General features: G+C 64.4%; 54 protein-coding genes (2 of these 54 running past the window's edge). 20 read left to right on the top strand and 34 right to left on the bottom strand.

Annotated features, from left to right (window positions below; all coding sequences use genetic code 11):
* The 4 genes from I6F36_RS13465 to I6F36_RS13480 form a co-directional block, all read left to right on the top strand.
* Positions 1 to 694, top strand: the 3' portion of a protein-coding gene (locus I6F36_RS13465; protein WP_225171576.1) for a type III PLP-dependent enzyme. It extends 449 nt beyond the left edge of the window; 694 of the gene's 1,143 nt are visible here — the last part of the coding sequence; its start codon lies off the left edge, out of view; it ends in the stop codon at positions 692 to 694.
* Between the two features lie 134 nt (positions 695 to 828).
* On the top strand, positions 829 to 1,416 hold the full coding sequence (locus I6F36_RS13470; RefSeq protein WP_035997718.1) for a GNAT family N-acetyltransferase: 588 nt from the start codon (positions 829 to 831) through the stop codon (positions 1,414 to 1,416).
* A 147-nt stretch (positions 1,417 to 1,563) separates the two neighbouring features.
* Complete coding sequence (locus I6F36_RS13475; RefSeq protein WP_225171635.1) at positions 1,564 to 1,953, top strand: RidA family protein; 390 nt, start codon at positions 1,564 to 1,566, stop codon at positions 1,951 to 1,953.
* 59 nt (positions 1,954 to 2,012) lie between these two features.
* The gene (locus I6F36_RS13480) at positions 2,013 to 3,455 is read left to right on the top strand and encodes a homospermidine synthase (protein ID WP_225171577.1); all 1,443 of its coding nucleotides are present in this window, start codon (positions 2,013 to 2,015) and stop codon (positions 3,453 to 3,455) included.
* 151 nt (positions 3,456 to 3,606) lie between these two features.
* On the opposite strand, the gene I6F36_RS13485 is transcribed toward I6F36_RS13480, so the two are convergent.
* The 11 genes from I6F36_RS13485 to I6F36_RS13535 form a co-directional block, all read right to left on the bottom strand.
* Positions 3,607 to 3,945 (bottom strand): hypothetical protein, encoded by a 339-nt coding sequence (locus I6F36_RS13485; protein WP_225171578.1) that lies wholly within the window; start codon positions 3,943 to 3,945, stop codon positions 3,607 to 3,609.
* Positions 3,946 to 4,046: 101 nt separating this feature from the next.
* Positions 4,047 to 4,763, bottom strand: a complete 717-nt coding sequence (locus tag I6F36_RS13490; protein WP_225171579.1) for an MgtC/SapB family protein — start codon at positions 4,761 to 4,763, stop codon at positions 4,047 to 4,049.
* Positions 4,764 to 4,793: 30 nt separating this feature from the next.
* Positions 4,794 to 5,813, bottom strand: coding sequence for a WD40 repeat domain-containing protein (locus I6F36_RS13495; protein ID WP_225171580.1), 1,020 nt, complete (start codon positions 5,811 to 5,813; stop codon positions 4,794 to 4,796).
* Positions 5,813 to 6,862: a GTP-binding protein gene (locus tag I6F36_RS13500; protein WP_036021358.1), complete on the bottom strand. Its 1,050-nt coding sequence runs from the start codon at positions 6,860 to 6,862 to the stop codon at positions 5,813 to 5,815. Before I6F36_RS13500 ends, I6F36_RS13495 begins: the two co-directional genes overlap by 1 nt.
* Before the next feature lie 56 nt (positions 6,863 to 6,918).
* Complete coding sequence (locus tag I6F36_RS13505; RefSeq protein ID WP_225171636.1) at positions 6,919 to 7,782, bottom strand: metal ABC transporter substrate-binding protein; 864 nt, start codon at positions 7,780 to 7,782, stop codon at positions 6,919 to 6,921.
* Positions 7,783 to 7,784: 2 nt separating this feature from the next.
* Entirely contained in the window at positions 7,785 to 8,654 is an 870-nt protein-coding gene (locus tag I6F36_RS13510) for a metal ABC transporter permease (RefSeq protein WP_036021355.1), read from the bottom strand.
* Between the two features lie 6 nt (positions 8,655 to 8,660).
* A complete protein-coding gene (locus I6F36_RS13515; protein WP_225171581.1) occupies positions 8,661 to 9,416 on the bottom strand; it encodes a metal ABC transporter ATP-binding protein in 756 nt (251 codons plus the stop codon).
* Between the two features lie 2 nt (positions 9,417 to 9,418).
* The gene (locus I6F36_RS13520) at positions 9,419 to 9,661 is read right to left on the bottom strand and encodes a hypothetical protein (protein WP_035997699.1); all 243 of its coding nucleotides are present in this window, start codon (positions 9,659 to 9,661) and stop codon (positions 9,419 to 9,421) included.
* 55 nt (positions 9,662 to 9,716) lie between these two features.
* A complete protein-coding gene (locus I6F36_RS13525; RefSeq protein WP_036036588.1) occupies positions 9,717 to 10,217 on the bottom strand; it encodes a hypothetical protein in 501 nt (166 codons plus the stop codon).
* Positions 10,214 to 10,825, bottom strand: a complete 612-nt coding sequence (locus I6F36_RS13530; RefSeq protein WP_225126497.1) for a permease — start codon at positions 10,823 to 10,825, stop codon at positions 10,214 to 10,216. The genes I6F36_RS13525 and I6F36_RS13530 overlap by 4 nt, the downstream gene beginning before the upstream one ends.
* Positions 10,826 to 11,082: 257 nt before the next feature.
* Complete coding sequence (locus I6F36_RS13535; RefSeq protein ID WP_027573470.1) at positions 11,083 to 11,679, bottom strand: superoxide dismutase; 597 nt, start codon at positions 11,677 to 11,679, stop codon at positions 11,083 to 11,085.
* A 245-nt stretch (positions 11,680 to 11,924) separates the two neighbouring features.
* Between I6F36_RS13535 and I6F36_RS13540 the strand changes: the two genes are divergently transcribed.
* The 3 genes from I6F36_RS13540 to I6F36_RS13550 all read left to right on the top strand — a co-directional run bounded on the left by I6F36_RS13540 (position 11,925) and on the right by I6F36_RS13550 (position 14,464).
* Complete coding sequence (locus tag I6F36_RS13540; RefSeq protein WP_225126500.1) at positions 11,925 to 12,452, top strand: GNAT family N-acetyltransferase; 528 nt, start codon at positions 11,925 to 11,927, stop codon at positions 12,450 to 12,452.
* 82 nt (positions 12,453 to 12,534) lie between these two features.
* Positions 12,535 to 13,920 carry an MATE family efflux transporter gene (locus I6F36_RS13545; protein ID WP_035997689.1) on the top strand — a complete coding sequence of 462 codons (1,386 nt, stop codon included), beginning with the start codon at positions 12,535 to 12,537 and terminating at the stop codon, positions 13,918 to 13,920.
* Between the two features lie 109 nt (positions 13,921 to 14,029).
* A complete protein-coding gene (locus I6F36_RS13550) occupies positions 14,030 to 14,464 on the top strand; it encodes a DUF2147 domain-containing protein (RefSeq protein WP_035997687.1) in 435 nt (144 codons plus the stop codon).
* Here I6F36_RS13550 and I6F36_RS13555 read toward each other — a convergent pair.
* Positions 14,461 to 15,612 carry a DUF3095 domain-containing protein gene (locus I6F36_RS13555; RefSeq protein ID WP_225126502.1) on the bottom strand — a complete coding sequence of 384 codons (1,152 nt, stop codon included), beginning with the start codon at positions 15,610 to 15,612 and terminating at the stop codon, positions 14,461 to 14,463. The genes I6F36_RS13550 and I6F36_RS13555 overlap by 4 nt on opposite strands.
* 221 nt (positions 15,613 to 15,833) lie before the next feature.
* Between I6F36_RS13555 and I6F36_RS13560 the strand changes: the two genes are divergently transcribed.
* A complete protein-coding gene (locus I6F36_RS13560) occupies positions 15,834 to 16,211 on the top strand; it encodes a hypothetical protein (protein WP_057028574.1) in 378 nt (125 codons plus the stop codon).
* A gap of 4 nt (positions 16,212 to 16,215) precedes the next feature.
* Here I6F36_RS13560 and I6F36_RS13565 read toward each other — a convergent pair whose 3' ends face one another.
* The 10 genes from I6F36_RS13565 to I6F36_RS13610 form a co-directional block, all read right to left on the bottom strand.
* Positions 16,216 to 16,425, bottom strand: a complete 210-nt coding sequence (locus I6F36_RS13565; RefSeq protein WP_035997682.1) for a hypothetical protein — start codon at positions 16,423 to 16,425, stop codon at positions 16,216 to 16,218.
* 126 nt (positions 16,426 to 16,551) lie between these two features.
* Positions 16,552 to 17,274: an SDR family NAD(P)-dependent oxidoreductase gene (locus I6F36_RS13570; protein ID WP_225171582.1), complete on the bottom strand. Its 723-nt coding sequence runs from the start codon at positions 17,272 to 17,274 to the stop codon at positions 16,552 to 16,554.
* On the bottom strand, positions 17,267 to 18,649 hold the full coding sequence (locus tag I6F36_RS13575) for a class I adenylate-forming enzyme family protein (protein ID WP_225126506.1): 1,383 nt from the start codon (positions 18,647 to 18,649) through the stop codon (positions 17,267 to 17,269). The genes I6F36_RS13570 and I6F36_RS13575 overlap by 8 nt, the downstream gene beginning before the upstream one ends.
* Positions 18,636 to 18,881 carry an acyl carrier protein gene (locus I6F36_RS13580; RefSeq protein WP_015688794.1) on the bottom strand — a complete coding sequence of 82 codons (246 nt, stop codon included), beginning with the start codon at positions 18,879 to 18,881 and terminating at the stop codon, positions 18,636 to 18,638. Before I6F36_RS13580 ends, I6F36_RS13575 begins: the two co-directional genes overlap by 14 nt.
* Positions 18,882 to 19,024: 143 nt before the next feature.
* Positions 19,025 to 20,830 (bottom strand): long-chain-acyl-CoA synthetase, encoded by a 1,806-nt coding sequence (locus tag I6F36_RS13585; RefSeq protein ID WP_036021317.1) that lies wholly within the window; start codon positions 20,828 to 20,830, stop codon positions 19,025 to 19,027.
* A 211-nt stretch (positions 20,831 to 21,041) separates the two neighbouring features.
* The gene (locus I6F36_RS13590; protein WP_035997672.1) at positions 21,042 to 21,320 is read right to left on the bottom strand and encodes a DUF3551 domain-containing protein; all 279 of its coding nucleotides are present in this window, start codon (positions 21,318 to 21,320) and stop codon (positions 21,042 to 21,044) included.
* 168 nt (positions 21,321 to 21,488) lie between these two features.
* Complete coding sequence (htpG, locus tag I6F36_RS13595; RefSeq protein ID WP_225126507.1) at positions 21,489 to 23,366, bottom strand: molecular chaperone HtpG; 1,878 nt, start codon at positions 23,364 to 23,366, stop codon at positions 21,489 to 21,491.
* Positions 23,367 to 23,477: 111 nt separating this feature from the next.
* A complete protein-coding gene (locus I6F36_RS13600; protein WP_036021311.1) occupies positions 23,478 to 23,900 on the bottom strand; it encodes a hypothetical protein in 423 nt (140 codons plus the stop codon).
* A gap of 248 nt (positions 23,901 to 24,148) precedes the next feature.
* Positions 24,149 to 24,763 carry a nuclear transport factor 2 family protein gene (locus I6F36_RS13605; RefSeq protein WP_057028231.1) on the bottom strand — a complete coding sequence of 205 codons (615 nt, stop codon included), beginning with the start codon at positions 24,761 to 24,763 and terminating at the stop codon, positions 24,149 to 24,151.
* A gap of 156 nt (positions 24,764 to 24,919) precedes the next feature.
* The gene (locus I6F36_RS13610; protein ID WP_035997648.1) at positions 24,920 to 25,726 is read right to left on the bottom strand and encodes a response regulator; all 807 of its coding nucleotides are present in this window, start codon (positions 25,724 to 25,726) and stop codon (positions 24,920 to 24,922) included.
* Positions 25,727 to 25,957: 231 nt separating this feature from the next.
* On the opposite strand from I6F36_RS13610, the gene I6F36_RS13615 reads away from it, so the two are divergent.
* Positions 25,958 to 26,191 carry a NepR family anti-sigma factor gene (locus tag I6F36_RS13615; RefSeq protein ID WP_025032292.1) on the top strand — a complete coding sequence of 78 codons (234 nt, stop codon included), beginning with the start codon at positions 25,958 to 25,960 and terminating at the stop codon, positions 26,189 to 26,191.
* Positions 26,191 to 26,739: a sigma-70 family RNA polymerase sigma factor gene (locus I6F36_RS13620; RefSeq protein WP_018316216.1), complete on the top strand. Its 549-nt coding sequence runs from the start codon at positions 26,191 to 26,193 to the stop codon at positions 26,737 to 26,739. The genes I6F36_RS13615 and I6F36_RS13620 overlap by 1 nt, the downstream gene beginning before the upstream one ends.
* A gap of 87 nt (positions 26,740 to 26,826) precedes the next feature.
* On the opposite strand, the gene I6F36_RS13625 is transcribed toward I6F36_RS13620, so the two are convergent.
* The 3 genes from I6F36_RS13625 to I6F36_RS13635 form a co-directional block, all read right to left on the bottom strand.
* Positions 26,827 to 27,525 (bottom strand): nitroreductase, encoded by a 699-nt coding sequence (locus I6F36_RS13625; RefSeq protein ID WP_035997645.1) that lies wholly within the window; start codon positions 27,523 to 27,525, stop codon positions 26,827 to 26,829.
* Positions 27,526 to 27,661: 136 nt separating this feature from the next.
* Entirely contained in the window at positions 27,662 to 29,893 is a 2,232-nt protein-coding gene (locus I6F36_RS13630; protein ID WP_225171583.1) for a CHASE2 domain-containing protein, read from the bottom strand.
* A 142-nt stretch (positions 29,894 to 30,035) separates the two neighbouring features.
* Positions 30,036 to 35,336, bottom strand: a complete 5,301-nt coding sequence (locus I6F36_RS13635) for a VCBS domain-containing protein (protein ID WP_225171584.1) — start codon at positions 35,334 to 35,336, stop codon at positions 30,036 to 30,038.
* A gap of 727 nt (positions 35,337 to 36,063) precedes the next feature.
* On the opposite strand from I6F36_RS13635, the gene I6F36_RS13640 reads away from it, so the two are divergent.
* A complete protein-coding gene (locus tag I6F36_RS13640; RefSeq protein ID WP_036021290.1) occupies positions 36,064 to 36,795 on the top strand; it encodes a transglutaminase-like cysteine peptidase in 732 nt (243 codons plus the stop codon).
* Between the two features lie 178 nt (positions 36,796 to 36,973).
* A complete protein-coding gene (locus tag I6F36_RS13645; RefSeq protein ID WP_225171585.1) occupies positions 36,974 to 38,089 on the top strand; it encodes a lysozyme inhibitor LprI family protein in 1,116 nt (371 codons plus the stop codon).
* A 160-nt stretch (positions 38,090 to 38,249) separates the two neighbouring features.
* Here the strand turns inward: I6F36_RS13645 and I6F36_RS13650 are convergent, their stop codons facing one another.
* The 6 genes from I6F36_RS13650 to I6F36_RS13675 all read right to left on the bottom strand — a co-directional run bounded on the left by I6F36_RS13650 (position 38,250) and on the right by I6F36_RS13675 (position 45,044).
* Entirely contained in the window at positions 38,250 to 39,449 is a 1,200-nt protein-coding gene (locus I6F36_RS13650) for an ABC transporter substrate-binding protein (RefSeq protein WP_035997612.1), read from the bottom strand.
* 81 nt (positions 39,450 to 39,530) lie between these two features.
* Positions 39,531 to 41,369 carry a long-chain fatty acid--CoA ligase gene (locus tag I6F36_RS13655; protein ID WP_225171586.1) on the bottom strand — a complete coding sequence of 613 codons (1,839 nt, stop codon included), beginning with the start codon at positions 41,367 to 41,369 and terminating at the stop codon, positions 39,531 to 39,533.
* Between the two features lie 95 nt (positions 41,370 to 41,464).
* The gene (locus tag I6F36_RS13660; RefSeq protein WP_035997607.1) at positions 41,465 to 42,253 is read right to left on the bottom strand and encodes an ABC transporter ATP-binding protein; all 789 of its coding nucleotides are present in this window, start codon (positions 42,251 to 42,253) and stop codon (positions 41,465 to 41,467) included.
* 3 nt (positions 42,254 to 42,256) lie between these two features.
* Positions 42,257 to 43,015, bottom strand: a complete 759-nt coding sequence (locus I6F36_RS13665; protein ID WP_035997604.1) for an ABC transporter ATP-binding protein — start codon at positions 43,013 to 43,015, stop codon at positions 42,257 to 42,259.
* A complete protein-coding gene (locus I6F36_RS13670) occupies positions 43,012 to 44,163 on the bottom strand; it encodes a branched-chain amino acid ABC transporter permease (RefSeq protein WP_036021279.1) in 1,152 nt (383 codons plus the stop codon). Before I6F36_RS13670 ends, I6F36_RS13665 begins: the two co-directional genes overlap by 4 nt.
* Before the next feature lie 5 nt (positions 44,164 to 44,168).
* Positions 44,169 to 45,044, bottom strand: coding sequence for a branched-chain amino acid ABC transporter permease (locus tag I6F36_RS13675; protein WP_036021277.1), 876 nt, complete (start codon positions 45,042 to 45,044; stop codon positions 44,169 to 44,171).
* 274 nt (positions 45,045 to 45,318) lie between these two features.
* On the opposite strand from I6F36_RS13675, the gene I6F36_RS13680 reads away from it, so the two are divergent.
* The 6 genes from I6F36_RS13680 (at position 45,319) to I6F36_RS13705 (ending at position 51,267) form a co-directional block, all read left to right on the top strand.
* Complete coding sequence (locus I6F36_RS13680) at positions 45,319 to 46,068, top strand: ABC transporter ATP-binding protein (RefSeq protein WP_057028575.1); 750 nt, start codon at positions 45,319 to 45,321, stop codon at positions 46,066 to 46,068.
* Complete coding sequence (locus I6F36_RS13685; RefSeq protein WP_036021273.1) at positions 46,065 to 47,594, top strand: hypothetical protein; 1,530 nt, start codon at positions 46,065 to 46,067, stop codon at positions 47,592 to 47,594. Before I6F36_RS13680 ends, I6F36_RS13685 begins: the two co-directional genes overlap by 4 nt.
* A 91-nt stretch (positions 47,595 to 47,685) precedes the next feature.
* Positions 47,686 to 48,498 (top strand): MBL fold metallo-hydrolase, encoded by an 813-nt coding sequence (locus I6F36_RS13690; RefSeq protein WP_035997591.1) that lies wholly within the window; start codon positions 47,686 to 47,688, stop codon positions 48,496 to 48,498.
* Between the two features lie 68 nt (positions 48,499 to 48,566).
* Positions 48,567 to 49,511 carry an EamA family transporter gene (locus I6F36_RS13695; RefSeq protein ID WP_050995832.1) on the top strand — a complete coding sequence of 315 codons (945 nt, stop codon included), beginning with the start codon at positions 48,567 to 48,569 and terminating at the stop codon, positions 49,509 to 49,511.
* Positions 49,512 to 49,582: 71 nt separating this feature from the next.
* Positions 49,583 to 50,104, top strand: coding sequence for a hypothetical protein (locus tag I6F36_RS13700; protein WP_036021294.1), 522 nt, complete (start codon positions 49,583 to 49,585; stop codon positions 50,102 to 50,104).
* Positions 50,105 to 50,214: 110 nt separating this feature from the next.
* Positions 50,215 to 51,267 (top strand): amidohydrolase, encoded by a 1,053-nt coding sequence (locus I6F36_RS13705; protein ID WP_225171587.1) that lies wholly within the window; start codon positions 50,215 to 50,217, stop codon positions 51,265 to 51,267.
* Positions 51,268 to 51,348: 81 nt separating this feature from the next.
* Here the strand turns inward: I6F36_RS13705 and I6F36_RS13710 are convergent, their stop codons facing one another.
* Complete coding sequence (locus I6F36_RS13710; protein WP_036036523.1) at positions 51,349 to 51,804, bottom strand: cupin domain-containing protein; 456 nt, start codon at positions 51,802 to 51,804, stop codon at positions 51,349 to 51,351.
* A 237-nt stretch (positions 51,805 to 52,041) separates the two neighbouring features.
* On the opposite strand from I6F36_RS13710, the gene I6F36_RS13715 reads away from it, so the two are divergent.
* Positions 52,042 to 52,596, top strand: coding sequence for a hypothetical protein (locus I6F36_RS13715; RefSeq protein ID WP_225171588.1), 555 nt, complete (start codon positions 52,042 to 52,044; stop codon positions 52,594 to 52,596).
* A gap of 89 nt (positions 52,597 to 52,685) precedes the next feature.
* On the opposite strand, the gene I6F36_RS13720 is transcribed toward I6F36_RS13715, so the two are convergent.
* A complete protein-coding gene (locus I6F36_RS13720; protein WP_225171589.1) occupies positions 52,686 to 53,945 on the bottom strand; it encodes an aminopeptidase in 1,260 nt (419 codons plus the stop codon).
* 113 nt (positions 53,946 to 54,058) lie between these two features.
* Entirely contained in the window at positions 54,059 to 55,420 is a 1,362-nt protein-coding gene (gene pcaB, locus I6F36_RS13725) for a 3-carboxy-cis,cis-muconate cycloisomerase (protein ID WP_074447728.1), read from the bottom strand.
* 396 nt (positions 55,421 to 55,816) lie between these two features.
* On the opposite strand from pcaB, the gene I6F36_RS13730 reads away from it, so the two are divergent.
* Positions 55,817 to 56,088 carry the start of a winged helix-turn-helix domain-containing protein gene (locus tag I6F36_RS13730; protein ID WP_225152893.1) on the top strand. 1,285 nt of this gene lie beyond the right edge of the window, so the window shows 272 of its 1,557 coding nt (coding positions 1–272); its start codon is at positions 55,817 to 55,819; its stop codon lies beyond the right edge, outside the window.

Raw genomic sequence — 56,088 nt, forward strand, 5'->3', positions numbered from 1 at the left:
CAAGTTCGGCTGCGACCCGGAGATGGCGGTCGAGGTGCTCGACCTTGCCAAGCGCCTGGGCCTGGAGCCGTGCGGCATCTCCTTCCATGTCGGCTCGCAGCAGCGCAAGGTGAAGGCGTGGGACCGTGCACTGGCGATGGCCTCGCAGGTGTTCCGCGACTGCGCCGAACGCGGCATCAACCTGTCCATGGTCAACATGGGCGGCGGCTTCCCGACCAAGTACCTGAAGGACGTGCCGCCGGTCGTCACCTACGGCCGCTCGATCTTCCGCGCGCTGCGCAAGCACTTCGGCAACCAGATCCCGGAGACCATCATCGAGCCGGGCCGCGGCATGGTGGGCAACGCCGGCATCATCGAATCCGAGGTCGTGCTCATCTCGAAGAAGAGCGATGAGGACGAGGTGCGCTGGGTGTACCTGGACATCGGCAAGTTCGGCGGTCTCGCCGAGACCATGGACGAGTCGATCCGCTACGCCGTCCGCACCCGTCACGACGGCGCGGACATGACCCCGTGCGTGCTCGCAGGTCCGACCTGCGACAGCGCCGATGTGCTGTACGAGAAGACCCCGTATCCGCTTCCGGTGACGCTCGAGATCGGCGACAAGGTGCTGATCGAAGGCACCGGGGCTTATACGTCGACCTACTCGTCGGTGGCGTTCAACGGCATTCCGCCGCTGCGGACGTACCACATCTGATCCGCCTCTCTTTTCTAGAGGCCTGACGAACCCGGGAGCCGGTCCGCCGGCTCCTCATCCAACATCTCGATTTCTGACGACGTCTTGGACAGGCGTGCTGTGCGCACGCCGGTTCAAGCGGGGACTGACGTGCCATGACTGCTCCTCGGAAGCCGCAAGTTGCCCTCACCTCGAAAGCCGCTCCGTTCGTGATCCGTGCGGAACGTGCTGGAGACGTCGCGACGCGTGAAGCGCTGCTCGATGCCTGCTTTGGCGAGAACCGCCATGGCCGCACCTGCCAGCGCCTGCGCGACGGACGCGCGCCCGCTGCAGGCCTTGCCCTGTCGGCGATGCGCGAGGGCAAGCTCGTGGGAACCGTGCGGCTGTGGCATGTCAGCGCCGGAGGCAGGCCCGCTCTGGTCCTCGGACCGCTGGCGGTCGACCCTGCCTGCCGCGAGCTCGGGATCGGCGCCGCGCTGATGCAACAAGCGCTGGCTGCCGCCCGGGCGCGCGGGCATGGCGCCGTGATCCTGCTCGGCGATGCCCCCTATTACGCCCGCTTCGGCTTCACAGCCGAGAAGACCGCCGAGCTGTCGCTGCCCGGCCCGTTCGAGCGCAACCGCCTGCTGGCGATCGAGTTCACTGATGGCGCGCTTGATGGCGCCGCCGGGATGATCGTCCCGACCGGCGCGGCCCTGCCCAAACGGAGGTCGGTTCGCGCGCCTGAGGCGCACGCGGCCTGAGGGATCGCTCGTGTAGCGACGACCGCAGCCGCATTGAGCGGCAACGCCCTGCCGCGCCTGCGCGAGGCCCGTTCCTATGGGGTTGCGCAGGCGCCGGAAACGCCCTTTAACCCCGCGAAACACCCCCTTCAGTCGAGGCCCATGACCATGCCCCGTCGCCTGATCTCCACCGGCTCCCCGCTCGAGAAGTCCGTCGGCTACAGCCGTGCCGTGATCGACGGCGAGTTCGCCTTCGTCGCGGGAACGACCGGCTATGACTACACCACGATGACGATGCCATCAGATGTCACGAGCCAGTCACGCAACTGCTTCAAGACCATCGCCGCCGCCCTGAAGGAGGGCGGATTCGAGATGGCCGATATCGTCCGTGCGACCTATTACGTGACCGACGCCAGCTATATCGATGCCCACTTCGCCGTCTGCGGCGAGGTCCTCGGCGACATCAGGCCGGCGGCGACCTTGCTGGTCGTCTCTGCCCTGGCGAGGCCCGAGATGAAGGTCGAGATTGAAGTCACCGCCAAGCGCCGCAGCATCTGACAAGCGCTGCAGCGCCTGATCCATCCCTCACTGCCAGCACGTTCCGGAGAATCCATCCCATGAGCCCTCCCTCGCAGATCTACGCGAAGATCACCGGCCCCATCGTCATGGTCGGCTTCGGCTCCATCGGCAAAGGCACGCTGCCCCTGATCGAGCGGCATTTGGACTACGACAAGTCGCGCATCACCGTGCTCGATCCCAAGGACGAGGGCCGCAAGGCGCTTTGCGAGAAGCACAATGTCCGCTTCATCCAGAAAGGGCTGACCAAGGACAATTACCGCGAGGTGCTGACCCCGCTGCTCACCGAGGGCGGCGGCCAGGGGTTCTGCGTCAATCTGTCGGTCGATACCGGCTCGACCGACATCATGGAGCTCTGCAACGAGCTCGGCGCGCTCTACATCGACACCGTCAACGAGCCCTGGCTTGGCTTCTATTTCGATTCCTCGAAGGGTCCGGAAGCGCGCTCCAATTACGCGCTACGCGAAACGACGCTGGCCGCCAAGAAGGCCCGTCCCGCCGGCTCGACCACGGCCGTGTCCTGCTGCGGCGCCAATCCCGGCATGGTCTCCTTCTTCGTCAAGCAGGCGCTGCTCAATGTCGCCGCCGATCTGAAGCTCAATGCACCCAGGCCGAAGACCAAGGGCGAATGGGCGGATTTGATGCGGCAGGCCGGCATCAAGGGCATCCACATCGCCGAGCGCGACACCCAGCGCTCGAAGAAGCCGAAGGAGCCGGACGTCTTCGTCAACACCTGGTCGGTGGAAGGCTTCCTGTCGGAAGGCATGCAGCCATCCGAGCTCGGCTGGGGCACCCACGAGAAATGGATGCCCGAGAATGCGCACACCCATGAAGCCGGCTGCGGCGCTGCCATCTATCTGATGCAGCCCGGCGCCAACACGCGCGTGCGCACCTGGTGCCCGACCCGCGGCGCCCAGTATGGCTTCCTCGTCACCCACAACGAGTCGATCTCGATCGCCGATTACTTCACCGTGCGCGATGCGTCGGGCAAGGCGATCTACCGGCCGACCTGCCACTATGCCTACCATCCGGCCGACGATGCCGTGCTGTCGCTGCATGAAATGTTCGGCCGCGCCGGGAAGATGCAGGAGAAGCACCACATCCTCGACGAGAACGAGATCGTCGACGGCATCGACGAGCTCGGCGTGCTGCTGTTCGGCCACGACAAGAACGCCTATTGGTTCGGCTCGCAGCTCTCCATCGAAGAGACCCGCGAGCTCGCGCCCTACCAGAACGCCACCGGCCTGCAGGTGACCTCCGCCGTGCTCGGCGGCATGGTCTGGGCGCTGGAGAACCCGAACGAAGGCATCGTCGAGGCCGACGAGATGGATTTCGAGCGCCTGCTCGAAATTCAGCTGCCCTATCTCGGCCCGGTGAAGGGCTTTTATACCGACTGGACGCCGCTGACGGATCGTCCGGGACTGTTCCCGGAGGATATTGACAGCAGCGATCCCTGGCAGTTCCGGAATATTCTGGTGCGGTGAGGCGGGCTCTCTCCGCCCGTCATTCCGGGGCGCGCCACTTGGCGCGAGCCCGGAATCCATCGGGCGGCAGACTCTGCAGGTAAATGGATCCTCCGGTGCGCAATTGCGCACCGTAGTTCGCGCTTCGCGCGCCCCGGAATGACCGGAAAAACTACTTCTTGTCCATCGGCGGCGCGATCTTCTCGGCCGGGGCCGGCGGCAGCGCCGGTTTGGCCGCACCAGCCGCGCCCTGAGTCTGCGGATCCGGCCGTGCCGGCTCGGGGGCCGGCGTGGTCGGGCGATCACCGCCGGGCTTCGCCTCCGCGGGCACCTTGCTCTGTTCGTCGGACGGGGTGCCCTGGAGCGGGGGCGTCGCCTGCGCCAGCTGCATGCGGCTTTCGGCGCGGATTTGCGCCAGGGACATCACCGACACCGCAACGCCCGCTGCGAACAGCGCACCGGCGATTGTCAGGTTGAGCTTCAGTCTACGTTTGTCATCTCGGCCGGGCATGTCGATCACCGCCTTTGTTCGCGGAATCAACGAAACTGGGGCGCGCCGGTTCCGGAACCTGAAAACGCGCGGAACCCACCCGCACGCGCCAAAACGCCGCGCTACTCCGTCGTGCTGACTTCCCAGGTTGCATGCCGCACTCCCGGCAGATGCTGCAGATCGGTCGCGACCGCGTTCAGCTCGTTCGGGTCGACCGCAGTCGCAACCAGCTTGGCGGCGATCTCCCGAATGCCCTCGCTGATCTCGGCGACTTCGATATCGGCCACGGCATATTTCGCCGCTTCGAGCTTGTCGACGAGGCGGTCACGCATGTCGGGCAAGGCGTCGGCCGCAACTGCGAGCTTGAAATAGTAGGTCGCCTCCAGCGCCTTCTCGTTCAGCGGGATGCGGTTGATGGCGTTGACCAGCGGGCGCAGCATGGTGTTGCCGGCGATGACGAACACGGTCAGCGCGGCCGCCTGTGCGATCATGTCGGCGCCGGCACAGGAGCCGACCGCGGCCGAGGCCCACAGCGTCGCCGCGGTGTTGAGCCCGCGCACATCCATGCCCTGCTTCATGATGACGCCGGCTCCCAGGAAGCCGATGCCGGAGACGACATAGGCGATCACCCGGACCGCGCCGTCGGCGCCATCCAGCTGCATGGCGAGATCGACGAAGGCGGCAGCGCCCACCGCGACCAGCACGTTGGTGCGCAGCCCCGCGGTACGCTGGCGGTATTGCCGTTCGGCGCCGATCAGTGTGCCCAGCACGAAAGCCGTGATCAGGCTGACCAGGGTGTCGCCAAAGTCGGCAAGCTGGAAGGTCGTCAGAAATCGCATGGTTCCCTATACGGCGGGAACCATGACAGATTAAAGCTTGAGCAGACCGCCGTCCCCATTTTCGTCGGCAAAGGCCAGCAGCGTGCCTTTGGCGTTCCAGGCGATCGCGGCCACCGGCGGCGTGCCATTGCGGCGGACCAGGATCTCCGCGCCATCCTCCAGACGGACCATCAGCACGGTGCCATCGCTGTAACCGGCGGCGAGGATGTCGTTCTTGGGATGACAGGCGACCGCGGAGACGCGCGCCTGCAGCGGCGCGAGCATCGCGGGCTCCTTGCCCATCGGACCGTCCTTGCTGCCGAACGGCCAGATGATCACCGTGTCGGCGCCCGACGTCGCCAGCCCCTTGCCGCCGGCGCTCCACGACATCGAGCGGACGCGGCCGGGATAGCCGGTCATGCGCATGTGCCTGTTGTCGGCGAGCCGCCAGCCGTGCAGCGCCGGCTCGTGCATGGCGGTGACCAGGAATTTGTTGTCGGGGCTGAAGGTGACCGCGTGATGCGAGCCGGCCCAAGGCAGGAATTCGGCCGATCCCGCCATGTTCGGAAACCACAGCGTCACGCCGTTGTAATGCGCGATTGCGAGCCGCAGGCCCTTCGGCGCGAAGGCAAGGCCGCCGACCGTCGAGGGCACGTCGATCGACTTCTCCTCAGCCTTGCCGCTCTTGACGGTCGCGGTCTTGCCGGCCGACCAGGCGAACGCGCCGTCGGCGTGCAGCGCCACCGCGTCGATCCAGCGCCGCTTGGGATCGGTGGCGAGCAGCGTCACCTCGCCCTTGGCATCGATCGAGACGACCTTGCCGTCGTCGCCGCCCATGACGAGGCGCTTGCCGTCGGAGGCGGTCGAGAGAATGCCGCCGCTATGCACGGCAACCGTGGTGATCTCGCAATTGGCATCGACGAATGCGACGTTCTCCTCGCCGCCGACGAAGGCGGCGCGATCCTTCAGGAAATGCACCGAGGTCACGGCCATGCCGAGCGCAATCGGCTGGACGCGGTCGGTGACGGAAACGATCGAAGCGGACTCGGGCGCTGGCGTAAACTCTTTCATCACGAGACGATGCAGCTCTCGAAACCCTTGCGGATCGCCTCTTCGGGCAATTCGCGGCCGATGAAGACGAGGCGGCTCTCGCGCGGCTCGCCCTCCTTCCACTTCCGCTGGTGGTTGCCCTCCAGCATCATGTGGACGCCCTGGAAGACGTAGCGATCGTCGTCGTCGAGGAAGGCGAGGATGCCCTTGGAGCGCAGGATCTTGCCGCCCTCGACCTGCACCAGGTTCTGCAGCCAGGGCATGAACACGTTGGGATCTAGCGGCTTGTCGGTCTTGAGCGAGAGCGATTGCATCTCCTCGTCGTGATAGTGCTTCAGGCCGTGGCCGTGATCATGGTGATGGTGATCGTGGCCGTGATGGTGGTGATGATCATGATCGTGGTCATGATCGTCGGCCTCCAGGAAGTCAGGCTCGATGTCGAGGATGCGGTCGAGGTCGAATGCGCCGCGGTCGAGCACGTCGGCCAGCGCCACCGCGCAGCGCTCGGTGCGATGCAGCTTCGCATAGGGATTGATGCCGCGGATGCGGGCCTCGACCTCGGCGAGCTCGCCCTTGTTGACGAGGTCGGTCTTGTTCAGAACGATGACGTCGGCAAAGGCGATCTGGTTCTTGGCCTCTGGTGCATCCTTCAAACGGTCGGACAGCCATTTGGCGTCGGCGACCGTCACGACCGCATCGAGCCGGGCGTTCTTCTGCACGTCCTCATCGACGAAGAAAGTCTGCGCGACGGGGGCGGGATCGGCAAGACCAGTGGTCTCGACGATGATGGCGTCGAACTTGCCCTTGCGCTTCATCAGGCCGTCCATGATGCGGACGAGGTCGCCTCGTACGGTGCAGCAGATGCAGCCGTTGTTCATCTCGAACACTTCCTCATCGGCGCCGATGATGAGGTCGTTGTCGATGCCGATCTCGCCGAATTCGTTGACGATGACGGCGTATTTCTTGCCGTGGTTCTCCGACAGGATGCGGTTGAGCAGCGTGGTCTTGCCGGCGCCGAGATAGCCGGTCAGCACGGTCACGGGAATCTTCTGGGAGGTCGCGTCAGACATAACAACTCCGGACTTCAAGGCTTTTTCGCGCGACGCGAGGCGGGGTGGCCCCTGCCCTAATGGTCAAGCGCGCTGGTCAGGGCCTTTATATTGTGCCTGACCATGTCAATGTAAGTGGGTGCAGGCCCCTTTTCGCCGGTCAAACCGTCCGAAACCAGGGTGCCACCGACCCTGGCACCGGTCTCGGCGGCGATCCGCCGGATCAGGCGATCGTCGCTGATATTTTCAAGGAACACGGCCGGGATTTTCTGGACCTTGATCTGGCCGATGATGGCGGCGATATCTCGCGCGCTCGGCTCGCTCTCCGTGGAGACGCCCCGGGGGGCGATGAACCGGATACCGTATTCGCTGGAGAAATAGCCGAAGGCGTCATGGGTGGAGATCACCTTGCGCCGCTCCGGCGGGATTTTTGCGACAGCGTCGCGGACCTCGCGGTCCAGTGTTTCGAGCTTTTCCAGATAGGCCTTGGCCTGGGCGCGGAAGAACTCTGCATCGTCAGGAGCGGCCGTGGCGAGCGCGCTCGCAATGTCGGTGACGTAGATCTTGGCGTTCGGGATGGATTGCCAAGCGTGGGGATCAGCGGCCGAACCCAATTTCAACGGCGCGATGCCGGCGCTTGCGGTGATCACCTTGGCCTTGCTGCCCGCGGATTGCACGAGGCGCGGCAGCCAGCCCTCCAGCCCGAGCCCGTTGACGATGACGAGCTTCGCCGCCGCGACCCGCTTGGCATCGGCAGGGGCCGGCGTATAGACGTGGACGTCGCCGTCGGGCCCGACCAGCGTCGTCAGGTTGATGCGGTCACCACCGACATTGCGGACGAAATCGCTGAGGATCGAGAAGCTCGCGACGACGTTGAGGCGCTCCGCGGCCCGCAGCGGCGAGGCGATCAGCAACAGTGCAAAGACCAGGATGAGCCGCATCGTCATGCTTCCAGATGCCGGCCGGGAAACAGCTGCCGGACGATGCCGCCGACACGGCCGAACAGGACGGAGACGATGTAGAGCACCGTCGCCACTAGGATGATCGCCGGGCCCGAGGGCACGCGGGTCTGAAATGAGAGCACGAGGCCGGCATAGCCGGACACCGCAGCAGCAGTGACGGCGATGCAGATCATCGCGGTGAGATCGCGCGACCAGAACCTTGCGATGCCCGCAGGCAGGATCATCAGCCCCACCGCCAGCAACGTGCCCAGCGCCTGAAAGCCGTTGACGAGGTTGATGACGACCAGCGCGAGGAAGGCGAGATGGGCGGGGCCACCGGCGCGGCTCACGGTGCGCAGGAACAGGGGATCGACGCTCTCGATCACCAGCGGGCGGTAGATCACCGCGAGCACCAGCAGCGTCACCGTGGCGTTGAAGGCGACCACCAGCAGGGTCTGATCGTCCATTGCGAGGATGTTGCCGAACAGCACGTGCAGGAGATCGATGTTGGTGCCCTTGATCGAGACGATGGTGACGCCGAGCGCAAGCGAAGCGAGATAGAAGGTGGCGAGCGAGGCATCTTCCTTCAGCCCGGTCGAGCGTGCGACCACGCCAGCGAGGATCGCGACGGCAAAGCCGGCGACCAGGCCACCGGCCGTCATCGCGAACAGATTGAGGCCGGAGAGCAGGAAACCGACCGCCGCGCCAGGCAGGATCGCGTGCGCCATGGCGTCGCCGACGAGGCTCATCCGGCGCAGCATCAGGAACACGCCGATCGGCGCCCCCGCCAGCGCCAACGCGATCACCGCGGCGAGCGCGCGCCGCATGAACTCGAATTCGGTGAACGGACCGATCAGCGCGTCATAGAGCATCGGATATCAGGCCGCCCGCGAGCTGATATCATCGGCCGCGCAGGCCGCGGCGCTGTCGTCGAAGGCCTCGCACATCCGCATCGCGACCAGCAGATTTTCCGGCGTCAGCACCTCCGCCGTCGGGCCCCACGCGACCGGGCCGCGCGCCAGCACCAGCGTTTCGGCGAAGTGGTTGCGCACCATCTCCATGTCGTGCAGCGCGGCGAGCACGGTACGGCCCTCGCCGTGCCAGCGCTTCACCAGCGCGAGCAGATCGGCGGTGGTCTTGCTGTCGATGGCGTTGAAGGGCTCGTCGAGCACGATCAGGCTGGCATCCTGGAGCAGCACACGGGCGAACAGCACGCGCTGCATCTGACCGCCGGAGAGCGTGCCGATCGCGCGGTTCTCAAAACCGCTGAGGCCAACTGCTCCGATTGCCCGGAGAATCTTGTCGCGCGCGGCCTTGCCGATGCCGCCGAACAGGCCTGTGCCACGCCACAGCCCGGTGCCGATGAAATCGAACACCGAGATCGGGAAGCTGCGGTCGATCTCCGCGCTCTGCGGCAGATAGGCGATGTCGCGGGCGTCGAGCCCGCCGAGATGGATCGTCCCGTCGAGCGGCTTGAGGATGCCGACGATGCCGCGCAACAGCGTCGATTTACCGGCGCCATTCGGGCCGATCACGGCGACCAGCGCGCCCGGCGCGACCTCGCCGCTGAGATGATGCACGGCGGGGTGCCGATCATAGCCGAGCGTGACGTTGTGAAAGTGCAACGCTGCCATCGTCACCTCATCGCCAGCAAGACGATACCCCACAGCACGGCACAGACCGCGAGCGCGGCCGCGAGACGGCCCGCCATGGTCATGCGCAGGATCGACCAAGGCGCGGTCTGGGCCGGATGCGGCGAGGTCGCATCGTGGACATGGGCGTGGGCGTGATCGTGCCCGTGCGAATGTCCATGGCCGTGACCATGGGAATGGCCATGAGCATGGTCGTGCTGGTGGGCGTGGGACGCGGCGGGAGCCATTTGCGGACGTTATATTATAACATTACGCCTGTCCACGGCGGGACTACATCGCGGCTCAGGGCTTGCCGATCACCATGGCGATGGCGGCTGCCACGAATGGGAACGGCACCGAGACGGCGCAGCGGAACCAGACGAAACGGGCGGGCATGAACGGGATCTCCCACAAGATCACCCGCTGGAAGGCGAACAGCGCCCAGGCGACGACATAGGCAACCACCTGCGGCACCCCGCCCCCCGACTTCAACGCCACGGTGCCGATGGAGAAGCCGACCACGGGACCTCCGGGCGTGGCGGCGCCGGCGACCACGGCGGTGGCAACCCCGAGCCAGCCGCTATCAGGGCCGAGCCAGCCGGTGATCACCTCTTGCGGGATGATGGCGGCGATGTAGCCGGAGCCGATCACGCCAAGCGCGATCCGCGGCACGATGTTGACGAAGTCCATCGTGCCTTCGCGCAGCGAGGCCACGAACACCGGGCGCCCACGACGAAAGGCGATCAGCCCGACGCCGAGCACCGAGCCCCACAGCAGGATGTCGATCAGAAGCGCTGCGCTCAACTCTCGTCGTCCTTCGCGAGCGGCTTCGGATAGAGCCTGACATAGACGAAGCGGCCGAGGGCGCCGGCGAGCACCGGCAGCGGCAGCGAGATCACGATCCGCCACAGCGTGAAATCGGTGCCCATGATCGGGATTTCCCAGGCGACCGCCCGGCCATAACCGATCAGCGTCCAGCTCACGACCATGGCGATGGTGGCGCCGAAATCGGCGCCGACCGCGAGCAGTGCGCTCGCGACCGGATAGGCGGTGAAGGGACCGCCGGGCAGAATCGCGCCGAAGGCGGTGCCGATCAGCAGGCCCATCAGGCCGGATTTCGGCCCGAGCGAGCGCGAGACCTTCTCGTGCGGCAAGATCTCCGAGATGAAGGCCCCGAGCAGGCAGCCGGCGAGCACGCGCGGCAGGATGCCCGAGAACAGCGAGAGATCGTGGGTGAGGATGTCCAGAACGCCGTCAGTGCCGTCCCGCCGCCAGACCAGTGCAGCACTCACCGCCACCAGAGCTGCGATGATGACGGTCGACCAGCCGATCGGCTTGCGGACCCGGCCCGGCCGCGGCTCGGATTCCGCGTCGCCGGAAGGCGCTGGATGGTTCGGGGAAGGTCCTGACAACGGGCTGGGTCGCTCGAGGGTGATGCCCGTCCTGATTAAGGGCGGTGTTCCCCCGATGCAAACGGTGTGACGACAGACCCATGCGCGCGCCACGCAGGGCAATTCCGCACAGCAAAAAGGCGGTCGCGCCTGCGACCGCCTTTGTTTCTGTCATTCCGGGGCGGCGCGTCAGCGCCGAACCCGGAATCCATCGGGCGCCACCCGAGCAGACAAATGGATTCCGGGCTTGCGCTTCGCGCGCCCCGGAATGACACCTGTCACGCCTTCTCGAACAGGGACTCCACGTATTCCCAGTTCACGAGGTTCTCGACGAACGCCTTGAGATAGTCGGGACGGCGATTGCGATAGTCGATGTAGTAAGAGTGCTCCCAGACGTCGCAGCCGAGGATCGGTGTGGCGCCGTGCACCAGCGGATTCTCGCCGTTCGGGGTCTTGGAGATCTCGAGCTTGCCGTTCTTGACCTGGAGCCAGCACCAGCCGGAGCCGAACTGGCCGACGCCGGCCGCCTGGAAGTCGGTCTTGAACTTCTCGAAGCCGCCGAGGTCCTCGTTGATCTTCTTCTCGAGCTTGCCCGGCAGCTTGGTGCCGCCGCCATTGGGCTTCATCCAGCTCCAGAAGTGGATGTGGTTGTAGTGCTGGCCGGCGTTGTTGAACACCGCGGGGTTCTTGCCGAACGAGCCCTTGACGATCTCTTCAAGGGACTTGCCTTCCCATTCGGTCCCCTTGAGCGCGTTGTTGCCGTTGGTGACGTAGGCCTGATGATGCTTGTCGTGGTGATATTCCAGCGTCTCCTTCGACATGTACTGGCCGAGGGCGTCATAGGCGTAAGGAAGTGGGGGCAGCGTAAAGGTCATGGCTTCTTGTCCGCAACTGGTGGGGAACGAGTTCTAACGGTCACCCCTTATAGAAGGTTCCGCGGCCATTAAATACCTCAGAATTTGCGAAAAGGCGTGACTTGGCGCGTCCTGCTTGAATGCACAAGTTCGCCGCAATCCGGCCGCCGTGATCAGACCTGCGGTTCGCTGTAAAATATCATTGCCTTTGAGGCGCTTAAGACAGAACAAACGCGCGAAGAAGCGGAGCTGTGGAGGACGAGGCCATGAGCATCGAGATCGACATATTGAACGGCGACGCCTCGTGGCCGAGGGCCGAGCCGCTATTTCAGGCGGTCTGGGCACCGCAGTTGGTCGCAGGCAAGCCCTGGGCTCATGTCAAATGGGCCAATGCCGATCTCCGCGTGCTGGTCGAGACGCCCGAGGATGGTCTCGTGTGCCATGTCGGCATCTACTTCCGCACCATCACCTGGAATGGACAGAAGGTTCATATCGGCGGCATCGGCGGCGTCTCGACGCGCGAGGACCAGCGCGGCCGTGGCTATGCGACCGTGGCGATCGACGCGGCGGTGCATACCATGCGCGCCAACGAGGCGGTTCGGTTCGCCCTACTGGTCTGCGAGCCGCACAATTTCGCGTTCTACGAGGCCCGGAGCTGGCTGCCGTTCAAAGGCGAGGTCTATTGCGAACAGCCGGAAGGGCGGATTCGGTTCACCTACATGGCGCCCTATGTCTTCCACATCGTGCGTGCGCCGACGCTGGGCACCATCGACCTATGCGGCCTGCCGTGGTGAGCCCTGCGTGAGCCAGGGCTGCGCCGGCCGGCTCATTCTCTTATAATATGTCGGTCATCATTTAATTTTCCGCCCGGTGAACATGACGATCGACGCCCCCGCAGATGCCGTCCCGCCGGTTGCGCCGGTCGCCTCCCCCATCGCGAGCCTCCTGACCGCGCCGATCCTGCCGACGCTGCTGCGGCTCGCGATCCCCAACATGATCGCGATGGTCGGCAGCACGCTCGTCGCAGTGGCTGAGACCTCCTATATCGGCCGGCTCGGCACCATCCCGCTCGCCGCGATCGCGCTGGTGTTTCCGTTCGCGATGCTGACGCAGATGATGAGCGCGGGCGCGATGGGCGGCGGCGTCTCGTCCGCAATCAGCCGCGCTCTCGGCGCAGGGGATCGCGACCGCGCCGCGACGCTGGCGCTGCATGCCGCCATCATCGGCCTTTGCGGCGGGCTGTTCTTCACGGTGATGATGCTCGCCTTCGGCCGCTCCTTCTTCGCGCTGCTCGGCGGACGCGAGCGCGTGCTCGAGGAGGCCAGCGGCTATTCGCAGGTGCTGTTCTCCGGCGCGGTCGCGATCTGGCTCGTCAACACGCTGGCCTCGGTGATCCGCGGTACCGGCGACATGCGCCTGCCTTCGATGATTCTGATCGGCGCGAGCGCGCTGCAGATCGTGCTCGGCGGCACGCTGGGGCTCGGCCTGTTCGGAGTGCCGCAATTCGGCATGCCGGGCGTGGCGAGCGGGCAGCTGATCGCGTTCAGCTGCGCGGCGATCTTCTTCATCTGGTATCTGTTGTCGGGGCGCAGCCGGCTGCCGCTGGATGTCCGCGCCTTTCATTTCGAGCGCGCGATGTTCCTGGACATTCTCAAAGTTGGCGCGGTGGCCTGCCTGTCGCCGCTGCAGACCGTGCTCACCATTCTGATCTTCACGAAGATCCTCGCGACCTTCGGCACCGAGATGCTGGCGGGCTACGGTATCGGCTCGCGGCTGGAATTTCTGCTGATCCCGATCACCTTCGCCTTCGGCATCGCCTCGGTGCCGATGGTCGGCATGGCGATCGGCGCCGGGCATGTGAAGCGCGCGCGGCGTGTCGCCTGGACCGCGGCTGCCGCCTCGGGACTCACGGTGGGGCTGATCGGTCTCGTCGTTGCGCTCGCGCCGTCACTGTGGGTCGGGCTCTTCACCCGCGATCCCGGCGTCACCGCCGCAGCGCACAGCTATTTCCACTGGGCCGGTCCGGCCTTCGTGTTCTTCGGCATGGGCGTGTCGCTTTACTTCTCCTCGCAAGGCGCCGCACGCGTCGGCGGGCCCGTGCTCGCCTCGACGGCACGGCTTCTGATCGTCGCGATCGGCGGCATCGGACTGATGACCGCGCAGGCTCCGGCCTGGACCCTGTTCGCGCTGGTCGGGGGCGCCATGGTCGTGTTCGGGCTTTCGACCGCCGCCTCGGTCGCATTCGCGCGCTGGGGCAAATGATCGCAGGCAAATAAGCGCCGGCAGATAAGCTCAGAGATGTGATTCCCTCGGGCGTTGCGCGCGCTCGATTTGCTGCTATGGAGTCGCCTCCATTCCAGGGCTCCTCTCCATGACATTCAGATTCGTCGCTCTCACCGTCATTCTGGCTGCGCTGATCGGTGCGCCTTCCGCCTATGCGCAGAGCGCCGACGGGACCTGGCTCACGCAGGCGGGCGATGCACGCGTCAAGATCAGCAAATGCGGCGGCGGCATCTGCGGCCACATCGTCTGGCTGCGCGAGCCCATGGACAGCGCGACCGGTCAGCCCGCCACCGACAGCAAAAATCCCAATCCCGCGCTCGCCAGGCGCCCGATGATCGGCCTGCCATTGTTCAGCGGCATGGAGCCGACGGGACCGAACAAATGGTCGGGCCAGATCTACAATGCGGACGACGGCAGCACCTATGCGAGCAACATCAGCCTGACTGGCGCGGACGCGCTGCGGGTCGAAGGCTGCGTCGGCGCGCTCTGCGGCGGTGAGACCTGGACGCGCGCGGGGCGCTAACCCGCTGCCATCATCGCCTTCAACGCCGTCGCCGCCGAGGCATAGCCGCCGCGCGCGCCGTCGATGAAATGGACGTGATCGCTGCGCAGCGCCGACGGCGCGAAGCAGGTCATCATCGCAGCGTCCTGCTGGTAGAGGCCGTAGCGCACGATGCCCTCGCGCGCAGCGGCTTTGAGACGATCGTTCAACGCGCGCTCGAGCTGCGGCGTGCAGTCCAGAATCATGCGCAGGCCGTCGTCGTATTTACGGAAGTCCGAGTTCTCGACCACCTGCCGCTTGTAGAGGCTGGGCACGAAACCGCCGATCTTGATGTCGAAGCGCATGATGAAATAGGCGAATAACGTATAGGCGAGTACGCTGGCTCTGCGCGCGAGCAGCGGACCCCCGCGCCTGGTTCGGGCCTCGAATTCCACGCCCTGCGGCGGCCATTTCAGCGGCGGCCCCTGCGGCGGCACCGGCCGGCCGCCCTCCGGGCTGCGCTCGACGAGATGAATGATGTCCTCGATCACCCTGCGGAAGGCCACCTGATCGACGCCGCGCGCCGGCATCACCAGCACCGACAGGATCAGGCCGCGCGCCGCCGGCATCACCTCGAAACGACACGACAGGCCCGAAAGGTCCGGCTGCGTGCCGGCGGGCGCCTCATCGACGGCAAACTCGCCGCGCTTCATCGCTGCGTCGGCCCACGCGAGCCCGCCGCCCGAAAACATCGCATAGGACAGGTTGGCCGACGGCCCGAACCGGGCGACGCGCACATCGAGGCCGTGTGTGCGAATGACGCTGACCGGCACCAAGGCGACGCGCAGGGTCAGATCGAGGTCTTCGCGCACCCAGGTCGCGGTCGCAGCCAGCGCCTGGCGGGCAAGCTCGACGTCGTCTGGCGCCACCGCGAAGCTGGCGCCGTCGCCGCCGAACACGAAGGGAAATTCCCGCCCCTGCAGCGCATTGGTCACCGCCGCGATCACGGCGGCACCGGCCATGTTCACGGCCTTGTAGCGCTGCGCCGCGATCGCCTTGGTCGAATCGACGATATCGGCAACACCGATGCTCCAGTCGTCCGGCAGCGGCGCATAAAGCGCAGGATCCATCAGGCTGGTGAAGCCTCGGAAGACGGGAATGCCGCCATAGAAGGACTCGCCTGAGCTCATCGGGATTGCCGGACTGTTGGAATGCGAAGCAAGATACGTGGCAGGATCGATCCGGGTTCGCTGGCTCGCGCCCCCTTTCGATCATTGGCCGAAAGTGGCCCGGACAACAAGATGCGGCCGCCTTGCAATGCCTCGGCGGGATCATTGATCGGCATCAAACGGCCATCCGGGGAGAGCGGCTATCGTCGGTCGGCTCCAAGGGGTTGCATGGGAAAATCGAGGTGTCCGACTTCAGCAGCAAGGACTCCACCTCTCCGGTCCGCCGGCGCACGGGTGTCGACCCGATCAGCGCGGTGAAGATGCCGGAAAGATTGACGGAGGCGGTCGATGCCTGGGCTGAAGCTCACCGCCTGACCCGCTCGGATGCGATCTGCAAGCTGATCGAGCTGGGGCTGAAGTTGGCACTCCCCGTCTCCGCGCCCGCGCACCCGGTCGTATCGGACGCGACCAAGATCGAAGAGATCGCAGTGCATGAGATCGAGTTACTGCTCGATCCGGCATTGCCGCCAGACGAGCGCGAGCGCCGCATTCGCCGCCTCACCGAAGGGCCGCCGGAATTTTCACACGAACGAATCGACCTGCCGAAGCAGCGGCCGTGAGCGGCTAGTGCAGCTTCTCGTCCTGACGCTTGCGCAGCTGGGATGCAGGGACGTCGTGGCAGCCGATCAGGCGCACGAATTGCTGCGGATACGCCTCGTGGCCGTGATCGCCGGAATTCTGATGCGACATCGGCGGGCAGCGGACCTCATCCGACTTCACACGCACCGGCTCTTTCAGGGCCCGGCTTGAAGCGGTCATGTCTGAAGTGGCCATCGACTGCTCCCCTTCGTTTAGGGCAGATCGATTGACGTAAACCAATCGATTGCGGGGCATCTTACGACCAAATCCGGCTGGCTGTCATTGCGCACGATCAACGCAATTGTGGCAGCCGGGTTCCGTCTACGCCGTGTTCCCGGCATCGATGGTGAACACGGTGCCGGTGACGTTGCGGCCGCCTTCGCCCAAAAGGTATTCCACCATGCGCGCGACGTCATCCGTCTCCGGCAGCCGGCGCAGCGCGCTGCGGCCCGCAATGCGCTTGCGGCCTTCCTCAGACAGATTGTGGGTGAGCTCGGTGTCGATGAAGCCCGGCGCGATCGCGTTCACGGTGATGCCGAGCTTGCCGACCTCACGGGCCAGCGAGCGGGTGAAGCCGGTCGCGGCGGCCTTGGTCGCGCCGTAGACGGAGAGGCCGTTATAGCCTGTCGTCGCGATGATCGAGGAGATGTTGATGATGCGCCCAGTGCCGTCGGCCATCATCTGGCGCGCCACATATTTGGTGAGGATGATCGGCGACAGCACGTTGAGCTGCACCAGCGCCTCGATCTCGGAATTGTGCATGGTGGCCAGCAGGCCTTCGGTGCCGAGACCGGCATTGTTGACGAGGCCGTAGATCGGGCCGAATTCGCCGCGCACGAGCTTTGCGAAGGCCGGGATTGCATCGATCACGGCAAGATCGCAGGCACGGAAATGCAGGCGCCCGTCGGCAGCTGCGATGGCCGCCTTGAGCTCTTCGCTTTCGCGCCGCGCCGCCGCGATGACGTTGAAGCCGGCCGCGACAAGGCGCTTGCCGATCGCAAGCCCGATGCCGCGGCTGCCGCCGGTGACGAGAACATTATGCATCGGTGCGCGCCAGTTTTCCGGCCGGGGTGACGTCGAGCGCCTCGACGAAGCGGAGGACCGCCGGCACCTTGTGGGATGCGAGCTGGGCGCGGCACAGATCCAGGATTTGGTCGCGGATCTCTTTAGCGCGCGCCGGATCGGTGCCCTCGGTGAGGATCACGTCCGCGACGACGATGCCGCCGGTGATCGGGCTCTTGCGCGACTTCGCGCGCGACATCCGCACATCCGGATGGCGGTTGATCACCGCCTCGATCTCCTCGGGGTGGACCTTCAGCCCGCCGATATTGATGATGCCGCCGCGCCGGCCGACGAAATAACAGCGGTTGCCGCGCAGCTCGACGATGTCGCCGCTGTCGACAAAGCCGTCGTCGTCGGTGAGCGCGGAGGCGTTGCGGCCGATATAGGCATGAGCCGTGCGCGTCGAGCGGATGCGCAGCGAGCCGTCGACGACTTTCATCTCGACGCCGTTGCGGTTGCCGAGATAGTCGGCCGGAAAGCCTTCCAGGCCGTCATTGACGGCGAACCCGACGCCGGCCTCGGTCGAGGCATAGGCATGGCCGACGGACGCATGGGGGAATGCCGCCTTCAGGCCGTCGAGCACGGCTTGGTCGGCGATCTCGCCGGAGAGACGGACGTAAGCCGGGGCGAACTGGGCGGCCGAGCCGCTCATCAGAAGCTTGCGCCAATGCGAAGGCGTGCCGGAGATATGCGAGACACCGCGCGCCTTCAGCCGCGCGACGTGATCGGCGAGCGCCTCACGGGGATCGGACAGCACCAACGAGCCGCCGGAGAGGATGGCACGGAGAAAGATTTGCAGGCCGCCATAGCGGCGGATGTCGTAGAACGTTGCCCAGACCGGTGCAGGTCGGCGCGATGGGCCTTCGGCGACGATCGCGCCGGTCAGCGCTTCCAGCGTATGGCCGGCGATCTTTGGCACCCCCGAGGTGCCCGAGGTGAGCATCAGCCATTCGGTGCCGCGCGCGGTCTTGGCCGGCGCGGCGGCTTGCGGGGGCAATTGCGCGGTGACGACCAGCGGCACGCCGGACGCCGCCCAGAGTTCGGGCTCGTCGGTGACGACGGCATCGATCCCGGCATCCGCGATCAAGGCGTCGAGATGCGCCGGGTTGAGGTCCGGCGGACACAACAGCATGCGGCGGGCGATGCCGTCGAGCTCGATCATGGCAAGGCCGGACCGGAGCTGGTCCGACAGCTTGAGCAGCACGGCACGGCCAGAGAGCTCGTGCAGCCGCCCGCCCAGAACAGTGTGCGACAGGATGCCCGTCAGCGATACGACATCATGCGCATCGGAGATGGTGCGGCCTTTCAGCTCCGCGCCAAGATGGTCGCGAAGTGCAAAGATCTCACGCGGGGACATTTTCGTAGGCCCGCACGAAATCGCCCACCGTGGCGGGGAACGCTGCGTCCTCGGAAATGGTGAAGGGATCGACGCCGGTCTCGTCCTCGAGGCGGGCGACCAGGATGGCGAAGGCGAGCGAGTCGAAGCCCGTCTCATGCAGGGACAGATCGTCCGAGAGGGCGGGAAGCGTGACGTGCTGCTCCTTGGCGATCTGCTGAATCGCTTCAATGACCTTTGACCTTACCGACATGGCTGGCTCGCTTTGTTATCGATCTCGTTGTTGCGGCGGCTCTTGCTGACCGCCTCCCCATCGCGGTCTGTTTACCCGACAGAAGTAAATGGCTTCTTGGACAATTCAGATAAAATTGGACCTATCTCTCGATTTTGGTTGCCCTACAGCCTGATCGTACCGCCCGAGATGGCCGCATATGTCTCCGCGTCCAGCGCGACGTAGACGCCGGATATCGGGTCGAGCATGAACAGCGGATCGGCGACCGCGGCCGGGTCAAATCCCTCGCGGGCGAGCTCGCCCTTCTTCTGCTTGAAGGTCTCGGTGGCGTCGAGCTCGCGCGAGATACGGATGAAGAGCGGGCGGGCGTAGACCGGCAGGCGTTGCGCGAGATGGGCGGGCAGCGCGCTGATGTCAAAGCCCTCGTTCACGACGATCGCGCTCATCCCGGCCCGGCCGTCGGCGCCGGGAATGCTGACGCCATAGGTGGCGGCATCGACGACGCCAATGAAATCGCGCACGGCATCGTTCACCTCGGAGGTCGCGACATTCTCGCCCTTCCAGCGGAACGTGTCGCCGATACGGTCGACGAAATGGAAAAATCCCTTGTCGTCCATCCGCATCAGATCGCCGGTGCGGAACCAGGCATCGCCCTTGACGAAGACGTCACGCAAGACTTTTTTCTCGGTCTCACCGGCATCGGTGTAGCCCTCGAAGCGCCCACCGCCCTCGTCCGCGGTGCCGATGCGGCCGATCGCTTCGCCGGCCTCGCCGCGGCTGCAGGCGATGCAGAAGCCCTCTTCATTGCGCAGCGGCGCGCCGCTATCGGGGTCAAGCTTGACGAGCCTGGCAGGAAAGCGGTGCGCGAGCAGCGCCGGGACGCGGCCGATCGCACCCGGCTGGCCCTCGACGTTGAACAGCGAGAAATTGCCTTCGGTCGCGGCGTAGAATTCGAGGATGCGCGGAATGGCGAAGCGCGCCTGGAAATCCTCCCAGATATCGCCGCGCAGCCCGTTGCCGCAGGCGAGCCGCAGGCGATGCCGATTCTCGTATTCCGAGGGCGCGGCCTTGAGCAGGTAACGGCAGAGCTCGCCGATATATTGAAACAGCGTGCAGTCGTGCCGGACGATGTCGGACCAGAAATGCGAGGCCGAGAATTTCTCGGCGATCACTACCGAACCGCCGGCGGCCAGAATGCTGCACGGCGCGACGATGCCGCCGACCGAATGGAACAGCGGCAGACAATCGTAGAGCCGATCCTGCGGCGTCGCGCCGGTGAGGCCAGCGAACCAAAACCCCCAATTCAGGATGCGGCGGTGGCTGATGCTGGCCGCTTTCGGCAGGCCGGTGGTGCCGGAGGTGTAGATCAGCAGCGCACGGTCGTCGATGGTGACCTCGCCATGCTCCTCCGGCGATAGCGGGCCGTCGTCGAGAACGGCAAGCGCGACGTCGATCGCACGTTCGCTGCGGCTATCGCCATGCGTCCAGACTTTTGCCGCCGTCTTCAGATGAGGTGCCGCGCTGTCCAGCATCCCCGCTAGCTCATGCGCAACGATGACATGCATCGGCTTCGCGACATCAAGGCAGTGCGCGAGCGATTGCCCGACGAGCTTGGTGTTGATCAGTGCGACCACGCCGCCGACGCGGCTGATGCCGAGCCAGGCCGCGATATAATCGATGCCGTTCGGCATGATCAGCGCAACGGTATCGCCCTTGGACAGGCCGAGCGAGCGCGCCCAGCGGGCGTAGCGATTGATCCTCTTCGAGAGGCCTTCGTAATCGAGGCTTGCCTCGTCCGCCACCAGAGCAACGCGGTTAGGCTGGCGCTGCGCCCAATCGTCGACGACGTCGGCGAACAGGCGGCCCGGCAGCGTTTCGATCCGCGCGGTGAGCTCGATCGCCCTCAACCAGATCTTGGAAGCCGACGGTGCGCGCGCGGCTTTCGGCTTCTCGATGACGCCGGTGGTCATATTGTTTACTCTTTCGGGCGGTCTGCGGTTTCCGGCAGTTTAGCCCGCGCGCCCTGACCCAGGCGTTAAGAGACAAGGTAAAACCCGGTTAGGGCGCGATTAACTGTCGGCAGCGCGCAGCCAAGGTCGCACCCGCCGGCAGCGCGCCGACGGGTGTGACCAGGTCGAAAGAGCGATGAATACAGAATTCCCGGCCTTGGTCCCGTTCGCCTCAGTGCACCTTCTTGGGACGCCGGCGCGGCGGCGGCGATTCGTTGAAGGCGTAATAGGGATTGAGGTCGCAGGTCGCGGCAAGGCCCGACGCCGTGGCGCGGCACTGCTCCAACGAGGTGAACGAGCAGTCGAAATAGTCACTGCCTCCGCCACCAGGGCCGCCACCGACGTAGCGGTGCATGCAGACGGGATAGGCCGGATCGTATCGCTGCGCGCTGGCATCCGCTGCGCCCAGCAGCGTGAAGACCGCGGTAAGAGTGAGGAATGACAAGCGCATGGGAAATCCTCGAACTGGTGACGTCGCTTCATATGACACAACATCTCGCCGTCCGCGACTGTTCCTGAGACCTGATGACGTCAAGGTGAGTGAGACGCGCAGCGCCAGAGGCGTTGCGCGATCAGCGATCTGACAACCTGGCGGTCCGAATGATGCTGCGAGGCAGCGCTAGCCGCCGAGCCCCTGCAACACCAGCCGGTTCAGCCGTGCCGCGAACGCCGCCGGGTCTTCCGGCAATTCGCCGTCCAGGATCTGCGCCTGCTCGAGCAGAAGCAGGCTGATATCGTCGACGACTGTCGAGCCAGCCTGCGCCTTGGTGACCGCGGTGACCAGCGGATGGCGCAAATTGATCTCGAGGATCGGCTTGGTCTTCATGCCGCGGTTCTGCTGCGACAAGATGCGCTCGAGCTCGCGGCTCGGACCCTGGCTGTCGGCGACGAGGCAGGAGGCCGAGCTGGTCAGGCGCGTCGAGACCTTGACGTCGCTGACGCGCTCGCCCAGCGCGGCCTTGATCACCGCGATGGTGGCTGCTTCGTCCGCAGCCGGCTCGTCCTTCTTCGCCTCGTCCTTATCGTCGATACGCGGAATCAAATCGAGATTGAGATCGCCCTGGCTCAGCGACTTCAGCGGCTTGCCTTCGAAATCCGAGGGCATCGAGGTCCAGAACGCGTCGACGGGATCCGACAGCAGCAGCACCTCGATGCCGCGCGCGGTCGCAGCTTCCAGCCGCGGATTGGACTTCAGCCGCTCAATGCTGTCGCCGACGAGATAATAGATCTCGGTCTGGTTCGGTTTGAAATCGGCGATGACCTGCTTCAGCGACCGCTTCTCGCCCGACGTGGTGGTGAAGCGCGACAGTGCGAGCAGCTTTTCGCGCCGCTCGAAATCCTCGTAGATGCCTTCCTTCAGCACCGGGCCGAAGGCGTCCCAGATCTTGGCAAAATTCTCGGGGTCCTTGTCGGCAAGGCTTTCGAGCTCGGACACCACACGCGTCGCCACCGCCTTGCGGATCTGCGCCAGCTGCGGATTGTTCTGGAGCATCTCGCGCGAAATGTTGAGCGGAAGATCCTCGCTGTCGACCACGCCGCGGATGAAGCGCAGGTACCCCGGCAAGAGGTCGGCATCGTCGGTGATGAAGACGCGCCGGACGTAGAGCTTCACGCGGCCCTTGCGGTTCGGCTCGAACAGGTCGAACGGCTTGGTCGAGGGCGCGAACAGCAGCACGGCGTAGGAGTAACGTCCTTCCGCGCGGTAGTGCAGCGTCATCGCGGGATCGTCGAAGGCAGAGGCGATCTGCTGATAGGCCTTCTTGTAATCGTCAGCCGTGAGCTCGGATTTGGAGCGCTGCCACAACGCGCTCGCCGAATTGATCTGTCGCGGCTCGCCGTCTTCGGGCACGAGCTCAATCGGAAACAGGATGTTGTCGGAATAGGCGGTGACGATACGCTCGATCTCGTAGGTCTCGAGATATTTCTTGGAATCGTCCTTCAGGTGCAGGACGATCTCGGTGCCGCGCGTCAGGCGCGCCGCTTCCTCGTCGCTGGCACGGGCGATCTCGAAGCCGGAGCCGCCGGAGGACGTCCAGGTCCACACATCGCTCTCGCCGGCGCGGCGGCTGATCACGACGATCTTCTCTGCGACCATGAAGGCGGAATAGAAACCGACGCCGAACTGGCCGATCAGGCCGAGCCCATCCTTGGCCTCTTTCAATTTGGATACGAACGCCTTGGTGCCGGAGCGGGCGATGGTGCCGAGATGGTCGATCAGCTCCTGCCGCTCCATGCCGATGCCGTTGTCGGCGATCGTGAGCGTCTTGGCCGTCTTGTTCGGGATGATGCGGATCTTGAGTGCGTCGCCTTCGCCCAGAAGGGCGGGACTGGCGATGGCCTCGTAGCGCAGCTTGTCGCAGGCATCGGAGGCGTTGGAAATGAGCTCGCGGAGGAAGATGTCGGTTTCCGAATAGACGGAGTGCACCATCAGGTGCAGCAGTTCGGAAACTTCGGCCTGGAAAGGCTGCGTATGCACAGCCGTATCTGACGTCGTCATGCGCTTACCCGGTCAAACAAAAGGGAGGGAACCCGGATATAGCGCGAGGCAATGGCGGATCAAGAGGATGTGAAGTCTGGGTCCGCCAAACCACCCCTCGCGGAGAGGGGGTCAGGTCACGCAGCGGCCGGGCTGGAGCAGCCTTGCGACCTCGGTCAGGGAGCTGACCATCGGCTCACAGGCGATCGTCGGCTTGTTGCGAGGCTTCTTCTGGTTCTGGAGCAGCACCGGCGTCTTGGCATTGCCGGTCTCGATCACGGCGGGGACCCGCAGCAGCACCGACGTATCGGCGAGGTCGTTCAGCCGCATCGAGACGGTACGGGTGGGAACGGCTGCGGGTTTGATCTCTGCAAGCCGGTCTGCCTTGGCGGTGCGGTTGACGTTGTGACCCACCGCGACGGTGGAACCGTGGCTGGGGAGGTCGGCGACCGCCTGCCAGCGGTCTGCGAGATCATGCCCGGAGGCCAGTTGCACGGCACCGAGGGTGGCGACGACCGCAATTGCGCTCAAAAAAACCTTTTGAATCTGTGACATGGCTGCCGATCCCTCGCCCCATGGCGGGCACGGGAACAACGCCGCCGCAGGATCGGGGGTTCTCGACAGCTACGATCACTTAACCGTGTGCGAAAAATGCAGCAGACGGCAAAATATTTCGCGCGCCTTGGAACGACTTTCGCGCACAGGAGTCGTCTCAGCAGCCGGCTATTCCCCCCTGCCCCATAAGCCGGCGACGTAGGGCGCGACTGTGGTGATGCCAGTCGCGCCTTACTTTTATCTGGGGCCTACTTCGCCTTTCCTGCCAGCCACTCCCGGCCCTCGCCATAGAGCTTCTCGACCTCGGGGCCGATCAGGCCCGGCATGTCGCGCTTCACCTTGTAGCCGATCAGCTCCTGCATGTAGGCGAGGTGGCGGTAGCCCTCGGGGAGTGCAGCCAGCGCATCCTGGTCGAGCCGAAGCGTCGCGGCGGGATCGACCGGGTCGATGCGGTCCTTCTCGTAGATGGGCTGGCGGCGGACGATGCCCCATTTGCCGATACCTGATGGGTCGTCCCGCTTCTCCAGGAAATCGTAGAAGCGTCCGGTGCAGACGACGTCGCAGAGCACGTCGTGCACGAGGCCGCGCTGCGAGATGGTCATCTTGGTCTGCGCGATCGCTCGCGCACCCGCAAGATCGATGCTGGTGCCGCCGAGGAAATGCAGGATGCGCACGCCCCTGGCAAAACCCTCCTGGCTGACCCGCATGAAATCCCGGGCCGGCCCCTGAAACCAGGTCGCGGACATCCAGCCTTCTTCGTGCCAAACCGTGGCAAAGCGCTCCCAGTCGCCGGCATCGCGCCACACCGCCCAGTTCTCGACGAGATCGCGGATGGCGAGACGATCGAGGAGTTGCTGGTCCATGGGCACGTCTCCGATTGGCGTGGTCGCACGCGCAGCTGCTACATGAGCTATGGGCGGCGAAATTCAGCGCCCGTCAAGCGGGCCGGCGGCATGAAAAAAATCCGGCGTGCCTTGGGCACGCCGGACTTCGCTATTGGGACGGCCGCAGGCGCCTTGTTAAGCCGCAGGCGCTTTGGGCGTGCGATTGCGCGAGTTGCGCTGGAAGAACAGGGCCTGGCTCGCCACCGCCGATACCATCGCGGGCTGGAACGGCTTTGAGATCAGGAACGCCGGCTCGGGACGCTCGCCGGTGAGGAAGCGCTCCGGATAGGCCGTGATGAACACCACCGGCACCTCGAAGGTGCGCAGGAGCTCGTTAACGGCGTCCAGGCCGGACGAGCCGTCGGCAAGCTGGATATCGGCAAGGATCAGGCCGGGCCGCTTGTTCTTGGCCAGCGCCACCGCATCGGCATGGGTGCGCGCGACGCCGACGACGTTGTGGCCGAGATTCTTCACCAGGCTCTCGAGGTCCATGGCGATGAAGGTCTCGTCCTCGATGATCAGCACGTCGGTGGCGATCTCGGCGGCCATCTCGCGTCCGGCTGCGTCCGCAAGACGGCGCGTCTCGGCAACATCGGTGCCGAGAATGAAGGCGACTTCCTCTTCCGAAAAGCCCTCGAGCGAGAGCAGCAGGAAGGCTTGGCGCGGCAGCGGGGTGATGTTCGACAGCCGCCGTTCCGGCGGCATCGGCAAGGTCGTCACCTCGGCATCGTCGTTGATCGAGACTGAATTCCAGATCTGGGTGAAGAGCCGGAACAGGCCGGCCCGGGGCCCATGGTTCTCGTCGAGCACCGACGGATCGCCCAGCATGGCTTCCAACATGGCGGCGACATAGGCGTCACCGGAGGCCTGGCTGCCTGTCAGAGCCCGCGCGTACCTGCGCAACAACGGCAAGTGTTCAGCAACTACCTGTGAACGGGACATCCCCACTCCATTCGTCTTTGGGCCAACCTTGAGGTCCAATCCTGAGGTCAGGCATCACGCGGGGGGCCCAGGTTCCCCTGCTGGGCTGTCTACGCCTCACGACAACAAAAGTTCCGCCGAGCTGGGAACTTTTTGGCGCAGCTGGAATTGTGCCTATCCAGGGAACGGCTCCCGGTTGAGAAAACTTCTCGATTTTACAGTCACTTAACTCGGGGAAACGTGGAACAGGTCATGAAAGATCTCAAGTCTCAAGCCAGCAGAAGCACGACCCCCGGCAAGGGAGGCCTGACTCCGGAGATTCAATCCCGGATCGGGCACCAGTTGCGCGCCATGTACGACGATGTCGTGCGACAGGGGGTTCCGGATCGGTTCGCAGAACTGATCAAGAAGCTTGATGCGCCGGGAGCGTCACCCCACGTAGAAAATGAGGGCGGATCCAACGACAACAACAATGGGAGGGATTAATGCCTCTCACGGACTCCCTGCGTAACGACATCTTGGCGGCCGTGCCTAGTCTGCGCGCCTTCGCCATCTCGCTCAGCGGCAATGCGGACCGCGCCGACGATTTGGTCCAGGAGACGCTGCTGCGTGCGCTCGCCAACATCGACTCGTTCCAGCCCGGCTCCAACCTGCCGGCTTGGCTATTCACGATCCTGCGCAATTTGTTCCGGTCGGACTATCGCAAGCGGCGGCGCGAGGTCGAAGATGCCGAGGGCAATTACGCCAAGACGCTGAAGACCCAGCCCTCGCAGAATGCGCACCTCGAATTCGAGGAGTTTCGCACCGCGCTCGACAAGCTTCCGCAGGATCAGCGTGAAGCCTTGATCCTGGTCGGCGCGTCCGGCTTCTCCTATGAGGACGCGGCCTCGATCTGCGGCTGCGCAGTCGGCACCATCAAGAGCCGCGTGAACCGCGCCCGCTCGAAGCTCGCCGCGCTGCTCTATGTCGACGGCGCCGAGGATTTTGGGCCTGACGAGACCGTGCGGGCCGTGATCGGCGGCAGCGGCGGCTGACCGCCGCCGTCAATCGCACCGGAACGAGACGAAGACGGCCGCTTCCACGGCTGTCTTCGCGCGCGATGCGTCCGGCTTACGTCGCGATCACACATCCACGAATGTTGCGGTCTCGGCCACGCTCGCCCGCGAGGTGCGGTAGCTGTTGACCTTGTGCGCATGGTCCGCATAGCCGAACGAGATGCCGCAGACGACACGGCGGTCATCGGGCAGATCGAAGTGGCGGCGGATCAGGCCGGAATGCCGCGCCAGCGCGGCCTGCGGAATGGTGCCGAGCCCGAGCGCCTGCGCCGCCAGCACGAAGTTGGAGACATAGGCGCCGCAATCGATCGCACCGTAGATGCCGAGCGGCTCGTTGGTGTGGATGATGGCGACATGCGGTGCGCCGAAGAAATTGTAGTTCTCCAGCGCCTGCTTGGCATAGGCCGCCTTGTCGCCGCGGGCGATGCCGAGCGTGTTGTAGAGCTGGAAGCCGCTCTCGCGGCGGCGATCGAGATAGACCCCGACATATTCGCGCGGTGGCGTGAAGTCGTAGTCATCGCCGAGGCCCTTCGAGGCCTCCGCGTAGATCGCCTTGCGAAAGCGCTCCTTGGCCTCGCCGCTGGCGATGATGACCTGCCAGGGCTGGCTGTTGCACCAGGACGCCGTGCGCTGCGCGGTCGCCAGCACATGCTCGATGGTGGCGCGATCGACCTCCTTGGGGAGAAATGCGCGAACGGAGTAGCGCTCGTTGAGGAGCTCTTCGAGCACCCCGATGCGGTCGTTCTGTCTCACTTGTGCGTCCATCACTCAGCTCGCCCTTTTTTCTTTTGGTTGGGCAGAGGCGCCAAGCGCCGTCCCACCACCATACTTACCTCGATGCACCTGCATATGGTAGGCATGCAATGTTTTGCCCACCCTGCACGAGCGGTGACCGTGACGACTACTTGGTCAGCAGGGCATAGGCGCCGGTCCAGCCCTCCGGCGGCGGATCGATCTGGAAATCCTTGATCCGCGCCTCGTAAAGCCTGAACAGCTTCTCCAGCGTGTCGGCGTCCTCGCTCTTGCGGCCGCGCTCGATGGCATCCAGGGCGCCCTGCCAGTCGCGGCTGCGGTAGCAGCCGAGCATCTCGATGGTGATGTTGCGCAGGCGCTGGAACGCGGCCGAATGCATCACGTCCTCGCGGCCGGCGATGGCGTAGATCACTTCCGGCTCGGTCTTGCCCTTGACCATGATGAAGTCGAGCTCGAGGATCGCGAATTTCTCCTTGGCAGCGAGTGCCGTGCGCGAGCCCACGATGATCGGAAATCCGTATGCCTTCGACTGGCCCTCGAGGCGCGAGGCCAGGTTCACGCTGTCGCCGAGCACCGAATAGTTCTTCTTCAGGTCGGACCCCATGTTGCCGACCACGCCGATGCCGGTGTTGAGACCGATGCCGACATTGAGCGGGATATAGACGTGGCCGCCGTCGGCGGCCTCCTGCTCGCGCTCCTTGTTGACCTCGTCGATCTGCTCGAGCATCTGGATCGCGGCTTCGCAGGCGTTGATCTCGTGCTCGGCGTCGTCGAGCGGCGCGTTCCAGAACGCCATGATGGCGTCGCCCATGTACTTGTCGATATAGCCCTTGCGGTCGATGATGACGTCGGTCAGCGGCGTCAGGAAGCGGTTCATCAGCTCGATCAGCCCCTGCGGATCGTGCTTGTAGCTCTCGGAGATCGTGGTGAAGCCGCGCACGTCGGAGAACATGATCGTCATCTCGCGTTCCTCGCCGCCGAGCACGAGCTTTTCCGGCGACTGCGCCAGCTGCTCGACCAGCACAGGCGACATGTATTGCGCGAATTGCCCGCGGATCTGCACGCGCTGACGCTGCTCGCGCACGAAGCTCGCAAAGATCAGCGTCAGGTAGACTGCGGTCGTCGACAGCAGCGGATAGGTGAAGTCGATGAGATAGCGGTGCTGCGTGTAGGAGAACCAGGACACGCCGATCAGGATGGCCGCGAAGGCCGCGCCCACCAGCACGAGGCGGACGGGGCCGAGATTCGGCGTGAAGATGATGACGAGCAGGCCGATGATCAGCGCCGCGATCAGCTCGACGCCCAGGGCATAGTTCGGCTGCGAGATCACCGCGCGGCTCAGCACGCCCTCCAGCACCTGGGCATGGATCTCGACACCCGGCATGGCCCGGGACACCGGCGTGGTCTTGATGTCGTTCAAGCCGCCCGCGGAAGTGCCGACCAGCACCAGCTTGCCGTCAAACCTCGTGGGCGGCACCGCATTGTCGAGCACGTCGACCGCGGAGACGTAGATCGAAGGATCCCGGCGGGCATAGTGCACCCAGAGCTGACCGTTCTTGTCGGTCGGAACCTCCAAACCCTTGAGGCGGATCGACTTGATGCCCGTCTTATCGGTACGGACCAGCAGGGTCGGCGTGCCCGTGACGACGCGCAGGATCTCGAGGCTGAGTGAGGGCATGATGTTGCCCTGGGCGCGCATGATCATCGGCACGCGGCGGATCAATCCGTCACGCTCGGTCCGGATCGAGAACAGGCCGCGGCCGGCCGCGGCCCTCTCGATGACCGGCACGTTGCGGAGCAAGCCGGGGAATTCGAACAGGAAACGCTCGGCCCCGTCCTCCCCCACCGTTGCAACCCCCGTGAACGGCAGCGACTTGTCGAGCTCGGACAAGACCTCCGGAAGCCCGGTCTCGCCCAGCACGACGTGCGAGCGCTTGATCGCGTCGGCGAGGATCTGATCGTTGCTCGGCAGCTCACGCAGCTTGGCGCGGGTCGCGTCGTCGAGATAGCGCATCTGGCTCGCGACCTGCTCCGGGTTGAGCCGGTCGGCTTCGGAGAAGACCATGTCGAAGCCGATCGCCACCGCGCCGTTCTTGGTGAGGTTCTGGACCATGTCGGCGATGCGCGTGCGCGGCCACGGCCACTGTCCGAGTCTGGTGAGGCTCTTGTCGTCGATATCGACGATGACGACCGGCCGCGCCGCCTTCTCGCGCGGATCGATCAATTGAAACATGTCGAAGGTACGCAGCCGCAATTCCTGGATCGGCGGCGGATCCCACAGGCGCGCGCCCGCGAACAAGACCAGCAGCGCAAGGCAGATCAGTCGCGCAAGGCCGAACTTCTGCGCAAACCACCGCCGCAGGATTTTGAAACGCTTCATGCCAGTCAGACTTCCTGACCCAGATCATGCCGGGCGCACCGATCATGAAGCGTCGGCGTGCGATTGGCTATTCCCCGAGTGCTGAGGATTATGGATTTTTTGCCGCGGTCGAGGTGCAAACCGGAAGCGCCGCCTGCTTCCACTAGCCGACGTGAGTGCCGAAGATGAAATCGCTGGACTGGAGATTCGCGACGGCGACACCCTTGAGCAGGATCGTCTCGTGGCTATCCAGCGTAAGCAACGTGCCGCCATCCTGCGCGGCGGTCGGGGCAAGGTCGTTCAAGGAGCTGATGCCGCTGAACTGCCGCAGGTCGAGCTTGTCGAGGCCGTACTCGAAATCATTCACGGTGTGCTGAACCGAATCCTGCGACGAGGCCGGTGCGAATACGAACTGATCCTTGGCACTGCCGCCGATCAGCGTATCACTCGACTCGGTCGCGAAAATGACGTCCTTACCGGCGGTACCTTGCAGGGTCATGCCCTGGCTCTCGGCTCCTTCGACGAAGATGAAGTTCACGGTGTCCGAGCGGCCCGCCGAATCGGCAACGGTCAGCGTGATCTGATCGGTGGCTGGCAGTCCCGCCTCGGGATCAGCGCCGGTCGGCTCGTAGACGATGCCCGCGCCTTGCGCGAGGGCGGTGTTGATCTGCTCGAGCGTGCCGGTCGTCGGATAAACACTTGCGAGGCTGACGTCCGGATTCGCGGTCGACAGCGTGACCGTGAAAGTGTCCGTCGCAGCGCCGGGATCGGCGTCCATGACGACGAGGTCGGTAATGATCTCGTTGCTGTTCTCGGTGATGTGCTCGACCTGGAAGCTCTCGGTGTTGATGACCGGGCCCGCACCGTCGTCCGCACCGGTCACGTTCACCTTGAGCGTTGCCGTGTCGGTCGCACCATGGATATCCGTGGTCTGGACCGTGAACGTATCGACATACGATCCGTCCGCCAACGCATTGATCGCAGCATCATTCGGAACGTAGCTGTAGCTGCCGTTGGAATTGACCGTCAGCGAGCCGTAGAGTCCCGCGACCGTCGTGGCCGCCTGGTGATCTGAATTGAGGACGGCATAGGTCAGCGTCGCCGTCTCACCGCTATCGGCGTCGGTTCCGGCCAGTTGCCCGGTGAGGTTGGAGAAGGTGTCGTCGTCAGCGGTGTCCGTGAGCGGGCCGATGTGGAGATCGGACAGCGTCGGTGCGTCGTTCGTGCCGGTGATGTTGATGGTCACGACCGCGCTAGTTCCAAAGCCCTGAGCATCCGACGGAACGATGGTGTATTGCAGCGATAGCGTCTGACCGGCGGCGAGGAAGTCGAAGGCCTGGCCGGCCGAGTTGAATTGCCAGGTAAACTGGGCGTGGGTCGCCGTGCCGTTGAGAATGTCGCCGGACGGCACGGTCAGATAGTTCAGGAGATCGGCATGCGACAGCCCGCCGACGCTGCCCGTTTGCAACACGTTGTCGAGCTTAACCTGCACCGCATCGACCGATACCGTGACGTGATCGGTCGCGTCGACGTCGGAGACCGCCAGCACGCCATGCGAGAGCTGGCCGCCATTGGTCTCCGTCAGATCGGCAAATGCGCCGCCCGGCCCGGAGGTCCCGCTGGCCCAATCCGCATCACCTTCAATGGCGAGGCTCTTGGTTGGGTTGACCGTGTTGGAGGCCGTGCTCCCGCTGCCGTCGCCAAGCGTATAATAGGCGGCCAGATTGGCCTCGTTGCCGGTGAGCGCGGTGAAGTCGTACGACTGGATTTGCGCCTGCGTGAGTGCGGTGGTCCAGACGCTGACATCGGCAATCGAGCCGGTGAAGCCTTGCGTACCGAAGCCCGGAGCGTACCTGCCGCTCGCCGCTCCGATCATCATGTAGGACGGCTCCTGAGCGCCAGCGATCGCGTTGACGCCGCCACTGTGGGAATAGACGGCGTTGCCATCGACATAAAGCGTGAAGATGCCGTCGTCACGCGTCAAGGCGAGGTTATGCCATTGCCCCGCAGTAAGCGCGAAGCCGGTATCCTGGATCTCGACGCCGCCCTCGAGAATCGCGATCTCCAGCTTGCCGCTGATGACAGTGCCCATGAGGCCGAAACCGGTGGTCGAGGTATTGCCATTGTAGAACAAGACCTGGCTGGCGGAGGCAGCGTCTCCGTTCCAGTTCACCCAGCCGTCCAGCGTCACGTCGTCGGTGGCGACCGTCGGTACGTCGCCGACCGCGATGGTCGCACCGTCGAAGTTCATGTAGTCCGACGTCACATAGGAGACGGTCGGCGCATCGTTGGTGCCGGTGATGGTGACAGTGACGTCTTGCGTGACAGTCGCGTTGTGATTGTCCTTGAAGGTGACGGTGTAGACCTGAGTTATGGTCTGCCCTTCCGCCAGCGACTGCAGCACGGGATCGTTGTTGTCGAGCGTGAAGTGCCAGTCGAGCGTCGCGCCGGTGCTGGTGTCGGCGTTGGATTCGGACACCGCGCCGATGGAGAAGGTGCCGATATTCGTGCTGTCGTCCTCGAATCCCGGCAGAGCCGAACTGACGGACGATGACTTGAACTGCACCTGCGCCGTATGGGTGTCGATCAGGTCAACGTCCTGGATCGCCAGCGTACCGCTGGTCGTCAGCGAGGCGCCGTCATCCTCGGTAACCGCACCCGTTGCCGCCTCGGGATCGCTCGTGATCGTCGGCGCGTCGTTGGCGCCGTTGATCGTGACAGTGACGTCCTGGGAGACCTGCGCACCGTGATCGTCAGTAAAGGTGACGGTGTAGATCTGGGTGATGGTCTGGCCATGCGCCAGCGATTGCAGCACCGCATTGTCGTTGTCGAGGCTGAAGTGCCAGCCCAGCGTCGCGCTGTTGTCGGTATCGGTGTTGAACTCCGCGACCTCGCAATCGATCGTGAAGGTGCCGAGCGGCGCATTACCATCGAAGCCCGGCAGATGCGCGTTCGACGTCGCCGACTTGAATGCGGCCTGCGCGGTGTGGGTGTCGATCAGATCGAGATCCTGAATCGCGAGCGTGCCCTCGATCGACAGCGTCGCGCAGGCATCCTCGGTGACGCTGCCCTTTGCAGCGTCTGCATCACTCGTGATGGTCGGCGTGTCATTGGTGCCGGTGATGGTGACCGTGACGTCCCGGGTGACGGTGCCACCGTGATGGTCGTCGACGGTCACGGTGTAGACTTGGGTGATGGTCTGGCCTTCGGCCAGCGACTGCAGCACCGGATCGTTGTCGTTGAGCGTGAAGGTCCAACCCACTGATCCGCGCGTGCTGACACCCGGACTCTCGCTCACCGCGGTCAGCGCGAAGGTCCCGATATGCGAGGTGCCGCTGCCGAAGCCGGGCAGATGCGCGTTCGACGTCGTCGACTTCAGGACGTAACTGGCAGTGTGCGTATCCGTGAGATCGGGGTCGTTGAAGGCGACGGTGCCGTTCGCCGTCAGGGTTGCCGCCGTATCCTCTGTCACTTCTCCGGTGGGCGTCGTCGAGTCCTCGACGATCGTCGGCACGTCGTTGGTGCCCTCGACATTGACGTCCGCACCGTCGATGGACACGGTGATCGGCGTGCTGACGACGCCGCCGTGCCCGTCATCGACCTGCACCACGTAGTTGAGGATCAGCTTCTCGTCCTCGGCCAGGAAGTCGAAGAGATGGTCGGGAACGCTGTAGGTCCAGGTGGCCGTGCCGTTGTTGCTGTTTCCGGCACCCTGAACCACGGTCAGCGGCACTTTGACGGCAGCGATCGCCGCGAGTTGCTCCGGCGTCAGGGACGCAGTGATATCGTTGCCTTCGGCATCGAGATATTTGAACGGCTCGACGGACGAGAGCGCCGCGCTCACGATCGGCCGGTCCGTCAGATCGACGTCGGTGAAGGTGACCGTGCCCGTGATGATGTCCAGCGCCTCGTTGCCGGTCCCGACCTGTTCGACGACGGTGCCGCCTGACGTCGCAACGGTAGGCTTGTCGTTCGTTCCCGTGATCGTGATGGTGATCGGGATGAACCTGGACTCGGGGTTCACCGTGAAATTGGTGTCGACGCGGACCATGTAGGTCAGCGTCAGGGTTTCGCCGGCCGCGAGGAAGTCGAAAACGTGGTCGGGGATCGTGTAGGTCCAGACCGCCGAGCCGTTGTTGTTGTTGGCGGGGTCGGGGACGACGCTGATCTGGATCTGCGTCGCCGCGATGCCCTGCTTCTGGAGCTCCGAGAGGGAGCCGGTGACGTCGTTCTGGCCCGCAGTTTTGTAGACGTAGTTCGGCGCCTCGGCGAGGCTGATGCTCACCGTCGGCCGGTCGCCGAGGTTCTGATCGACGAACCTGATCACGCCGGAAATCGTGTCGGCGCGCGTGTCGCCGGTCGTGTCCGCACGCTCCGTCAACGCGAACGCCGTCTTCACGTTGCCGCTCGCGTCGAAGCTCTGCGCGATCGGCTGGCCGGGAATGCGTACGATGAGCGGCGTGGAGGTGGTGGGCGTCTCCGATCCCTGCGGATTGAGATTGACGAATGTTGCGGTGGCGCTAGGGCCGGACGACGATTTGAGCAACACCTCATAGCCGAACGGCGTGATCGTATCGGTGTAGTTCGTGGTCAGCTTGGTGTTGGTGTTGTTGTCGGTGAACTTCAGCGTGAACACGTCCGTGATCAGCTTCTGCACCTCCGGCGACATCAGTGCATTGGTGATCGAGACGTTGCCGCCGCTGATCTGGATCATCTGGCCGGCCTGGTTGACCGTCGCGATCGGCAGCAGCGTGACCTTGTCGAACAGGATGTAGGAGCCGGTCGTGCCGTTCGGCTCGACCAGCACCTGGAAGCTCGCCTGCGGCTGCGGATCGCCGCCGCCGGCGGGAACGACGAAGTTGATCTGGGTCAGCACCGCCGTGCCGCGGATGCCCATGGTGGCGACCGGCGTGTCGACCTTCATGTCGCCGCGCTTGGCGGTTTCGCCGGCGACGAAGGTGATGGTGCCCGCGACGAGGCTGAGCAGCGAGGAATTGTTCGACCCGTTGGGGTCGTAGACCATCTCGTTCAGCACCATCCGCGCGTTGGAGGACAGGCCGAACACGGTGCCGTCAATGAAGGTGATGCCGAGCGTCGAGTCGGCCCCGGTCGAGACCACGTCGCCCTTCTCGACGTTGTCGCCATTGTTCAGGATGACCGAGACGCCGTTGCGGATCGCGGTCGCGCTTCCCACGAGCTTGGTGACGTGACCGATGACCTGGCCCGCACCGGCACCGGGCGCGGCCTGGGCAACCTGGACATGGCCGGTGAGGGCGTTGACGACGTCGCCGCTGAGGTGGGCGCCGTCGGGCGAAGCGAGCGCGGCGCGCTTGTCGCCCCTGAAATAATCGTGAACGACGAACTCATGACCGTCGTGGGACAGCACAAGGTCGAGCCCGGCACGCTTGAACTCGCCGTTGAAGATCAGATTGGGGTCGGGAACGACGAACGCGCCGTCGGGCACGTGACCGTTCGCCTTTGCGGTAAAAGAATCGATATTTGCCCCGACGGGCGAGCGGGAACCCTGGCCGTCCAAAGAAATCGCGCCGTCAAATTGGCCAGCGTAATTCAACCGGGCACCGTATAAAGGGTTAAAATTTAAGTAAGTATCGACCGCCTAAGCTTGCATAGCATTAGCAAGTCCTTAGCGATACCATCTATTGCTTGTGTGATTTCGCATCACTTGGCCCCGGGAGGCCCCACGGCGTGCCGCCGCGACAGAGGAGTGAAAGTAATTCCTCAAATATTCGTATGTCGAATTCAGCCTGTTTCCACGCATTTCCAGTCATCCAAAGTAACCTGCTGTATAGTTACGAAGCAGATACTTTCATCATCTTTCCTTCGCGAGCTCCCGCAGCATCCTGCGGCAAATACGGAGTTAAATCTGTGACCTATCTAACAGAACCCCATGAAATGGGGGTTGTTAGCCATAGGATCCGGATTCGGCACTGCCACAACCTGTGTCTGCAATTGGCTCCATTTCGCGGCAACGCGACACCTCCTAGCCGGCGAATCGTAAAATTTTACGCAATTTCGGTAGGCCCATTTCAGCCTGTCACCCGGTTTTGGAACCCCTGCCGGGCGCGTTAAGCAGAACAAAACGGCCCGTCTCGCACTATCTCCGCGAAAGCAACAAAGCCCGGCACGTCGAGATCGAGGGGGATCTCGTGAAGCCTGGGAAGGGATGTCAGATGGAGACCGCTGCTCGCTCGCGCGCCTGGCGCGCAATCCTTGTCATGTGCGGCTTGATCCTGCTCGGATCGGCCGCCGAGCTTCGCGCCGGCACGCTGCTGTCGCCCGGCGCCGGCGTCCTCGTGCGCAAATCCGCCGAACCGTTCGGCGTGTTCGCCTTCGCCATCTCGTCCGGTAGCCTGCAGCAGAGATGGTCCGTGCTGAAGGACAAGCTCGACGACGACATGGTGCAGCTCGCGCTGTGCGACGGCGACCGGGACAATTGCGCTTCACCGGCAGCGCTCGAGCTGCTCGCCATAGTCGACCACGCCCGCGCCCGCGACGGTCGCGCGCGGCTCGGCGAGGTCAACCGCGCCATCAATCTCGCCATCCATGCCGCCAATGATGGCACCGACGACGTCTGGAGCTCGCCGCTTTCGACCTTCGCGCGCGGGACCGGCGATTGCGAGGACTATGCCATCGCCAAGCTGGCCGCGTTGCGGCTGGCGGGAATTGCCTCTGAGGACCTCCGCATCGTTGTGGTGCGAGACGTCAGGGCCGGCGAGGCGCACGCAATTGCCGCGGCAAAGCTCGACGGGCAATGGCTGATGCTGGACAATCGCCGCATGGCGATGGTCAAGGATGACGCGACGCGGAGCTATCAGCCACTGTTCGTGCTCCACCAGTCGGCAGTGCTGAAATATGTCGACGAGCCGGTGCAGGTCTCGATGGCGGCCGCCGAGGCACGTTGATTTGTTCGTAGCTGGATAGAGCGCAGCAAAATCCGAGACTCTTACCACTCGCACCGGCCCCGGATTAAGCTTGCGCTCCATCCGGGCTACAGACCTTCCACTGCTCGTCCCCACAAACCCATTTCACCGCGCAAGACCAGACGCTAGCATGGCGCCTTCCGTGCGGGGGCGACTTGGAATGCGATTCATCGTGCTGTCTGTGCTTGCGCTGCTGGGATTGCCGGCGGTGCCCGCGTCCGCGCAATCCGACCGCGCGATCGCCGACAGGCTGCCGCTGTTTGCCAGGAACAACTGCCAGCCGATTCGCGATCCCGGCAACCAATTGTTCTGCGGTGATGCCGCGCTTGCCGCCGCCGCCGAGAAGCTGAGCATCGCGATCGAGGAGCGGCTCGCCCGCCTGCCGGATCGCCTGCCCGCTATCGAGGAGAATGCGATCTGGGTCCGCCAACGCAACCTCAGCTGCGGCATCGTCGGCCAGACCGCGATCCGCCCCGACCAATTCGAGACCGTCAAGGCGTGCCTGCTCAAGGTCACCGAGGAGCGCGCCGCGATCGTTCGCGATCCGGATTTCGACTGCCTTGCGGCCAACACTGCTGCGGGCGCGGTTATCTGCGCAGACCCCTCGCTGACGCTTGCCGACACCGAGCTCAACGGCCAGGTGCTCGGCCTGATCGGCAAATTGGACCCGACTGCGGCACGCTTTGCCTTCGCCGAATATGGACGGTGGACGCGCGAGCGCGACCGCAAATGCAATCTGGTCGGCAAGGAGAACGTGCCGCTGCAGGAGCTGGAATCCGCGGAGGACTGTCTCGCCGACCATTTGAAGCGCAAGACAGATGAAATCCGCGCCGCGAAGGGCGATCCCAAAAAAGTGTTCGGCCGGCAGGTCGCGGCCCGCATTCCCGACGCCGACGCCGTCGATTTCTGCGCCGCGCGGATTCATGCGGCCAATTCCTGCGGCAACTTCCTGCGCATCAACCGCGTCTATGCGCTCGACAGCCAGGTGACCGACCCGGAGGCACAGGTCACGGGCGAAATCGAAATGGCCGTGCTCGCTCCCTTCACCGTGTGCAGCAGGATCGCCTCCATCTGCACCGGCACCTGCTGGGACGCCACGACGGGTCGGCCGCAGCAGGGAGCCGGCAACAAGACGCGCCCAGCAGACGTCTTCAACGTCACGCGCCGGCTGAGGGTCCAGCGAACCTTCGCCTTCGTCAAAGCCGCCGACGGCTGGCGCTGCCGGGAAGACGAGCTCGCCCCGGTGAATTCGGGCACCGCGGGCGGAGGATCGTAGGGGCCCTTCTCCCTCTCCCCGTTCTTACGGGGAGAGGGTCGGGGTGAGGGGCTGCTTCGGCAAAGACGGTGAGAGACGGACTCGCGGAGAGTCCCCCTCACCCGGAATTTGCTTGCGCAAATTCCGGCCTCTCCCCGCGCGCGGGGAGAGGCGAAGAGCATCAGAACATCAGATTGTCCTTCACCAGCACCCAGCGGCCGCCCTTGACCTGCTGCACCTGGGTGATGGTGTTGGCGAGGTGGTCGGTCTTGGAGAACTTGGTGGGGGGCGAGTTGAAGATGTCGAGGAATTTCTCGCCCGACTCGAGCGCATCGAGCATCTTCTGCCCGGTGAGATCCTTGCCGGCCTTGTTGGCATAGAACGCAAAAGTCATCATGGCATTGTAGCCGATGATGGCTTGCGTGTTGGCGTCGGCGTTGAACATCTTCTTGTAGTTGACGAGCCAATCCTTCACCTTGCCCTTGGCGGTGTCCTCATAAGGAATCTCGAAGCCGCTGGCAGCATAGAGACCCTCGACGGCGTCCTTACCCAGCGCAGGAACCTCCATCACGTTCGTGGGGGTGGCCCCGAGGAAGGTGACGTCCCAGCCGAGCTTCTTGGCTTCGGTCATCGCCCCAATGGTCTCGCGCAGCACGGTGCCGAGCACGACGAGGTCGCAGCCATCTGACTTCATCTTGGCGATCTGCGCGCTGAAATCGGAGGCGCCGCGCTTGTAGCTCGTGATCGAGGCCGGCTGCGCCTTCATGGCAGTGAGCTGCTGATTGAAGCCATCGAGCACGTTCTTACCGTACTCGTCGTCCTGATGCATGATGCAGGGCTTCTTGAAGCCCTTCCACTCGATCATGTATTTCACCGCAGCCCGCGTGCTCTCGACATAGGGCAGCAAATTGTTGAACTTCAGACGCTCCTGCGGCTTGGCCGGATCGAACTTGAAGGTGAATTCGGCCGCCGTCAGCGGGAACAGCTGCAGGACACCGGCATCGAACAGGATGTCTTGCGCGGCGAGCACCGTCGGTGATCCCATCGGCCCCACCATCGCGAAGATCTTGTCGCGCTCGATCAGCTTTTGCGACGCCAGCACGGCCTTCTTCGGATCGTAGCCGCTGTCCTCGACGACCAGCCGGATCTTGCGGCCGTGAATTCCGCCGGCCGCATTGATCTCCTCGGCCGCCATCTTCATGCCGTTCGCGACCGGAACGCCCCACCCCTTGATCGGGCCTGACAGGTCCTGGTGAGTGCCGATGACGATCTCGGTTGCCGAGATGCCCTCGTTGGTGACCTTGGTTTGCGCTGCGGCCGGCAGACAGGTGAGCACCACGGCACCCACAGCAAGGCCGAATGCGCTGAACGATTTCGACATTGACGTCTCCTCTCCTAAAGGCCCGTATTGCACGAAGGGCGGGGCCACAGCTCCTTCGCTTTCTCGAAATGGACCGACTCGTCACGCCACCGCACGCTCGCGATACATCGCCTCGATCTCGGCGGCGTAGCGCTTGTTCACGAAGCCGCGCTTCAGCTTCATGGTCGGCGTCAGCTCCTCGTCCTCGGGCGTGAGCTGGCGCTCGATCAGGTAGAACCTCTTGATGGTCTCGACGCGGGCAAAATTGCCGTTGACATGCTCGATCTCGCGCCCGATCAGGTCCTGGATCTCCCTCGCCCGGCACAGGCTGGCATAATTGGTGAAGGGGATGTCGTGATCCTGGGCGAACTTCTCAACATTCTCCTGGTCGATCATCACGAGGCAGGTGAGATAGGGCCGCTTGTCGCCGATCACGACCGCGTCGGAGATGTAGGGCGAGAACTTGAGCTGGTTCTCGATCTCGGACGGCGTGATGTTCTTGCCGCCCGAGGTGATGATGATGTCCTTCATCCGGTCGGTGATGCGCACGAAGCCCTCATTGTCGATGGTGCCGACGTCACCGGTGTGCAGCCAGCCGCGGGAATCGATCGTCTCTGCGGTCTTCTCCGGCTGGTTCAAATAGCCCATGAACAGGAAGTCGCCCTTGATCAGGATCTCGCCGGCGGGCGACAGCGCGACCTCGCCCCAGGGCACCGCGGTGCCGACCGAGCCGAGCTTGATCTTGTCCGCGGGCATCATGGTTGCGACCCCGCAATTCTCGGTCTGACCGTAGACCTCGTGCATGTCGATGCCGAGCGCCAGATACCAGCGGATCAGCTCCGGTGCGATCGGGGCTGCGCCGGTGAACGCGATGCGGCAGCGGTCGAGTCCGATCATGCGGCGGATGTTGCGGAACGCGACCAGGTAGGCGATGCGGTTGGCGATGCGCAGCGATAGCGGCGGCGCCCTGCCCTCGAGCCGGCAATCGACCATGCGGTAGCCGATGCCGATGGCGCGGCGATAGACCCATTGCTGCAGCGGCGTTGCATCCTTCAGCGCGATGGTGATGGCGGAATAGAACTTCTCCCAGACGCGCGGCACGGCCAGAAAGGCGGTCGGCTGCACCTCGCGCAGATTGTCAGGCAAGGTTTCCGGGCTCTCGGCAAAATTCATCACCGAGCCGAGCGCGACCGAGATGTAATAGCCGCCGATACGCTCTGCGACGTGGCAGAGCGGCAGGAAGACCAGCCGGTTCTCGTCCTCTCGCGCAGGTATGAAGTCGTTGGCGTGTCGCATCTGGTGGGTGACGCTGCGATTGGCGTGCATCGCGCCTTTCGGCGGGCCGGTCGTGCCGGACGTATAGACGAGGACCGCGAGATCGCCGGCGCTGCGGCTGTCGATCATCTCCTGCCACAGCGCTTCGCGGCCGACCATGTGGTTGCGGCCGAGCGCGCGAAACTCGTCCAGCGACATCACCATGTCGTCGGAGAAACCGCTGAGGCCCTCCATGTCGAACACGATGATCTTCTGCAAGCTGGGGCATCGCGCGCGGCAGGTGAGAATCTTGTCGAGCTGCTCCTCGTCCTCGGCGAAGATCACCTTCGTGGCGGAGTCGTTGACGAGATACTCGACCTGGGACGAAGAATCGGTCGGATAGATTCCGCTGGAGACGCCGCCGGCGCACAATATGCCCATGTCGGCATAAACCCATTCGGGCACGGCATTGGCGATGATGGAGGCGACCTCGCCGGGCATGAAGCCGACGGCGCGGAGCGCGTAGGCGATCTCTTTGGAGATCTCCAGCCATTCTAGCCAGCTCGTCGGCTGCCAGATGCCGAACTTCTTCTCGCGGATCGCCGGCCTGTCGCCCCGCGTCTCGGCGGCGCGCAAGAAGCTCTTCGCGATCGTATCAGCGACCGTCAGCACCGCCGGTCGGGCCATGCACCTCTCCTCCTTGTCGCCTTCCCTCCGCTGCCTGCCTTGCCAGCCGGTCTTTGCTCAACGTTGGGCAAGCTCATCTTACTGCCAGCTCGTCCTCACCGCCACGTCTTCTTCTTTTTCCAGCGCCGCTCGCCGCGCGCGCCGGCTTCCTTGGCGCCAAGGTAGAATTCCTGGATGTCCTGGGAATGCATCAAGCGGTCGCAGGTATCGTTCATCACGATACGGCCGATCTCCAGCACATAGCCGTAATGGGCGGTTTCCAGCGCCACCTTGGCGTTCTGCTCGACCAGCAGGATCGACATGCCCTGCTCCTCGTTGACCCGGCGGATGATGGTGAATATCTCCTTCACCAGCAGTGGCGACAGGCCGAGCGAGGGCTCGTCGAGCAAGAGCAGCGTCGGCCGGTTCATCAGCGCGCGCCCGATCGCGAGCATCTGCTGCTCGCCGCCGGAGAGCTGGCCCGCCGGCTGGTTGATGCGCTCCTTCAGGCGCGGGAAATAGCCGTAGACGCGCTCCATGTCCTCCGCGACGCCGTCCCGGTCCTTGCGCGGATAGGCACCCATCATCAGGTTCTCGCGCACCGAGAGGAACGGGAACACCTCGCGCCCCTCGGGCACGTGGCTGAGGCCGAGCCGCACGATGCGGTCGGCCTCCATGCGCTGGATCGGCTTGCCCATGAACTCGATCGCGCCCTTCTGCGGATCGAGGATGCCGGAGATGGTCTTCAGCACCGTGGTCTTGCCGGCCCCGTTGGCCCCGAGCAGCGTGACGATGCGCCCGCGCGGCACCTCCAGCGAGATGCCGCGGATCGCCATGATCGGCCCGTAATAGCTCTCGATGTTGGAGAGCTTGAGGATGATATCCTGGGGCGCAGCGGCATCCATCGGTCAGGCTCCCAGATACGCGGCGACGACGTCGGGGTGCTGCTGCACTTCAGCGGGCGAGCCCATCGCCAGCACCCTTCCGTAGTTCAGTGCGATGACGCGATCGGAGACCCGGTTGACCAGCGACATGTCGTGCTCGACCATCAGCACGGTGATACCGAGCTCGGTCCTCATGTCCCGAATCCAGAACGACATGTCGCCGGTCTCCTCCACGTTGAGACCCGAGGACGGCTCGTCCAGCAGGATCAGCTTCGGCTCCGAGCAGAGCGCGCGCGCCAGCTCGATCACCTTGCGCACGCCGTAAGGCAGGCCCGAGATCAGCTTGTCGCGATAGGGTTCGAGGTCGAGGAATTCGATGACCTGCTCGACCCGGCGGCGGTGAACCTTTTCGTTGGCCCGCACGCTCGGCAGGAATAAGAGCTCCTGCCACAGCTGCGTGGTCGAATGGCGGTGGCGGCCGACCAGAAGGTTCGACAGCACGGTCGCGTTCTCGAACAGCTCGATGTTCTGGAAGGTACGGGCGATGCCGAGCTTGGCGATGTCGTAGGGCGGCTGCTCGGTGATGTCCTGGTCCTCGAAGAAGATACGGCCCGAGGTCGGCCGGTAGATCCGCGAGATCAGGTTGAAGATCGAGCTCTTGCCGGCTCCGTTCGGCCCGATGATCGAGAGGATCTCGCCCTTCTCCACCGCGAACGAGACCGCATCGACCGCCTTGAGGCCGCCGAAATGCAGCGACAGGTTCTCGGCGCGGAAATAGCTCATCGATTGCGCTCCGACTTCACGTAGATCTTCTGCCGCTTGAAGGTGGCGCGCTTGTAGAGAGGGAACAGCTGGAAGAAGAGCTTGATCTTGAGCCAGCGGCCGTAGAGCCCGAGCGGCTCGAACAGCACGAACAGCACGATGATGATGCCGTAGATCGCGCCCTTCAGGCCGTTGAGCGAGGCGAAGGCCGCGACCTTCGCCTCGATATTGCCCGCAGTCGCCGCGCCGGCGCCGAATGTCGCGGCAATGCCGGCGATGATGCCGGGCATGTCGTCCTTGAGATAGGTGAGGAACGGGTCGATCATCACGATGAAGATCGCGCCGAGCACGGCGCCGTGCAGGCTGAAGGTGCCGCCGATCAGGATCACGATGATGAACTCGATCGAGAGCTGAAGCGTGAACATCTCCGGCGAGATGAAGGAGAGCTTGTGCGCGAACAGGACGCCGGCAAAGCCGGTGATCGCGGCCGAGATCGCGAACGACTTCACCTTGTAGAGCGCGACATTGACGCCCATGCTGCGCGCCGCCGTCTCGGAATCGCGGATCGCGACGAAGGCGCGGCCCGTCGGCGAACGTAGTAGATTGAGCGTGCCGACGATGGTCAGCACCAGCACGGCAAGGCAGAGGTAATAGAAGGTCGGGCTGTCGCGCGGCACGGCGACGCCGAGCAGCGACAGCGTCTTGACCCGCATGCCCTCGTTACCGTGGGTAACGCTTTCCCATCGCGCCAGGATCTCCTCCACGATCAGGGCAAACGAGATGGTGGCGATGACGAGATAGATGCCGGTGAGGCGCAGCGCCGGAAAGCCGACCATCGCGCCGATGATGCCGGTCAACAGCCCGGCGGCGAGGAAGTAGACGGGGAACGGCACGTTGTATTTCTGCAAGTACGCCGCCGTGTAGGCGCCGATGGCGAGGAACGCCGCGTGCCCAAGCGAGGCCTGGCCGGTGAAGCCGGTCAGAATCAGCAGCGCCACGCCGACGATCGCATAGATGCAGACGAAGACGAGCTGGCTCATCAGATAGCTGGAGAGCACGTGAGGCGCGATCAGCAGCAGCGCGAGCAGAACGCCGTAGGTGACGACGTAGCCGGAATGCGGGAACAGCTTGATGTCGTCCTCGTAGTCGGTCTTGAACAGGAAGCGCATGGCGTTCAGACCTTCTTGCGGACGTGGAGGCCGAACAGGCCCTCGGGCTTCAGCAGCAGCACGGTGAGCAGCACGATGTAAGGCGCGGCGTCCTTCCAGCCCTCGGGCAGGTAAAAGCCGGCCATGCTCTCGATCACGCCGATCAGGACGCCGCCGACCACCGCGCCCGGGATCGAGCCGAAACCGCCGAGCACGGCGGCGGGAAACGCCTTCAAGCCGAGCACGAGGCCGACATTGGAGTGGATGAAGGTGATCGGCGCCAGCAGCACGCCGGCGCAGGTCGCGACCGCCGCGCTGATCGCCCAGACCACCGCCACCACGCGCTTGACCGGAATGCCCATGTAATAGGCCGCCAGCATGTTCTCGGAGCTGGCGCGCATGGCGGTGCCGAGCGTGGTCTTGTTGAAGAACAGCCAGAGCAGGGTGCACAGGATCATCGTCGCTGCGATCACCGAGAGCTTGTCGTAGGCGAGCACCAGCGAGCCCATGCGCAGCACGCCCTGGCTGAACGGCGTTTCGATCTTCAGGTCGTCGGTGCCCCAGATCATCCCCGCGACCGAACGCAGAAAATAGCCGAGACCGATCGTGACCATGATGATGGAGAACTGGGGATAGCCGAGGATCGGCCGCACGACCACGCGCTCGGCCAGCATGCCGAACAGCGCCATGGCGGCGACCGCACCGGCGAAGCCGATCCAGTAGTTCAGGCCCATCATGCCGATGAAGGTGAAGGCGAAGAAACCGCCCAGCATCATCAGATCGCCCTGGGCAAAATTGACGACTTCGGTGGCCTTGTAGACGAGCACGAAGCCGAGCGCGATCAGGCCGTAGACGCAGCCGAGCGCAACACCGCTGACCAGCTGCTGAACGAAATCCAGCATTGACGCGCGTCCTCCCCGATGCAACCGGCGTTCTTCGAGGCCGCCTTGCCGCATCTTGTGTCCAGTCGCTACGCAGTCGTTTCGCCGCGTTAGCGCCATTTGTCCGGAATCAATTCAGCCTGAACGCCCGCGCGCTGTCAACAAACGGTGACTTGTCGGGATGCCTTGCCTTTAGTCCAATCCGGTTGGCGGAATTTGCGGCAGTGCGATTCACGGTGCCGAAACATCTTCGGGTCATGGTCGCGGGCGATGCAAACCGGATGGTGTGGCCGTCATGAAGCCGGACAACTCGGCCCTGGAAGTCCGAGGGTTAACGAAGCGTTTTGACCGTCTGGCGGTCGACAGCCTCGATCTCACCATTCACGCCGGCGAATTCTACGCGCTGGTCGGCCCCAATGGCGCCGGCAAGACCACCACTTTACGCATGGTTGCGGGCCTGCTCAGGCCCGATGCCGGCGCCGTCTCGATCTTCGGCATCGATGCGCTCCAAGACCCCGTCGCCGCCAAGCAGGTGATGGCCTGGGTCTCCGACGAGCCCATGATCTATGACAAGCTCACCCCGCTCGAATATCTCGAATTCGTCGCCGGCCTCTGGGGCATCGCGCCGTCGATCTCGCAACCGGCCGCCGAGGAACTGCTCGATTCGCTCGGCCTCGAGGCGCACCGCCACGAGCGCTGCGAGGGCTTTTCCAAGGGCATGCGCCAGAAGGTCGCTCTCGCAGGGGCGCTGGTGCACGATCCCCGCCTCATCATTCTCGACGAACCCTTGACGGGGCTCGATGCGGTTTCCGCCCGCCATGTGAAGGGCCTGCTCAGCGCGCGTGTCCGCGCCGGCTGCACCGTCATCATGACCACGCATATCCTCGAAGTCGCCGAGCGCATGGCCGACCGCATCGGCGTGATCGCCTCCGGCCGCCTGGTCGCGGAAGGCACGCTCACCGAGCTGCGCCACCAGAACGGCCATGCCGACACCAGCCTGGAAGACCTCTTCATCGCGCTGGTGACGCTTCAGGAAGCGGCATGAGCTCGGCCACCGCGCTGTCCTGGTTTGCCCGGCACGAGCTGCGGCTCGCCTGGCGCGAATGGCTCGCCATGATGACGGGCGGGCGGCGCAAACGGGCGCGCGCCGCAATCATCGGCCTCATGTGCTTCGCCGCGCTGCTCCACCTGCCGGCCTGGGCGGTGATCGGCCGTTTCGCCGACCTGCAGTTGCCGCTCGACAAATCCTCTCTGATCGTGATTTCGGCGACGATCTTTCTCGCCTGGACCTTGATGCTGTCGCAGGCGATCGAATCCGTGACGCGGGTATTCTACGCCCGCGCCGATCTCGACCTGATCATGTCCTCGCCGGCGCGGCTGGCCAATCTGTTCTCGGTCCGCATCGCCGCGATCGCGCTGACCGTCACCGTGCTGGCGCTGCTGTTCTCGACGCCCTTCATCGACGTTCTGGTGATCGGCGGCGGCGCGCGCTGGCTGGCGGCCTTCGGCGTCGTCATTGCGATGGGCCTGTCCGCGGCGGCGATCGCGATCGCCGTCACCATTCTCCTGTTCCGGTTGATCGGCCCGGCGCGGACGCGCCTGATCGCACAGATCCTCGCCGCCATCATCGGTGCGGGTTTCGTGATCGCGCTTCAGGTCGCCGCGATCATGTCCTACGGCACGCTGTCGCGCTTCACCATCCTGACCTCGGGCAGCGTTGCCGCCTACGCCCCCGACGTCGACAGCATCTGGTGGTGGCCGGCGCGGGCAGCGATGGGCGACAGCGAGGCGCTAGCGCTGCTTCTCGCGCTCGCTCTGGTCATGCTCGGCGGCGTGATGGCGATCTTCTCGCACCGCTTTGCCGACACCGCGATCGATGCGGCGGCCTACGCCACGTCCGGCCGCGTCCGTGCCAAGGAGCGCCCGTTCCGCGGCGGATCGCGCCAGCAGGCGCTGCGTCGCAAGGAATTCATGCTGCTGTGGCGCGATCCATGGCTGATCTCGCAGACCTTGATGCAGCTGCTCTATCTGGTGCCGCCGGCGCTGCTGCTCTGGCGTAATTTCGCCGACAGCTCCGCGGCGCTGACACTGATCACACCCGTCATCGTGATGGCGGCCGGACAGCTCGCCGGCGGACTCGCCTGGCTGACGATCTCGGGCGAGGACGCGCCCGACCTGGTCGCGACCGCGCCCTTGATGCCGTCCGGCATCATCCGTGCCAAGATCGAGGTGGTGCTGATCGCGATTGCCGCAATCTTCGCTCCGCTGCTCGCGGCGCTAGCCTTTGCCTCGCCATCCCAGGCCGCAATCAGCGCGGGTGCGATCATCATCAGCGCGGCCTCGGCGACCGCGATCCAGCTCTGGTTCCGGGTGCAGGCAAGGCGCAGCCAATTCCGGCGCCGTCAGACGTCTTCGAGGCTTGCAACCTTCGCCGAGGCCTTTTCCTCGATCGGCTGGGCCGCCACCGCCGCACTGCTGCTCGCCCTTCCCGTGGCCGGCCTCATCAGCGGCCTGATTACCGCAGGCCTCGTCGCGGTCACCTGGAAGTTCAGCCCGAAGCGCGAGCAATAGGTGCGACACTGACGCGCTGTTGATCGCACCCCATTGGCGATGCTCCGCATTGCACGCTAGACTTCGCTGTGAAGTCATCGGGGACGGATCCATGCGACGACTGGTTTTGGCGGCTATCGCGCTGTTCGGCGCATTCCTGACCCCTGCCCTGGCCCAGCAACCACTGCGCAGCGAATGCCTGGCGATGGCCAACGCGGCGCCGCGGATCATGCCGGTCGTCTTCAGGCAGGCTGCAGCTGCGCCCGAGGTCGAGATCACCTATGCCGGCCATTCCACCTATTTCATCGACACGCCCGCCGGCTTGCGCATCGCCACCGATTATAGCGGCGCCTACCAGGTCGGGCGACTGCCCGATGTCGTCACCATGAACCGGGCGCACAGCACCCATTACACTCTCTTTCCGGACAAGCGCATTCCCCACGTGCTGCATGGCTGGAGCGAGGACGGCAAGCCGGCGATCGTGTCGCAGCGCATCAGCGACACCTTCATCCGCAACGTCACCACCGACATCCGCCGCTATTACGGCGACGATGCCGGCAGCGACATGATCCGCGACGGCAATTCCATCTTCATCTTCGAGGCAGCCGGCCTCTGCATCGGCCATCTCGGCCACCTCCATCACAAGCTCGACGACAGCCATTTCGCCCAGATCGGACGGCTCGACATCGTGATGGTGCCGATCGACGGCACCTATACCATGACGCTCGACGGCATCTCCGAGATCACCAAGCGGCTGCGCGCCTCGGTGGTACTGCCGATGCACCGCTTCGCCACTCCGCTCGACGACTTCATGCGCCGGATCGGCCAGCAATTCGAGATCGACCGGCGCGTCGAGCGCTCGTTCCGGATGTCACGGGATACGCTGCCGACGAAGCCGACGGTGATCATCCTCGACGGGGTCTAACTCAGAACCGGAACGCATCACCCGTCAACGACTTGGTTGCTCCAAGACCCACCTCAGTCGGAGCAATCATGAGCAGACGGTTCCTGGTCATCGGCTCGTTTGCGGCCATCTATCTCCTGTGGGGTTCCACCTATTTCGCCATCACGCTGGGCTTGCAATCGATACCGCCGTTTCTGCTGATGGCAGTTCGATCGTTATGCGGCGGCATGATCTTGCTCGCCTTCAGCGGCAGGCATGTCGCGAATACCCCGGGCCGGACATGGTTGCAGGCAGGCCTTTGCGGGCTGCTTTTCTTCGTCGGCTGCCACGGCGTTCTCGCCTTCGCACAACAATCGGTTCCGTCCGGCGTGGCCGCCATCGTGCTCGCCACGATTCCGTTCTGGATCCTTCTGGCGGACACGCTTTTTCCGGGCGATCAGCACCCGCGGCCGATCGCGCTGCTCGCGCTCATCCCCGGCTTCGTGGGCGTCGGGCTCGTGGCATGGCAAAACGCCCAGCAGGCCGGCATCAGCATGCTTCCGATCGTCTGGCTGCTCGCGGCGGCGCTGTCGTGGTCGATCGGCACCGTGCTGTCGCGCAGCATGTCGCATCAAGCATCCGCGATCGCGCTGTCTGGCATGCAACTGTCGATCGGGGGCGCCGTGTTGTTCGCGATCAGCTGGCTGACGGGCGAGCTGGAGAGTTTTAGACCTAGCGAGGTCTCAATGACGTCCGTTGCAGCAGCTCTTTGGCTGATCGTCTCCGGCAGCGTCATCGGCTTCGCCGCCTACAATTGGCTGCTCGAGAATGTCTCGACCTCCCTGGTCTCGACCTACACATTCGTCAATCCGGTCATCGCGGTGCTGCTCGGCACCCTCGTGCTCGGAGAGCCGTTCTCTCGCATGATGCTCGTGGGCGCGAGTCTCGTCATTGTCGCCGTTGTCGCCATCTGGCGTGCTGAGAGCTCGAGCAATCGGTCGACGCAGGCGGAGGCCGATCGTCCCATGAGACATCTGTCGCTGCGCAAGACCTGACGACGGCCGGCAATTTTCTCCAAGTCGCCCGCGGCTCATCCGTGCTGAATCCTCCGCAGCAGGAGAGCAACATGAACGACTTTGCGAGACTTCTTCACGCCAGCGCACCGCATCCCGAGCACGCGGCCGCGCTTCAGCTCTACGGCCGTTTCGTCGGCGACTGGGACGCTGAGATCACCGCCTTTGGACCGGACGGCAGAAGCCACACCGCGCCGGGCGAAATCCATTTCGGCTGGGTGCTGGAAGGCCGTGCGGTGCAGGACGTCTGGATCATTCCCCGGCCAGCGGGCAGCGCAGCCTTTCCGATCGCCGGCAATTGGTACGGCACCACGCTGCGCGTCTACGATCCGGCCATGGATGCGTGGCGGATTTCCTGGTTCGATCCGGGCCGCCGCGTGTTCCGGCAGCAGATCGGCCGTCCCCGCGGCGAGGACATCGTGCAGGAAGGCACGACCGAATCCGGCGAGCTGACGCGCTGGAGCTTTACTGAGATTACCGGGGACTCCTTCCGTTGGCGTGGGGAGGTCAAGCCGGCCACGGCAGTGGACTGGCGGCTGATGGTCGAAGTAAGAGCAAGACGGCGGACGGGCTGACGAGCATACCGCATTGCTCGTGATGATGGGTGCGGTTGCGCAAGGCGCGCTGCTGCATGCGGAAATGAGGTGCTAGGCTCCCGACACAAAACATCAGGGAGCGAAGGCCGATGGCAGCAAGCGGTGTGCCCGCCAACACGAGCGGGCTGTTCGTCGATCCGCGTGAGGACTGGCTCGCGCTGCATCGGGAGGAGACCATCGATCCCTTGCGGCCGATCGTCGATCCCCATCACCATCTGTGGAATCGCGGGCACCGCTATCTGATCGAGGAGATGGCCGCCGACGTCGCCTCCGGTCACAACGTCATCGCCACCGTCTATGTCGACTGCCGTTCGATGTACCGCGCGCATGGACCCGAGGCGTTCCGGCCCGTGGGCGAGGTCGAGTTCGCCAACGGCGTCGCCGCCATGAGTGCAAGCGGTGGCTACGGCAAGGCCGCGATCTGCGCCGGCATCGTGAGCCATGCCAATCTGCTGCTCGGCGACGCTGCAAAGCGCGTGCTGGAAGCCGAGATCGCCGCAGGCAACGGCCGCTTTCGCGGCATCAGGCATTCCTCGGCCTGGGATGAAGATCCTGTCGTCGCCGGCATGTATGCGAACAGGCCGAAGGGATTGTTGCAGGACCCGGCCTTCCGCAAAGGCTTTGCCTGCCTCGCGCCCCTCAAGCTCAGCTTCGATGCCTGGCTGTTCCATCCGCAGATCGGCGAGCTCACGGCGCTGGCGCGCGCCTTCCCCGACACCAGGATTGTGCTCGACCATTGCGGCGGCCCCGTCGGAACCGGCCGCTTCGCGGGCCGGCGCGAGGAGGTGTTTGCGCAATGGCGCGCCTCGATCCGGGAGATCGCGACATGCGAAAATGTGGTGGTGAAGCTCGGTGGTCTCGCGATGTGCCTGCTTGGCTACGACTTCCATTTGCGCGAGAGGCCGCCGACATCCGAGGACCTTGCCGCGGCCTGGCGGCCCTATGTCGAGACCTGCATCGAGGCGTTCGGCCCGAAGCGCGCGATGTTCGAAAGCAATTTCCCCCCGGACAAGGGCCAGTGCAGCTACCAGGTGATCTTCAACGCCTTCAAGCGTATCACCTCAAAGCTGAGCGAGGCCGACAAGACGGCGTTGTTCTCGCAGACCGCGATCGACGTCTACCGGCTCGAGCTGCCGTCATGATGAAAAGAGGGGTCGGGACCTTGATCCCGACCCCTCTTCGTCGTGGCCGCTGGGAAGCGTCCTTGAAACCCTGGTGTCCGCTTAGCCGGCGCCCATCAGCGAGGCCGGACGGCGCTCGCCGGTGGAGGCGAACATCTTCTTCAGCTTGTTGACGACGCGGATCAGGAAACCGATCATCACCGGATTGGTCTTGCGGCAGAAGGCGATCTTCTTGACGTGGCCTTCGACATGCCATTTGGCATGCGCGCCGTCGCGGAAGAAAATGACGTCGCCGGGGCCGTAGCGCTTGGGCGGCATGCCGTCGCTCTCGAGCACGATCGACCCTTCCATGATCATGATCGTCTCGTCGATGTCGTAGTACCAGTTGAAGCGGCCTTCGGTGCAGTGCCAGATGATCGTCTGCGCGGTGCCGTCGGCGCTGGTCGACAGGACGCGGGAGCGGGATACCGGATTGCCCTCGATGATCCAGGACGGCTCGATTGGCCGCAGCTCGAGGTCGACATTGCAACTACCGATTTCAATCAATGTGCGCGACATCTGCTTCCCCAGAAGATTTAAATATGAATGGCCGGGTCTCGGCCCGGATTGCTTCGAAAGAAGTTGGGACGCTAGTAGGCTGCTTTTAATTCTTTCTTACATGGCACTCGACAATCAGCCCCGAGTTGCGGGTGCGATACGGTTAACGTCACGATTTCCTCTGCGAATTCGCACATATGAACCTAGCTTGTCCGGGGTGCGACAAAGTGCGCGAAGTCTTGGGAAGGAGCCGCACCGATGCCCCTCACGCCGGAGATGCTGACAGCCAACAGCGAGGTCGTCGCCAGGCTCCGCAGTCTCGACGTCTCCTTCGAACCGGACGAGGAGCCCTGGTTCACCATCGACGGCGTCGAAAGTCCGCGGCACATCGGCAGTGACGGCTCCGGCAGCGCGTTCGTGCTCCTGCCGTCGCAGAATGTGCTCTATGTCTCGTCAGAGGGCCGCGCAGGCATCATCGCGGAAAGTTTCGATGCATTGATCCAGCTTGTCGTTGCCCGTCCCTACTGGCGCGACATCCTCAAATTCTCCGGGGGCGGCGACCTTGCAGAGATGCGCCGCGCGGCGGATGCGCTGGAGGCAAGGCTCCAAGACGAGGATGACGTCAGCGAGGCCCGCGAACAGATCTGCGGCGCGCTCGCGCTGGCGGACGCGGACGATCCGGTTGGCGCGCTCTACGAGGCGGTGGCGGCGTCCGACGCGATCGTGCGGGCCACCGACGGCAGCCCGTTCACGACGCTGTTCAACCGCTTCAGCATCGACAACAGCCCGACCCTGCGCAACGCGGCGGCGTGAGGGGGAAGACTGACGCGAGGACGTTCACCTCTCCCCAGCGGGGAGAGGTTGACCACGTCCTGGGCTGCCTATTTGGACCAAAATCTAGATTACGACTTCGCCCATTCGCCCTTGCGGAAGACGGGCACCTTGCTGCCGTCGGCCAAGATGCCGTCGATGTCGGTCTCGGCCGAGCCGATCATCCAATCAATATGGATCAGGCTCTGGTTGCCGCCTTGCGCCGCGATCTGCTGCGGCGTGAGCTGGGCACCGTTGACGAAGCATTTCGAATAGCACTGGCCGAGCGCGATGTGCGAGGCCGCGTTCTCGTCGAACAGCGTGTTGTAGAACAACAGCCCGCTCTGCGAGATCGGCGAGGAATGCGGCACCAAGGCCACCTCGCCGAGGCGCCGCGCGCCCTCGTCGGTATCGAGCACCTTGTTCAGCACCTCGGCGCCGCGCGAGGCCTTGGCGTCGACGATCTTGCCGTCCTCGAACCGCACCGCGATGTTGTCGATCAGCGTGCCCTGATAGGACAGCGGCTTCGAGCTCACGACGTGGCCGTAGACGCGGCGGCAATGCGGCGTGGTGAAGACCTCTTCGGTCGGGATATTGGCGTTGCAGCTGATGCCGTTCTTGGACAGCGAGGCGCCGCCTTCCCATTCGTGGCCGTCGGCAAGGCCGATGGTGAGATCGGTGCCGGGACCCGAGTACTGAAGCGCGCGGAAACGCTGGCCGTTGAGCCAGTTGGTGCGCTCGCGCAGCACCGCATTGTGGCTCGCCCAATTGCTGATCGCGTCCTCGCGATCGACACGGGACGCGGCGAAAATCGCGTCTGCGAGCTTGCCGACCGCAACGTCCTCGGGATCGTTCGGGAACACCAGCTTCGCCCAGGACGCGCTCGGATAGGCGATGATATTCCAGTTGGTGTCGAAATTGACGATCTTCTCCAGCGCAGGCTGATAGGCCATCGAATTGGCCTTGCTGGCGCGCGCCACCTTGGAAGGATTCTCGCCGGACAGCAACATCGGGTTGTCGCCGACGATGGCAAGCCGTGCAGTGTTGTCGGAGAACGCCTTGGCCATGCCCTCGTAGAGCCAGCCGGCGGCACGATCGAAACTGTTGTCGTGGCCGTGGCGGTAGCGCGCCAGCGTCATCTCCTCGTCCGACAGGATCGGCGTCACGAGGCCGGCGCCGGCCTTGTAGGCATGCACGGCGATCCGCCGCACCAGCGGCAGCGCGATCGCGGGCGCCGTCAGAAGCAGATCCTGTCCCGGCCGCAAGCCCAGGCCCACTTTCACCGCCACCTCGGCCAGTCGGTCGAGCTTCGCCGGATCGATGGGAGTGGAAGGATTGCGTTGATCAGTCATGCCGGGCCCTCTGCCGAAAGTCGCTCACACAATTTAAGTCTAGCATCGCGGGGCACAAGTATGCGAGCGTCTTGCGCCCTTGGAAAGATACGCAGTTTCACGCATCTTGGTTTTCAACGCGTTGCCGATGCCAGCACCCGGTCGACCATGGCGGGCGCAAGGCCGAGGTAATTTTTCGGTGAAGTGAGCGCCTCGATTGTGGCACGATCGATGTGGCTCGATATCCGTGAATCTGCGGATAGCGCGTCAGCAAGGGTCATTCCCTTCTCGTTGGCCTGACGGCAGGCGTCATAGACGACGTCGTGCGCCTCCTGCCGGCCGATCTGCGGGGCGAGGCCCATCATGACCGCTTCGGCCACAATCAGGCCGCGGCTGATGGCGAGATTGTCGTTCATCTTCGCCTCGTCCACGATGAGGCCCGCAAGCGCGAACTTCGCCTGGTGCAGCGCGCCGGCGGCCAGCACGAAGCTTTCGGGAATCGCCATCCATTCCGCGTGCCAGGGGCCGGTGGCACGCTCGAAATCCTGCACCATGGCGTCGAGCATCAGGCCGGCGTGCTGGCGCACCGCCTTGGAGGCCGCAAGCATCAGCTCCGAGGAGATCGGGTTGCGCTTCTGCGGCATGGTCGAGGAGGCGCCGCGCCCCTTGACGAAGGGCTCGTAGACCTCGGCGAACTCGGTCGAGGCCATGATCATGATGTCGAGCGCGATCTTGCCGAGAGAGCCGGTGACGAGAGCAAGGAAGTTCACGGCTTCGGCGAAGCCGTCGCGCGCGACGTGCCAGGTCGAGGCGGGAACGCCGAGCTTCAGCTCGTTGCAGAGCGCCTCCTGCACCTCGAACCCCCTGTCGCCGAGCGAAGCCAGCGTACCGGCCGCGCCGGCGAACTGACCGACCAGCACGCGCGGCTTCAGCTGCGCCAGCCGCTCGGCGTGGCGGTCGAACATCGCGAGCCAGATCGCGCTCTTGTAGCCGAAGGTCACCGGCAGCGCCTGTTGCAGATGGGTGCGGCCCGCCATCGCCGTGTCGCGATGGCGCTTCGACAGATCGGCGAGGATCTTGCGCAGCTCGGCGATGTCACGTTCGACGATCTCGAGCGCGGCGCGCAGTTGCAGCACCACGGCGGTGTCCATGATGTCCTGCGTGGTGGCGCCCCAATGCACGTAGCGGCCCGCCTCGCCGCATTGCTTCACCATTTGATGCACCAAAGGCAGGATCGGGTAGCCGACGACATCGGTCTCCTGCCTGAGCAGATCGAAGTCGAGCGCGCCGATGTCGGTCCGCGCCGCGATCGCTGCGGCCGCCTCGTGTGGGATCACACCGCACTTCGCCTCCGCCTTCGCCAGCGCCACCTCGACCTCGGCATAGCGTGCGACCGTCGCGACGTCCGAGAACACCTCGCGCATCTCAGGCGTACCGAAGGCGTCGCGAAACAGCAGGGAGTCGATCACAGTGCTGGCGGCAGGGAAAGCAGGCATGGGCGATTCTTTATGATTGGTGTTTTGTGTGGGCGACAGCTTACGCAGGCTGCGCAGCTCGGCAATGGACATTCGCAGTTTCGCCACACATTCGTCCTGCCCGGCAAGCGCGCGCCCATTGCCCGTTATCTTGGGTGCCGGAGCGAAGCGGAGGCCTCGGAGGCTGCTTCACAGCCTGCGTCCCGCACCTCAACATGACGGGATGATTGCGGTGGGAGATCTCGGCGGCCCCGACCGCAACATTCTAGTCGCGGATGTATTCCCCCGGAAAACCACATGGCTGCCATCACGCGATTGCGATGAACCAAACGCCCCCTTCGGCAGACACACGATCTTTCGACCCAAATTTCATTTTGTTTGTTTGCCCGATTTCGCAATGAGGCCCGAGTTTTCGACGTGCAGTTTCTGTTCCGGGACCACCTTCTCGATACCGACCGGCGCGAGCTGAGCCGCGAGCAGGTTCCCATTGCCGTGGAGCCGCAGGTTTTCGACCTCGTCGTCCACCTCATGCAGAACCGCGACCGGGTCGTCAGCAAGGACGAGCTGATCGACAAGATCTGGCACGGGCGCAGCGTCTCCGAATCCACCCTGACCAGCCGGATCAACGCGGCGCGCAAGGCGATCGGCGACGATGGCGCGAGCCAGTCGCTGATCCGTACCATCACCCG

This window comes from Bradyrhizobium sp. BRP19 (assembly GCF_020194195.1).
GTDB classification, from domain to species: domain Bacteria; phylum Pseudomonadota; class Alphaproteobacteria; order Rhizobiales; family Xanthobacteraceae; genus Bradyrhizobium; species Bradyrhizobium yuanmingense.

Bases quoted from the DNA above. Each gene is read 5' to 3' on its own strand.
- I6F36_RS13470 (WP_035997718.1), top strand. From the start codon at position 829: ATGACTGCTCCTCGGAAGCCGCAAGTTGCCCTCACCTCGAAAGCCGCT.
- I6F36_RS13475 (WP_225171635.1), top strand. From the start codon at position 1,564: ATGCCCCGTCGCCTGATCTCCACCGGCTCCCCGCTCGAGAAGTCCGTC.
- I6F36_RS13480 (WP_225171577.1), top strand. From the start codon at position 2,013: ATGAGCCCTCCCTCGCAGATCTACGCGAAGATCACCGGCCCCATCGTC.
- I6F36_RS13485 (WP_225171578.1), bottom strand. From the start codon at position 3,945: ATGCCCGGCCGAGATGACAAACGTAGACTGAAGCTCAACCTGACAATC.
- I6F36_RS13490 (WP_225171579.1), bottom strand. From the start codon at position 4,763: ATGCGATTTCTGACGACCTTCCAGCTTGCCGACTTTGGCGACACCCTG.
- I6F36_RS13495 (WP_225171580.1), bottom strand. From the start codon at position 5,813: ATGAAAGAGTTTACGCCAGCGCCCGAGTCCGCTTCGATCGTTTCCGTC.
- I6F36_RS13500 (WP_036021358.1), bottom strand. From the start codon at position 6,862: ATGTCTGACGCGACCTCCCAGAAGATTCCCGTGACCGTGCTGACCGGC.
- I6F36_RS13505 (WP_225171636.1), bottom strand. From the start codon at position 7,782: ATGCGGCTCATCCTGGTCTTTGCACTGTTGCTGATCGCCTCGCCGCTG.
- I6F36_RS13510 (WP_036021355.1), bottom strand. From the start codon at position 8,654: ATGCTCTATGACGCGCTGATCGGTCCGTTCACCGAATTCGAGTTCATG.
- I6F36_RS13515 (WP_225171581.1), bottom strand. From the start codon at position 9,416: ATGGCAGCGTTGCACTTTCACAACGTCACGCTCGGCTATGATCGGCAC.
- I6F36_RS13520 (WP_035997699.1), bottom strand. From the start codon at position 9,661: ATGGCTCCCGCCGCGTCCCACGCCCACCAGCACGACCATGCTCATGGC.
- I6F36_RS13535 (WP_027573470.1), bottom strand. From the start codon at position 11,679: ATGACCTTTACGCTGCCCCCACTTCCTTACGCCTATGACGCCCTCGGC.
- I6F36_RS13540 (WP_225126500.1), top strand. From the start codon at position 11,925: ATGAGCATCGAGATCGACATATTGAACGGCGACGCCTCGTGGCCGAGG.
- I6F36_RS13545 (WP_035997689.1), top strand. From the start codon at position 12,535: ATGACGATCGACGCCCCCGCAGATGCCGTCCCGCCGGTTGCGCCGGTC.
- I6F36_RS13550 (WP_035997687.1), top strand. From the start codon at position 14,030: ATGACATTCAGATTCGTCGCTCTCACCGTCATTCTGGCTGCGCTGATC.
- I6F36_RS13555 (WP_225126502.1), bottom strand. From the start codon at position 15,612: ATGAGCTCAGGCGAGTCCTTCTATGGCGGCATTCCCGTCTTCCGAGGC.
- I6F36_RS13565 (WP_035997682.1), bottom strand. From the start codon at position 16,425: ATGGCCACTTCAGACATGACCGCTTCAAGCCGGGCCCTGAAAGAGCCG.
- I6F36_RS13570 (WP_225171582.1), bottom strand. From the start codon at position 17,274: ATGCATAATGTTCTCGTCACCGGCGGCAGCCGCGGCATCGGGCTTGCG.
- I6F36_RS13575 (WP_225126506.1), bottom strand. From the start codon at position 18,649: ATGTCCCCGCGTGAGATCTTTGCACTTCGCGACCATCTTGGCGCGGAG.
- I6F36_RS13580 (WP_015688794.1), bottom strand. From the start codon at position 18,881: ATGTCGGTAAGGTCAAAGGTCATTGAAGCGATTCAGCAGATCGCCAAG.
- I6F36_RS13585 (WP_036021317.1), bottom strand. From the start codon at position 20,830: ATGACCACCGGCGTCATCGAGAAGCCGAAAGCCGCGCGCGCACCGTCG.
- I6F36_RS13590 (WP_035997672.1), bottom strand. From the start codon at position 21,320: ATGCGCTTGTCATTCCTCACTCTTACCGCGGTCTTCACGCTGCTGGGC.
- htpG (WP_225126507.1), bottom strand. From the start codon at position 23,366: ATGACGACGTCAGATACGGCTGTGCATACGCAGCCTTTCCAGGCCGAA.
- I6F36_RS13600 (WP_036021311.1), bottom strand. From the start codon at position 23,900: ATGTCACAGATTCAAAAGGTTTTTTTGAGCGCAATTGCGGTCGTCGCC.
- I6F36_RS13605 (WP_057028231.1), bottom strand. From the start codon at position 24,763: ATGGACCAGCAACTCCTCGATCGTCTCGCCATCCGCGATCTCGTCGAG.
- I6F36_RS13610 (WP_035997648.1), bottom strand. From the start codon at position 25,726: ATGTCCCGTTCACAGGTAGTTGCTGAACACTTGCCGTTGTTGCGCAGG.
- I6F36_RS13615 (WP_025032292.1), top strand. From the start codon at position 25,958: ATGAAAGATCTCAAGTCTCAAGCCAGCAGAAGCACGACCCCCGGCAAG.
- I6F36_RS13620 (WP_018316216.1), top strand. From the start codon at position 26,191: ATGCCTCTCACGGACTCCCTGCGTAACGACATCTTGGCGGCCGTGCCT.
- I6F36_RS13625 (WP_035997645.1), bottom strand. From the start codon at position 27,525: ATGGACGCACAAGTGAGACAGAACGACCGCATCGGGGTGCTCGAAGAG.
- I6F36_RS13630 (WP_225171583.1), bottom strand. From the start codon at position 29,893: ATGAAGCGTTTCAAAATCCTGCGGCGGTGGTTTGCGCAGAAGTTCGGC.
- I6F36_RS13640 (WP_036021290.1), top strand. From the start codon at position 36,064: ATGGAGACCGCTGCTCGCTCGCGCGCCTGGCGCGCAATCCTTGTCATG.
- I6F36_RS13645 (WP_225171585.1), top strand. From the start codon at position 36,974: ATGCGATTCATCGTGCTGTCTGTGCTTGCGCTGCTGGGATTGCCGGCG.
- I6F36_RS13650 (WP_035997612.1), bottom strand. From the start codon at position 39,449: ATGTCGAAATCGTTCAGCGCATTCGGCCTTGCTGTGGGTGCCGTGGTG.
- I6F36_RS13655 (WP_225171586.1), bottom strand. From the start codon at position 41,369: ATGGCCCGACCGGCGGTGCTGACGGTCGCTGATACGATCGCGAAGAGC.
- I6F36_RS13660 (WP_035997607.1), bottom strand. From the start codon at position 42,253: ATGGATGCCGCTGCGCCCCAGGATATCATCCTCAAGCTCTCCAACATC.
- I6F36_RS13665 (WP_035997604.1), bottom strand. From the start codon at position 43,015: ATGAGCTATTTCCGCGCCGAGAACCTGTCGCTGCATTTCGGCGGCCTC.
- I6F36_RS13670 (WP_036021279.1), bottom strand. From the start codon at position 44,163: ATGCGCTTCCTGTTCAAGACCGACTACGAGGACGACATCAAGCTGTTC.
- I6F36_RS13675 (WP_036021277.1), bottom strand. From the start codon at position 45,044: ATGCTGGATTTCGTTCAGCAGCTGGTCAGCGGTGTTGCGCTCGGCTGC.
- I6F36_RS13680 (WP_057028575.1), top strand. From the start codon at position 45,319: ATGAAGCCGGACAACTCGGCCCTGGAAGTCCGAGGGTTAACGAAGCGT.
- I6F36_RS13685 (WP_036021273.1), top strand. From the start codon at position 46,065: ATGAGCTCGGCCACCGCGCTGTCCTGGTTTGCCCGGCACGAGCTGCGG.
- I6F36_RS13690 (WP_035997591.1), top strand. From the start codon at position 47,686: ATGCGACGACTGGTTTTGGCGGCTATCGCGCTGTTCGGCGCATTCCTG.
- I6F36_RS13695 (WP_050995832.1), top strand. From the start codon at position 48,567: ATGAGCAGACGGTTCCTGGTCATCGGCTCGTTTGCGGCCATCTATCTC.
- I6F36_RS13700 (WP_036021294.1), top strand. From the start codon at position 49,583: ATGAACGACTTTGCGAGACTTCTTCACGCCAGCGCACCGCATCCCGAG.
- I6F36_RS13705 (WP_225171587.1), top strand. From the start codon at position 50,215: ATGGCAGCAAGCGGTGTGCCCGCCAACACGAGCGGGCTGTTCGTCGAT.
- I6F36_RS13710 (WP_036036523.1), bottom strand. From the start codon at position 51,804: ATGTCGCGCACATTGATTGAAATCGGTAGTTGCAATGTCGACCTCGAG.
- I6F36_RS13715 (WP_225171588.1), top strand. From the start codon at position 52,042: ATGCCCCTCACGCCGGAGATGCTGACAGCCAACAGCGAGGTCGTCGCC.
- I6F36_RS13720 (WP_225171589.1), bottom strand. From the start codon at position 53,945: ATGACTGATCAACGCAATCCTTCCACTCCCATCGATCCGGCGAAGCTC.
- pcaB (WP_074447728.1), bottom strand. From the start codon at position 55,420: ATGCCTGCTTTCCCTGCCGCCAGCACTGTGATCGACTCCCTGCTGTTT.